Source organism: Octadecabacter temperatus (genome assembly GCF_001187845.1).
Classification (GTDB): Bacteria; Pseudomonadota; Alphaproteobacteria; order Rhodobacterales; family Rhodobacteraceae; genus Octadecabacter; species Octadecabacter temperatus.
This window is the reverse complement of sequence record NZ_CP012160.1, coordinates 2,449,366-2,506,687: the sequence shown is the minus strand read 5'-3', so window position 1 is coordinate 2,506,687 and position 57,322 is coordinate 2,449,366. Positions and strand designations below refer to the sequence as shown.

The following is a 57,322-nucleotide window of genomic DNA, read 5'->3' as shown; positions in this document are numbered from 1 at the left end:
AAATCCATTGTGTCGGCGTTTGTGAAGCCCAGATGCGATCCAGTATCGTCCCAGAAAGTCGACTGTTCCAGCGCGCCTGTTTCGCTTTCTTTGATTAACAGTCCGGCGGTCACGGCTTCATAAATTCGGGAATGATCGTGCAGCAGGCAGGGTTTGATATTCGCAACCAAATGAACTTGTGCGTCGTGGAATTTCCCGGCCAGCGCCATAATGTCAGGTACTTTGTCTTGGTTCCAGTTAAACACATGCCGCTTGGTGCCGATCGAGGTGTAACCGGAAGATAGCTGAAAACTATCGCAGGGGATTTCGTGTTGTGAGATCTTGAGGGACACGCGAAAAAGCTCGACCTTCGAGAGCCACAATACGCAAAATGTGGCGACCTTCGACGTCCAACTCAACGCCATTGGGCAACTAATGCCCCAGCGTCCAGGATTTCAGCGTCTTCATTCGCTATGTTCTTTTGTGTTAAGCACCCAACGCTTCGACACGCGCAGCAAGGGTGTCTAGCTGGGTCGGCTTAAGATCAGAGATGCCGATAAGATCGGCCAGTTGTGCAATGGCAAGTCGATTGTCGCGCGCGGCGTCGATCATTTCGGTAATCCTTGCGCTGTTTGGGTCAGACAGTGTTTCGCCACGCTGATGTGTTCGCAGGGCGAACGCGATCCATGCCGCCACCGCGTCAAAGGCTTGCGGGGCATCGCGACCGTTGACCAGAAGCGGGACGATCCGTTCGCGCATTTTTAAGCTGCCGTCGGTTGCGATCTGGATCAGCTCGTGGCGCATTTCGGTCACGGCAAAGCGGTCAAGCAGTGCGGCGCGATAGGCGGGGGCGGTGTCTTTCACGCTATCGGGTAGTGTCTCGACGGCTTCGTCCCAAAGACGTTCAACGCTTGCACGTAGGTCTGCGTCTGCCATCGCTTCGTGGACATACCGGTGGCCAGAAAGCAAACCCGCGTAGGCCAGCCAAGAATGGGACGCATTGAGAAGCCGAAGTTTGCGTTTCTCGTAAGGTGCGACGTCGGGCACAAGTTCAGCGCCGGCCAATTCCCATGCCGGGCGCGATGCGGCGAAATTGTCTTCGATGACCCATTCAGTGAAGGCTTCGGTCATGACTGGCATCACGGCGGGTTGGCCGGCTGACGCCGCTATCTCGTTGCTAAGGGTTTCGGTTGTGGCTGGGGTGATGCGGTCGACCATAGTGTCTGGAAAACACGTTCCTGGATCGATTTGAAGCTGCGCAGCCTTTGAAAAATCGGAAATCGCTGCGCCAAGTTTGTGGCCATTTCCCGATAGGTTGTCACAGCTCAGAACAGTCAACGGGTCAAGGCCAGCTTCCATCCGCCGTGCAAGGCCAAGCGCCAAAAGGCCAATCGCGCTGGTCGGCTGCCCTGCAAGGTCGGCTTTGATAACAGGGTTATCCAAATCCAGCTGGCCGGTCGCCGGATCTAGACAGTAGCCTTTTTCAGTTATCGTAAGCGTGACGGCCATAAGGTCCGGGTCGGCAAAAGCATCGATGACCGCCGCAGGGTCGCGACTGGCCAGAAGCACTTTGTCATGCAGGGTGATCTGTTCGGTGCGCAATCCGTCGCTGGAACGGATGCCCAAGGCGTACCCGTTGCCGCTTTGCAGCGCGTCAAAAAGCGCGGCGTTGCGCATCACCACACCAGTAATTCGCCAGTCTTCGCCGGCTTGGGCTGTGTACCACGCTTGATGCGCCCGATGGAAATTACCAAGTCCAAGATGAATTAAGCGGGGCATAATCTATACTTTCTTTAGTCTGTAGGAACCCACGGCAGCATCGTGGACCAGCCATTTGGCCACGCCCTCCGCCTCGTTTCTTGTGAGGATACCACGGTCGATTTCATCTCCGAGGTGCAAGGCGACACCACGCCGCCACAGTTCTTGCCGCGCCGGTAGCGATAGGAAGGCGCGGGTGTCGTCGTTGAAACCTGCAAGATTATAGTAGCCAGCGGTTTCAACAACATTGTCGTTCATTTTGCTCATCTTCGCAATACGTTGCGTCTTGGCCCCGCAGAAGGACCCCACGCAAGTTTCCATGAATCCGAACAACTTGCCGGTGACACGGATATGGTCGCAACTATAGGCGCGCTGCTTGCAGAACTTAGGGGTGTCATGGCCGCGTTAAAGACCTAGCGGCGTATTTTATAACGCGACGCTTGAAGTTTGGCCCAGCTGCCCGCTAGAAGGGCGAGAGCGGTCCCGTAGCTCAACTGGATAGAGCACCTCACTTCTAATGAGGATGTTGGGGGTTCGAGTCCTCCCGGGATCGCCAGATTTTCCGATTGTTGTTGCCAGAAAAAGCATAAGCATGCGCAAAAAAGGCAATAGGTTGCTCAGGCCATATAAATAAGGGCCTTCGTTTTTGAACCGCATTTTGCACTATAGGTTTTGTGTGCCCAAACGCCTCATAGCCGCGACAACGCCAGCTCCGAGCGACGCTGAGATCGTCAGCCCAGAACCGCTTCGACGTCTTTGCGCAAGTATAGTGGGCCATAGGTCTCACCATTTGGGCCGAATGGTTTCACCCCAGCTGCCGTCAATTTAGCAATTACGGTCTGCCGGGCCTCGGTAAACTCCAAAACCATCGTCGTCGATGTGAGGAACTGTAGATGAAATGCTTCAATGTCTTGCTCGGATAGGTAAATCCGGTCTCCGCCAAGTGTCGGATGAGGTCTGCGCGTGGCGCTTGCATGACCTGCGGAAAATAGTTTTTCAAACCACCCAGATTCTCTAATGCCGACTTGGCGACTGAATGCTGCGGCAGAAATATATGAGCTGTCGGTGGTTAACGGTTTCCCCGATGAAGGAGCGGTTAGTTGGTCGTGTGTATGAGGCGTTCTGCTTGTGACATAGCCAGAACATGTCGAGCAGATGAGGGCGCGTCAAGCGTAAGGTCTGCGATCAGTGCAGGTGCCTTGAGGCGGGGCCGTTTTGCTGCTGATGTGAAAAAGCGGACGTTCGTGCGATCTGCAGCGAAAGTCGGCTTTGAGCCCTCTTTGCCGTTTTGCTGCATCGTGGCCAAAGTCCGGTTTCGGGAAACAGACAAAACTGAGCCTGAAACCACGGCCCAAAGGAGACATTGCTCGACCCTCGGCTATGCTGCGATAGCAGCCCGCATTGCTGCCATTCGCCCCAACCGCAAATTCAGATGTTCGGCGTATTCACACAACGCAGGCAAAGTTGCCTTCATGTCCTCAGGTCTGCTTTTTATTTAACCGTAGTCTGCAAGGCTATCCTCGATGCAAAGCACTGGTTGAAATACTGTCATTGAGGCCAAATAATGTGGCTGCATTCTCATAATACACCTTGTCCAGAACCGGTGCGGGCAAATTCAACCCATAGATATTCCAGCGCCCCGAACCCGGGATTTTGTCCGGACTGTAGCTGAAATATTCGTCCGACGTTTCAAGGAACCGCGCATAGATGGCGTAGGTGACGCGATCAGGGCCCGCGTCGGTTCCGAATAGAATACGGTCACTGTGGTCCATGAAAAACTTTCGGGCCGCAAAAGGTTGGCGGCCCAGTTCCGCGATGCGTGCTGAAAAATCTATCATCAGGTTTGGGCAGGCATCCAGCAATGCCCCGACCCATTGCAGATTTTCGGCGTAACAACCGACATGAGCGCCGATGAACGTTGTCTTTGGGTGGCGTTTGACCAGTCTAGCGAAGGCTTCGATCAAATCACTGAACGACGGGAACCTGTCGGGTGGAAAAGACCAGTCGGGGTTCTGGCCAAGTTCTTCGATGCGTTCGTTGTGCGGTGTTATCGGGTCAAAGAATGCGACGGGATCCGCGATATGGATCATTATAGGAAGGCCAATTGCGCCCGCCGTTTCCCATATCGGATCAAGGCGTGGATCATCGATTTTCGCCAGTTGCCCGGCGTCATCAGTGACGTGCAAGCCAAAGGGTTTCCAGATTTTGAGGCCTTCTGCCCCCCGTGCGGCCTGCGCCTCAAGTCGTTTGGCGGATTTTTCGGCAAACCTGTGCCCATCATCCGCCCAACGGCCCCAATCGACGCCGCCATAAACGCGGTATTGATCGGGCCGCAGCGCTTTGTAGCGTCGCAACCGATCGTCGAGAATGTCTTCGCCCCAGCCGCCGTCCAGATCGACATAATGTGCGACGCCAAGGCTGTCGATATGATCGAAAAATTCAACTGCCGGACGCGCGGCCCAGTCACCGCCAAACGCGCCCAGATGGTTGTGCGCATCGATACACCGACGTGATGGCCCACTTATCGATGTTTCATGGGTCACCAACGTGGGGTGAGGTGCGAAGTCTTTCAACTCCATCAGGTGTAGCGCGGCAGCCAGTCGTCATGAGCGGCCAGCAATTCATCCACCATGGCTGAGGATTGATCCAAGGTCAGTTCCGCCGACGTATGCGGGTCAAGCATTGCAGCGTGATAAATCGAATCCTTCTTGCCCGTAACAGCGGCGTTCACGACCTCGCGTTGGACGGCGATGGACTTGCCCATGATGGACGTCAGCATCGACGGCATCGGTTCGGCGCGCATGGGCGAAATGCCGTTGCGATCGACGTGGCAGGGGACTTCGACGATGCAATCATCGGGCAGAGCGGGGATCAGACCGTTGTTTGGGACGTTGCCCCAGATGGTTTGGGGTTTGCCAGTTACGATACCTTCGATAATGCCGGCGGCGTATTCGTTTGAACGTTCGACCTCTAAAGGCGCGTCGCCCTCAAGTTCCTTTTGAAGCTCGCGCCATTCGGCAATCTGTTCTTCGCAGCGGTACAGGTATTCGCCGATCCGCAGTTGATTTTTCTTAACGATTTCAGGGTGCGCGGCCTTGAGGTACCAAGAGCTGTATTCGCTAAAGTGCATTGAACTTTCGGTGACGAAATGCCCGACGCGGCGCAACATATCGAACCGCACCTCGTCGTATTCAGGGTAGGTGCGATCCTGCGCCATCTGTTTCAGGCGCGGATAAAGGTCTTCGTGGGTGCCATCAGGATGGACCAATTCAAATTTGGAATAGAACGCCACATGGTTGATACCGCCGCAGCGATAATGCAACGCATGCGGATCAACTCCCAGCATGCCAGCCAATTCATGTGCGGTTTCTTGCACGGAATGGCACAGGCCCACGACCTTGATATTGGGGAACTTTTCCTTGATCGCCCAACAGTTGATCGCCATCGGATTGACGTATTGCAACAACGTCGCGTCGGGGCAAAGTTCCTCCATATCCGCGCAAATGTCGAACAGAACGGGGATCGTGCGCAGGCCGCGCATAATGCCACCAATACCCAAGGTATCGCCAATCGTTTGGCCAAGGCCGTATTTTTCGGGGATTTCAAAATCGGTGACGGTGGCGGGTTTGTATCCTCCAACTTGCATCATCAGAATAACGAAGTCAGCACCGTCCAATGCGGGACGACGTTCAAGGTGGCTTGAAACCTTCAGGTCTTTGATCCCCAGAGTTTCTCCAATCCGGCGCGTCACGGTTAGCGAAGTCTCAAGGCGTTCGGCGTCAATATCAAACAGTGAAATTTCGGCGTGTTGAAGTGCAGGAATAGACAGCACGTCACCCAAGATCGATTGGGCGAAAACGGTGCTGCCAGCGCCGACGAGGCAAATTTTAGTCATAAGGTTAGGTCCTTTGGAAACAGGGGGTTATTTGACGCCCGTCATCGCGATGCCCGCAATGAACTGACGTTGAACGAAAAAGAATGCGATCATGATCGGGGTGACCGAGATTAGGACCGCGGCCATCATGATCGTCCACTCTGCGCGATACAGCCGTTGAAAGAGTGAAAGCCCGACCGGGAGCGTCGTTTTTTCAAGATCAGACGGCAGGTAGATCAGCGCGGTGAACAGGTCGTTCCACGATGACATGAACGCAAAGATGGCAAGTGCCGCCAGAGCCGGGCGCGCCAATGGCAAATAGATGCGCCACCAGATCGACAACAGCGATGCGCCATCAAGGCGGGCGGCGTCCATCAGATCCATAGGGATCGTGCGGAAATATTGACGCAGCAGAAAGACACCGAAGGCACCGCCTAGAAATGCAGGAAGGTAAAGCGGGGCGGCGGTCCCATAAAGGCCAAGCCAGCGGAAAATCAGGAATTGGGGGATCACCGTCATCTGCGCGGGGATCATCAGTGTGGCCAAAAGCAAAACGAACAATGCTTCGCGACCACGGAATTTGACGACAGCAAACACGAACGCGCCCATGGAACAGGTGATCAACTGGCCGATGGTCGACAGTGCCGCAATTTTGAAACTGTTCCAGACCAGATGGCGAAACTCCATCAACTGCCACGCGTTCGAAAAGTTATCGAGAGTGATTTCTTGCGGGATCAGGCGTTGATCAAACTGATCGCCGGGCACCTTGAGGGCGGTGGACATCATCCACACAAACGGGCCTATCATGATGAACGTGCCCAACAACAACAGCGCGTAAAAGATCGCGTTTTCGCGCATGTGGTTGCCGAATGTGGGTTTAAGAAGGTGGGCGTTTGACATGACCTAGCCCCACCGTTTCTGGAGTTGATTGTAGATCAACGTCAGCACCATGATGATACCGGCCAGAACGACTGCCTGTGCGGCGGCGTCCCCCATGCGGAAGAACTTGAACCCTTCGCGGTAGAGATTGAACACCAGCGTCGGCATGGTTGATCCGCCCCCTTGGGTGGATGTCAGCACGTAAACGTAATCGAACGCCTGGAAAGCGTTAATGGTCGACAGAATGACTTGGAAAAAGATCGACGGGATCAGCAGGGGCAGCGTGATGCGCCAGAATTGCTTGGATCGCGAGGCGCCATCTAACATTGCGGCCTCGTACAGGTTTTTGGGAATGGCTTGCAGGCCCGCGAGGAAGATAATCATGCCTTCGCCCACAGCGCCCCAGATATTCACGACCACCACGGAATACAGCGCCATATCGCGCCCCAGCCAATAGACAGGATCCATCCCAACGGTTGACAGCATGTTGTTAAGAAGCCCCTGATCGCGGGAATAAATCCAGCTCCAGACAAGACCAACGGCTACGGGCGACGTCACAACGGGGAGGAAAAAGAACAGCCGGAACAGCGATTTACCAACGACATGACGGTTGAGCAACAGTGCTATCGCGATGCTAAGGATCACGGTGCCAGGGACGTAGATGGCAGAAAAAAGGGTTGTGACGCGCAGGGACTGCATAAATCGGCGATCACCGGGCAGGTCGGTGTAGTTTTCAAGACCAACCCATTCGGGCGCGGTGAACAAATCCCAGTCGTAAAAGCCCAACCAGAGTGTCGCAAAGATCGACCCCAAAACGCCAAGCCCAAGTCCGAGCATTGTCGGCGTGAGCAAGACCCCGGTCCAAAACCTCTCGCGGCCTTTTGGCGTCATTCCGTCGACTTGCATAACGCCGCATTCCAATCGAATGTTGGGTAAAAAAGTCATCGGGGCAGCATTACGCCGCCCCGACGGGGAGAATTAATTTCCGAGAGCGTCGTCAGCAGTTGCCGCGATTTCATCGAGAGCCTCGGAAATTGACCATTCACCGGCCCACGTCATACCAAGGGGTTCGCCAACAAGGCCGGACCATTCTTCGTACCCGCGAAACGCCGGCTTGGCGCGCGCATATTCAAGCGCATCCACAAACATCACGTGATCCCCTGGCGATGTCTGTTCCAGGTACGCAGGACCAGAGGCCGCCGCTCTGTTCACCGGAATGGCAAAACCCAAAGATGCGAGGATCGATTGACCTTCTTCAGACACCACAAACTCCATGAATTCATAAACTTCATCTGGATGTTCTGTTGTCGCACTGCCCACGATACCGGCAGAATTAACCAATGTCGCACGACCAGCTGGACCGGACGGGAACGGTGCCACAGCCCAATCAAAATCAAGGCTAGAATAGGCAGGAATAACCCAGTGACCCGAGAACGTCATCGCAGCCACGCCTGCCTGAAAACCATCCCAACCGTAGGATTCAAGGTTTTCTTCGGACATGATGGATTTATCTTCGACGATCAGCGCGTTGATGTAATCAAACGCATCGCGTGCTGGGCCTTCGGTCATTAACGTGGTCGAAAAGTCTTCTGATATGATTTCGCCGCCGTGGGCAAACACAACCGGGCCCCAAAATGGCTCCATGTCCCATGCTTCGGTGCCAATGCCCCATTGATCAATATTGCCGTCGCCGTCTTTGTCGATTGTAAGGGCTGCAGCGGTGGTGCGCAGATCATCCAGCGTCCAATCAGCGGACGGATACTCAAGTCCGGCTTCGTCAAGCATCGCTTTGTTGTAATACATCACGATGGTCTGGAAATCGCGGGGCAGGCCGAATGTGCCAGCTTCAAGTTGATAGGACGACAGTGGCCCAGCATAAATACCATCCAGAACGTCAGAATCGGCCAAGTATGGTGTGATATCAAGCAAGGCTCCACGAGCTTGCCAATCAGGGTAAATCGGGGCGTCCATGGCGAACAGATCAGGCGCATCACCACCGGCGACCTGCACCAGAAGTTTTTCCCAATAGGTGCCCCAGTCAGACACTTCGACGGCAATGTTAATGTCAGGATGTTCTACCTGAAACGCCTCGACCAGCTGTTCCCAGACGGCGATTTCTGGCGGGTCGCCCCACATCATATAGGTCAGGTCGGTTTGCGCCGCCGCAAGGCCGGGGACCATCATGGTCGCCAATGCCGTAGTTGCGAAAATGTTTGTATATTTTTTCATTGGTTAGAACCTCCGTGTCGCGCACTCCCACTATGGGTTGTGCTGCAAAAAATATCTTTGCCTTGGGTCTTGTTTGATGCCCGAGTGCGTAAGATGGAAACAGCCTAGCATCGTATTTACGAAGTTTGGCTTGAATTTTTTCCGACGCTAGGGTAATATTTTCCGGAAAAGAAGTGATTTAGAGGTTTTCATGTCAACGGCTGATACGCGTCTTTATGACCCCCCCGAAGAGGGCCTTGCGCCTGATGATTTTTTTGTCGAGCGCCACGAGGCGGATGCCATGCCTGCCGCGCATTGGCATGACCACCTTGAGATCAACTGGGTCCCCAAAGGTCGGATAGATTACCTGATGAACGGGCGGCGCGTGTCGCTGTTGCCGCGTCGCATCGGGGTATTTTGGGCGGCGATAAATCACCAGACTATATCGGTGCAAGAAGACCAGATGATGTATTGCGCTTACATCCCAATCGGTAGTTTTTTGGCCTTGCCAATTGATCCCGAATTTCGGGCGTCTGTGTTGGCGGGCGCGCTTGTGCAATCGGGTGTGGAATCCCCCGAAGACGGTTACAGGCTTGAGGATATGGCGGCGGGTTGGGGCGGTGCGGACACTGTTGTGCAACAAATCTGGCGCGAAGAAATCCTGTTGCGGCTACGGCGTATGTCTGTGGAACCACGCCAATCGGGCACACTTGAGGGGGCGGATTTGTTGAAGGGACGGCGGGCAACCGGTGTGCGGCATGTGGAGCAAATGACGGCGTTCATTCAGGATAATTTGGCCGACCCGATTGATGTTGCAATCATCGCAAGCCAGACCGGATTGCACCCCACAAACGCACAAGCCGCCTTTCGTCGTGTCCTTGGAATGACCATCGCGCAATACCTGCGTCGCCAAAGGTTAAGCCTCGCGATGCGGCTTCTGGCAGAGACCGATCATGGCATTTCAGAGATCGCACACCGCGCCGGATACAGTTCTTTGACGCGGCTTTATGATGCGTTCAAAACGCATCTTGGGCGGACACCACGCGATTACCGCTCCAAGATGCGCGGGCATTAGTTCTGGCGTTCGCCATTGCGGAAAACGTGCAACTGCGTCGGGTCAGGGGACAAGAAAATGTCGTCTCCGGCTTTGGGGAAATCGCGTGTTGTCATGGTGTAAGTCACGGCCGTTTCACCAATCATCGCCGAAACATGGGTTTCATGACCCATCGTTTCCACAAGCGTCACTTTGGCAGGCCACCCATGGGCGGCACGGTGCAAATGCTCGGGTCGCACACCAATAATCGTCGTATCTTCTTGCGCCAGATGTATTCCCGTGGCCACGACCAGCTTTGTACTATCTTGGAGCGTTAAGGCACCCGCAGCATATGATCCTTCAAACAGGTTCATCGGCGGTGCACCAATAAATCCAGCCACGAATGGCGTTAAAGGACGGTCATAAAGATCAAGTGGCGTGCCGATCTGTTCGACATGCCCGGCGCGCAGTACCACAAGCCGGTCGGCCAGTGTCATCGCTTCGACTTGATCATGAGTCACATAAATCGTCGTCGTTTTCAGTTTGTCATGCAGGGTCTGGATTTCGCCGCGCACCTGTCCGCGCAGTTGTGCATCAAGATTGGATAGCGGTTCGTCGAACAAGAAAATCTCTGGGTTGCGCACGATGGCACGCCCCATCGCCACGCGTTGCATTTGCCCGCCAGATAGTTCTTTAGGGCGGCGTTTCAGATACGGCGTCAGGCCCAAAATGTTTGCCGCATGTTCAACGGATTTAGCAGCTTCGGCCTTGGGCACCGATGCCATTTCCAGAGCAAACCCCATGTTCTGGCGCACGGTCATATGCGGATACAAAGCGTAGGATTGAAACACCATGGCCACATCACGTTCGGCGGGTGCGACTTCGTTAACGACTTTATCGCCCATTGAAATCTCGCCTGATGTGACGGCCTCAAGCCCCGCGATCATCCGCAAAAGCGTGGATTTCCCGCAGCCGGATGGGCCCACAAGGGCGATAAATTCCCCTTCGGCCACATCGAAATTGATGCCGTGTAACACTTCTACGGCGCCGTAGGACTTAGTGATGTTATCCAGTTTCAACGTACCCATAGTCTAGCCCTCCTGACAGGCGGTGGTGTAGGGGGCCAAGGCCGCACGGATCGCGCCAAGAACAAGGTCGCGCGCCACGGGCAATTGCGTGCCGTCCGCAACATCATCCGCCAAGCGGCCAAGATGTTGAGAGATCAAAGACCACGGTATTTCGCTGCTCCCAAGCGTCGCCAAAAGGGTATCCATCGCGGCCTTCGCGGTCGGGTCCGGCCACAAATACCGGATCCGGTCGGACCGCCCGAAATGGCGCTGGGTTTTTTGTTCATGCTCGGTGCCGCTGACATAACTGCGCCATTGTACTGGGTTTTCCATCATGACCGCTTCCATTGTTTTGGGCAGGAATCCGGCCACGTAGTCATCCGACATTTCACCCGCGATGGCATCCAATCCGTAAAATGCCTCGCGCATCGCAAAGGTTAATCCAGGGCCAACCTTGAGGATTGGAAAGCCGTCTTGCACCAATTGGGACAGGACTTGTGCGGGTTGATAGTCGGTCGAATGGGCTTCGAAGACTAAGGCGTCTTGGGCCGCCCGCCATTCAGACAACTGTGCTGCTGCGCTTGAAACATAACGATCAATGTCGATCTGGCCAAATTCGACACCGGGCTGAACGACAAGGCCGACAATTCGGGGCCAGACGTGGTCAAGGTTTGCCGATCTTAACGCGTCTACATGGGCCAACACGGTGGCAGCCGCGTCTTCGGGGCGGGACACGACCAAATGTTCGTGGCCCTCTGATGCGCCACCGGGAACTGGAACTTCGGTGCCAATGATATAGGCGGGGGGCGGATGGCCACCGGCTGTGGCCCCATCTTCAGACTGCGCCATAAGGGCTGCGGCGCGCGCGGCGATGACGTCATTGCTGAGGGGGATGGGATCGTCGGCGCACGACATTGACGCATCCAGATGGATTTTTGCAAATCCGGCTTGAGCGTAGGCTTTTGTCATCACGAGCGCCTTGGCCATAGCATCTTGCGCAGGTAAATGACGCCATGGGTTCGGGCCAAGGTGATCCCCGCCAAGCAGTATGGTGTCGTGCGGGACGCCAACCGTATCGGCAATACCCATCACAATGTCGCGAAAATCAGCCGGGGTCATTCCGGTATATCCGCCGTCTTGGTTGACCTGATTGCACGTCGCTTCAATGCAAGGGATTTGACCGGCGGTGTGGGCCTCGATCAATCCGGCCTCGATGACCAACGGATGCGCGGAACACACGCAGGTCACACCTGGTTTTTGACCGGCACCATGGGCCGCTGGCAGCGCGATAAAAGCCTCTAGTGGGGTCATGCTAAAACCACGACTTTACTCAAGTGGCGGGGGGCTGTGGTGTCAATGTTCTTGGATTGTGCATGACGTTCGCCGAGCAATTGTAACGCTGGCAGGGCTTCTGCGCCCACAAGGTCACCGATTGCGCCGACAGGCAAGGACACATCCCCCGGCCCACCAATCCCGACAACGAATGCGCCTTTGGCTTGGACTTCTTGGACAAGATCCGCGTCCGCCGCTGCTGTGTCGCTGTGATACAGCATAACGACCGCAGATCCTTCGTCGATCAAGCTGATCGGGCCGTGGCGATATTCACCGGGATGAAACGTCTGCGTCGCGGTGATCGCCATTTCCATTAGCTTCAGGCCGCCTTCAAGCATAACGCCGTAATGTGCACCCCCACCAAGAAACACGATGTGGTCGCGGGTATGGAATGGGGCAATATCAGCGGCGTTCAATGCGTTCAGCAACGTTTCTGCCTGTGCTGTGAGTACATCATCAACCGTCAGGCCGGCCAACGCATAGCCTGCAAGCAGCATCAAGGACGCAGATGATGTCATCACTATGCCTTCGGCAGGATGCGTGTCATAGACGATTACCGTGTCAGAGGCGGCTTCCAATGCGGTCTTTGGCGCGCAAGATATCCCCGTCACATGAAGGCCCCGCGCCCGACTGGCCTGTGCGGCCCGCACCGTTTCTGTTGTCGTGCCGCTGCGCGACAATGCAATGATCTTAGCGTTGGCACTTTTGGGCAGATAGGCCTCTGGTCGGTCAAACCATTCACCCGCAGGCACGCCAATCGCGCTGTGGCCCGCAGCGCACATTGCAGCGGCCACGGCGAGGGCAAGGTTATAGCTGGTCCCACAGCCGATCACGACGTAGGTGACTTCGGTAACAGGCAATGGCGCTGGCATCTTTGCCTTGCGCCAAAAGTCGAATTGTCCGGTGATACCATCAATTGTGAGTGCCATCTGAGAGGCTCCTTTGAGTGTCATAAATGAGTGCCTTGCGACATAACTTTATCGGTCCAAGCAGGTGAGGTGTCCCACCCTGCCAGTGTCGCAGCATGAAGAACGCCCCCGACCAACGCGCTTGTCGCGGGTGGTTTTGCCGGGCCAAGTGACTGCGTCATCGCGTCAGTGATGTGTGTGCTTTGAAAGACAGAACCGGCATGGGCCCACGGCTGGGACGTGTGCAAAACAGATTGCGCCAATGCGGTCAAATGGCATGCGGCTGCGCCCAAAATAGAACGCGCGGTGACGTCACCTGACAAAGACAAATCATCCACGGTACGTGCAACACTTGCGATCCGCGCACGACTTGAACCATCCTGCATTGCCCAGTCCAAAAGCCCGAAAGGATGGTTTGGCGCATCTAGCGCATCAGCCAATTTCGCGGCGAACCCGACGTGTGGCGTTCTGCCATCCAGTTCTGCCGCGGCGCGTGACAACGCCTGTTGCCCGATCCAGAACGCGCTGCCCTCATCGCCCAGCCAATGGCCCCACCCGCCAGATCGCCGAATATCGCCACCAGCTTGCCCGATGGCCATTGATCCTGTGCCCGCCAGAACCAAAACACCGTTCCGATCAGGGAACGCACCGCGAAAGGCCAATTCGACGTCATTGATGATCAGATGATCGGCGCTGATCTTAGTTTTGATGAAATTTACGGCTTCGGTATCATGCTTTGGGACTTCCCCAAAACCGGGCATGCCAATGACTGCAAAATCGATGCCCGGCGCCTGATCAAAAAGGGAACCAAGCGCATTCTGCCAACCGAGCCTATCTTGCGGATTGCACCCCTCCGCTGGCGTCAAAGTATGCAATGCGCCGTGGACGTCCGCAACAAGGCCCGCCGTTTTGGTGCCCCCACCATCAATGCACAGAACAGTCCTATCCATGTGAAACCCGAAGGGTCGCGGGCTTGCCAGACTGGGTAAATGACACATCGGCTGCATCAATAAATGCACCAAACGCGCCTGTCGGTTTCGCGTCCGAGATCAAATGGTTGCCTTCGCCCAATTTGGTGACCGCGTGGGTGATGCGTGTGTTGAATTTCGTACCATCAGCAAGAACGACCAGCGATGCACTGCGTGCAACCATTTGTGCGTTTGTTGCGGCTTCGTCTGCGTCAAGACTTGTGATGTGACCCCCAAGATCAATGGCAGAGGCCCCTAAAAACAAGCGGTCGAACCATAAGCTGTCCAACATCGCAATCGCAGCTGGCCCCACCATCGACAGGTTTTCAGATCGCACGCGGCCGCCAATAAGCGTGACGTTCACATGGGCGACGTGCGCCAGTTCTTGCGCGATGACCAACCCGTTGGTGAACACATTGATCGGAACCGAATTGCTTTTGATATGGCGCGCCAGTTGAAGAACAGTCGTACCAGCATCCAGAAAAATTGCCTCATTCGGCTGGATAAGCGCAGAGGCCGCGTTGGCAATCGCACGCTTTGCAGCGATCTGATTGTCTTCACGCGCCGAGAATGCCAGTTCCTTTTGTGATCCGGTTGCGATGCGCGCGCCCCCATGCAGCCGTTCGATCCGCCCCGATTGCTCCAGTTCGGACAGATCCCGCCGCACAGTCGCAGGAGAGGCATTTAAGGCGACCACAATATCATGCACCGACTTCTGACCTTGCGATAAAAGCAACAAGAGCAGTTTAGATTGACGATCTTCGGTCATGATTCCATCCTTGGTTCAAATGCATCCAACCAAATAATACGATCAAAAACAATCACCAAAATGACTTATAATGATCATATTGTGCATTTCCATCCCAGAAACCGCGCGGTACGTTGCATCAAACACCATTCAAATGAATGCCTTAGGAGCTTTTGCATGACACATACATTGATCATAACAGCCCATCCTTCTAGGGGCTCTTTCACCAATTCATGGGCGAAAAAAACAGAACAGGCATGCCTGCAAGCAGGTGGAACTGTGTCACGTTCAGATTTGGTGCAGATGAATTTTGATCCGGTCGAGCGGTTTGAACACTATCCAGATCATACAGGTTCAGACGTTCTTAAATGTCAGGAGGAAGCATCAGAGCGCGGGACGCTGCCAACCGAAATCGAAGCCGAAATCGCAAAATTCAGAGCGGCTGACAGGATCATTTTGCACTTCCCAATCTGGTGGTTCGGCCCACCCGCGATTATCAAAGGCTGGTGTGAGCGTGTCCTAGCAAACGGCGCGATGCACACCGCGAGCGAACGATTTGATGCAGGGCGGTACCGCGACAAAACCGTATTGTTTTGTACCAGCACAGGATCTGGCGAAAGCGAAAGCTCACCAGACGGCAAAGAGGGCGACGTGCGTATGCTTCTGTGGCCATTGGCTTACACCTTTCGATATCTGGGATGTAACGTCGCCCAACCACAGGTCATCCACGGAGTTCACGGTTATTGGAAAGACCATGAAAAACAGCAGACAGAGGCGAGGTTGGCGGATCGATTATCCGCGCATGCTGGCATCATCGACGGTTTCGACGAATTGCCCCTGATGCAATTCAATGAGGATAGTAATTTTGATGAAGATGGCCGCCTAAGGGCTGATGCACAAAGCGTGACAGCTTTTATCACCCACATCTAAACAGCACCCTTAGGCGCGCATTAGAGCCCAATCTGACCAATGCTGCGGTCTACAGCAACATCGGCTAAGTGATGAAAGTCAGTTGACCTAAGATGAATTTTTGGTACCGAAATAGAATTAGCAGGCACCATGCTAAACGTGGAGGAAAGCTGGGGGAATAACGGTAACGCTGCCGGGGCAAGCACCTGTTAGGCTGACCTGCGATACCAATAGCGTTGAACCGCGCTATCCTTACCAAGGCACATCGGGCAGTTACGTAATTTCATTGCAGGAGGTGTCGGCTCTGTGACGCTCGCAAGTAGCTTGGTGACTGCCGAACATGCGGCAGACTGCCTTAGCATCGTGAATGAAAATCAAGTCCGTGAAAATGGATGCGTCCAAAGCCAAGACCCAACGGAATGCTGGGCCGACGAAGCTGCCGCATGGGACTTACAATTGGCAATCGAATTTACCGATGCGATGACGTTTATTAAATTTTCTATAGGCCAAAATTTTGCCAATGACCTGCAGGCGTCTCAAATCAGTTGGAGCAATACGCGCGAACGCGACTGCAAGGTATACTGGCCACTATTGTTTGCCCATGACAGCGGCGCTGCATATTGCCATGCTGAATATACGGCAAAACGGATCGATTTTCTGCGCGATGTCGTGAACCGCTCTGAATTCCAAGGATAGCGACCGGGGTGAAAATCTCTAATCCGCGAAGCAGACATTGGCGCAAGTGCAGCTAAAGGCAGCAGAGTCCGCAGTCTTCCAGTTCAGGCACCGTGCAGCGAAAGTCCGTTCATACTAGACCAGTCGTTCGTGGTCAGCGCAGCTTACGACCGCTGAGAGCCCGCACTACCTATTTTTTGCGATGCCGCGAATGTCTGATTTCGGGAAACAGAAAAATACAGCCCTGATAACACGGCCCTCAGTGGCCATATATATTGAAAATCGAGTCCAGCTGCTACTTCGCCAAAGCGGACATTGTAGTGTTGCGCTGCAATCGCATGGCTCGATGATCTACTATCCGAGTAAACCACCCTTCTGAGAGCAGTAGCGACCTAACGCTAAACTCCGACCATTCCGGCGGCAGTCCGCAATAAAAAAAGCGCTTCTGGCCAATTGAAGTATTGCATATCTAATCGTCGTGGCTGTCTATTTTTCGTTCTATGCCTCAAGATCGCTGAATAACTAACCGCGCCGTTACACCCGTTGCGGAGTCTTCGAATGTCAGTCTGCCGCCATGCAGTTTAGCGATTGTCGCCACAATAGTAAGTCCAAGTCCGTGGCCATCTATCGTCTTGGTGTTCTCACCACGTTGAAACGGTGCCAAAAGCTCTTCTATCTCAGCGGCAGAACTTTCAGAGCCTTCATCTTCGATGATGATGGTTGCGGAGTGCGCGTTTGCTTCTAGCGATACCGTAGCGCGGCGACCGTATTTAAGCGCGTTCTCAATCAAGTTGGTGATCGCCCGTTCAAGCGATACGGGACGCCCATAAACGACTGTGTCACGATCATTGGACACCACACCGTAGCCTTGCCGCGACATGAAGATAGATTTCCCACCTTGAACGATGACGTCTTTGGCTTTGCGCAATGTCACTGGGCGGTCCACGTCTTGGTAGTTGGAAACGATTGCGTCCAACAGCGACGTCAACGACAGGTTACGCGGTTCTTCGGCACCCATTTCCACATGGGTATAGGTCAGCACGCTTTCGATGATGCCTGTCATGCTGTCGATGTCGGTTTCAAATTTGCGGCGTAAGTCTGCGTCTTGGATCAACGCGGCGCGCAGGCGGAGCCGTGTGGCGGGTGTGCCAAGATCGTGGCTCACGCCCGAGAGGACAGCGGCACGACCCGCCAATTGCTCGCGTTCGATTTCCAGATAGCTGTTAACTGCTGTAATGATTTCTTGCAGTTCTTGTGGGCCAGTTGGATCATAGCGAGTGGGGCCGCCGACGCGTCGGCGGTTTCTCAGCTGTCCCGCAAAGGACAAGAATGACACGGGCAAATTCAACGCGACGGTCATGAGAATGCCGGTGGCGACCACCGCCAAAAGCGCTGCGAGTATGCGGCGATCAGGGGGGGCAGCGGCGCACCCCCAAACCGCGTCGCCTTCCACTTCAACCCAGTCGGCATCTCCCATGCGGGCCACGACAAACGGATCGTTACATAACGTGGCCAATTTTCGAGTGATCGCGCCCATGGTTTCTGCCGCCGTTTGCCCGTCGCGGCGCGGTAGATCTGCAAGACCGTAGGTCAGATCGGGTGAAAGGATAGCCATAGTGACAGAGGCCCCAGTGATCTGATTGGCAGCATCGGGCAAGATTGGGACAATCGTGATCCGCGAGGCAGGCGAAGCACCCACAATTTGGCGGAATGATCCGCTTGTTGCATGTATCTGGTCGTCGGCGGGTAGGCGTACGAACTCTATGCCTGCTGGGGGGGCGGTGCCGTTTTGCATTGCGTAATACAAAGTCACGCCAGCATCGTAGGCTTCGGTGCCATGTGCGCGCCAATCGGACGTGGATTTTGTCCACATCCAAACCGTGCCACCGCCCATAATAAGCGCCGCAAGAACCAATATAGATCCTATCATGCGCAGGCTGTTTAGAGGGTTTTTCACGTGTCTGACACCGCGACATCTACGGCGAATACATAACCGACCCCGCGTTCCGTTTTCAGAATTTGGGGCTCCTTCGGGTTCGCTTCGATCTTGTTACGCAAGCGACCTACCAAAACATCAATCGCGCGGCCCGTCGCCTCATTGGGAGACTGGCCTTCGCCAGTGGCATCTAGGTTGGTCGCAATTTCCTCACGTGTGAGGGGGATGTGCGGGTTGGCGAGCAACACTTGCAACAATGCGGTTTCGCGGTGCGATAGGGCGACTTGCACTTTTACAGGCGATAGAACGTCGCCTGTTTTGGCGTCATACGTCCATCCATGGAACTGAAATGTTTTGGTGTTGCGACGGTGCACCAAGGACGCCGACCGACGCGCGCGCGACAGCACTGCTTTGACCCGCGCCAGCAACAATTTAGGGTTAAACGGTTTGGCGATATAATCGTCAGCGCCAACCGCATACCCTTCCATACGCTGGTGATCGGCAGACAAAGCAGACACCATAATAATCGGCACGTCCTGTTCACGCCGCAGCCGCTTACAAATTTCCAGTCCATTCTCGTCGCCCAACATTACGTCGAGTAAGACCAGATCAACGCGGCCCCCATCGATGTGGCTGCGGACCTCGGTCTCATTGGCAGCCGGTAGGGCAATCGACCCGTTCTGTCGCAGAAACTGCGTCATCATCTGCCGCATGTCAGGGTCATCATCGACGACAAGGATACGTGGAATCGCCATGGTTCAATTTCTCCAACGCACGATGAGGTTTCTTATCGGACAAGGGTGCGCCATCTTGTTATGTAACAGAATGCAACAAAATCGAGAGCAACGTAACAGCGTGTAACAAGGCGCGCCAATTTCTACATCCGCCCCACGAATACCCGTCATGTTGCAATTGCATAGATACAGTTGTTGCCGTCAGTTACCGGCATTCGAGCCGCAAAGAGCGGTCTTTTCTGGGAGGAAATCGAAAATGAAATCTTACGTATTGAGCACCGCATCCGCGATCGCTGTTTGTGCCGCTGGCGCGGTATCTGCTGACGGTCACGCTGAAGCAGAAGTTTTACACTACTGGACATCCGGTGGCGAAGCGAAATCGGTCGCAGTTCTGCAAGAAGAGTTCGCTGCAAACGGCGGCACATGGACAGATATGCCAGTCGCTGGTGGCGGCGGTGACGCGGCTGGTACAGCCCTGCGTGCACGTGTTCTGTCCGGAAACGCGCCGACAGCGGCACAGATCAAAGGCCCAGCCATTCAGGAATGGTTTGCCGAAGGCGTTCTGGCTGACATTTCCAGCGTTGCAGAAGCCAACGACTGGGCAAACCTGCTTCCAGCCTCCATCGCAGCACACATGCAGTGCGAAGGCACTTGGTGTGCGGCGCCGGTAAACGTACACCGTGTTGACTGGATCTGGGCCAACACAGAAATCTTGGCCGCTAACGGCATCGAGATGCCAACAACTTGGGACGAGTTCAACGCTGCAGCCGAAACGCTGCAAGCCGCTGGCATCATTCCACTGGCCCACGGTGGTCAGGCTTGGCAGGACGCGACTGTGTTCGAAACTGTTGTTCTGGGTCTCGGCGGCGCTGAGTTCTATCAGGCAGCCCTCGTAGACCTCGACCCAGAGGCGCTGACATCCGACACGATGATTGCAGCGTTTGATCAGATGCGCACCATGCGTGGCTATGTTGATCCAAACTTCTCTGGTCGTGACTGGAACCTCGCCACAGCAATGGTCATGAACGGCGAAGCCGCTTTCCAGATCATGGGTGACTGGGCAAAGGGTGAATTCCTCGCCGCTGGTAAAGTGCCGGGCGTTGATTTCACATGCGCCTCCACTCCGGGTGACGGCTACCTTTACAACGTGGACAGCTTTGCAATGTTCTCTGTTGAAGGCGACGGCAAAGCCGCTGGTCAGGAACTTCTGGCTGAACTCATCATGGGGCCAAACTTCCAAGAAGTGTTCAACATGAACAAAGGTTCCATCCCAGCGCGCACAGACGTTGATCTGTCCGGCTTTGATGAGTGCGCGCAGATTTCTGCTGCTGACATGGCGTCCACAAACGATGGCGGCACATTGATGCCATCTTACGCACACGGCATGGCACTGTTTGGTGCCCAGTCCGGCGCGATCACAGACGTTGTAACAGCGCACTTCAACTCAGACATGTCTTCTGAAGAAGCGGTTCAGATGTTGGCAAACGCTGTTGCGAACTCCCGCTAACCGCTTAGGCGTTTAGAAACCGATCCTATCCCCAAGGGGGGTAGGATCACCAATCAAAAGGGGGACATCACATGACACGCTGGTTGCAAGACAACATGCCAAAAATCGTTTTGGCACCGTCATTCATCGCCGTCATGGTGTTTGTGTACGGTTTTATCGCATGGACAGCTTGGGTGTCGTTGACCCGCTCGCGTCTAATGCCGCGCTACGAGCTTGATAGCTTCATTCAATATGAGCGCCTCGCCGACTCGCCACGGTTTGAGACCGCGATGGTGAATCTCGCCATCTTTGGCACGCTATTTATCGTGATCGCCATGGTGCTGGGTCTGCTTCTGGCGATCTTGCTGGACCAAAAAATCCGCACCGAAGGCGCGATCCGCACGATTTATCTTTATCCTATGGCCCTGTCGATGATCGTCACAGGCACCGCATGGAAATGGATCCTGAACCCTGAACTTGGCATCGAAGCCACCGTCAAAGGCTGGGGGTTCGCCAATTTTGAATTCAACTGGCTGGTTGATCCTGACATGGCGATCTACACCGTTGTGCTTGCCGCTGTCTGGCAAAGCTCCGGCTTCGTTATGGCGCTGTTTTTGGCCGGACTTCGCTCTGTGGATGAAGAAATCATCAAGGCCGCGCAGGTCGATGGTATCCCCACTTGGCGTGTTTATTCTGCTATCATTATTCCGTCGATGGCCCCGATTTTCCTCAGCGCGTTCATCGTGCTGGCCCACCTCGCGATCAAAGCCTTTGACCTCGTCATAGCGCTTACTGGCGGTGGCCCGGGTTACGCGACCGATCTTCCGGCCACCTACATGTATGCCATGGCGTTTTCGCGCGGTGACATCGGGCAGGCGGCAAGTTCGGCCATGGTTATGATGCTTGTCGTTTTCACGATTGTTGTCCCTTACCTCTATTCAGAATTGAGGACCAAAGATGACTGATATGTCTTACGCCCCAACCCGCACCCAAAGCCCGACGACCAAACTGGTTCTGCGCTTTATCCTCTACATCCTGCTTGGCGTCTTTGCGCTGTTTTATCTTATGCCGCTGTTTGTGATGATTACAACGTCGCTGAAGTCATTGGATGAAATCCGCACGGGAGATCTGGTATCGCTTCCACGTGAAGTCACTTTTGATGCTTGGCGCACTGCTTGGTCTGGCGCCTGTACGGGTATCCAATGTGAAGGCGTGCGCCCATATTTCCTGAATTCACTTCTGATCGCCATTCCTGCGGTTCTTATCTCTACGATCATCGGCGCGTTGAATGGCTACGTTGTGGCGCAATGGAAGTTCAAAGGCGCGAACATCTTTTTTGCATTGCTGTTGTTTGGTTGCTTCATCCCGTTTCAGGTCGTGTTACTGCCAATGGCGATCGTGTTAGGCAAGTTAGGAATCTCTGGCACCATACCGGGTTTGATTTTTGTCCACGTGATCTATGGCCTCGGTTTTACCACGCTGTTTTTCCGCAACTACTATGTGAGCATCCCTTCCGAGTTGACAAAGGCGGCAAAAGTCGATGGTGCAGGGTTCTTTCGTATCTTCTGGTCGATCTTCCTGCCGCTTAGCCTGCCGATCATCGTTGTATCCGTCATCTGGCAGTTCACCCAGATCTGGAACGACTTCCTGTTCGGAGTGAGCTTTAGCCAAGCTGGCACCCAGCCTGTGACGGTTGCTCTTAACAACATCGTAAACTCGACCACTGGCGTCAAAGAATACAATGTCGATATGGCCGCAGCGATCATCGCTGCCCTGCCGACGCTGCTTGTCTATGTCGTTGCTGGCAAATATTTCATCCGCGGTCTGACCGCTGGTTCTGTAAAGGGATAAAACAGATGCCACCTATTCTCGAAGTTAAGAACCTCTACAAGAACTACGGGTCCACCGAAGTCCTGAAGGACATCAATGTGTCGATCGAAAAAGGGGACTTTCTGGTCCTCGTCGGGCCCTCCGGTTGTGGTAAGTCAACGCTGTTGAATTGTATTGCGGGGCTTGAACCGATCACAGGGGGGACTTGTTTATTGACGGGCAAAACATGACCAACGTCAGCCCCAAGGACCGCGACATCGCGATGGTGTTTCAATCCTACGCTTTGTATCCGACCATGACTGTGGCCAAGAACATCACCTTCGGGATGAAAGTACGCGGCATCGATCAGGCAACACAGGACGCCAAGCTAAAATATGTGTCCACGCAGTTGCAAATCGAACCTCTGTTGCACCGCAAGCCGGGCCAATTATCTGGCGGTCAGCGCCAACGTGTCGCGATGGGCCGTGCTCTGGTGCGGGATCCTAAGTTGTTCCTGTTTGACGAACCACTGTCCAACCTGGATGCCAAACTGCGCGTCGAAATGCGCACAGAGATCAAAGCCCTACATCAACGGCTTGGCGCGTCCATGGTCTACGTCACACACGATCAGATCGAAGCTATGACACTGGCGACCAAGATCGTCGTGATGAAAGGCGGCGTGATTCAGCAAATCGGCACGCCAGCCGAAATTTACAATCGCCCTGCCAACCTGTTTGTGGCCGACTTCATGGGCAGTCCTGCGATGAACTTGATCCCAGCCAAGACAAAAGTGAACGGCAAAGGCATGCAGATAGAAATCGCACGCAAGGACGCCGATCCGATTGTTTTGACAGACAAGCGCAATGCCGACTTGCCCGAGAATGTCATTATTGGAGTGCGTCCTGAAGATATCGTAGACGCCGCCCTTGCCCGCACAGACGACACGCAACAAGCGGATTGTCTGATCGATATTGTTGAGCCCGCAGGCGCCGATACGTTTGCGGTGATGCAGCTTGGCGGTAAACACGTGACTGCGCGATTGCATGCTGAAACAACAGCTGCCGCAGGCGCTGCACAACGTCTGGCGTTTGATCTTGGAAAGGTCTCCTATTTTGAACCCGAGACCGGTTTGCGCCTGAATTAACCGCATGCGTTTGGTGGCAGACATTGGCGGGACGAATGCACGATTGGCTTTGTGCAAAGACGGAGCAATCGCCCCGCAAACCGTTCGCAATTTCAGCAATGATGACTGGCCGCATCTCTACGATATCGTAACGGCCTACCTCAAAGAACACGCGCCCGTGCCGCTGGATAACATGGTAATTGCCGTTGCGGGGCCTGTTCACGGCGATCAAGCGGTGCTGACAAACCGGAAGTGGACAATTCTAAAGACCGAATTGCTCCAACGGTTCGGCTGTAAGCAGGTGGCTCTGGTCAATGATTTGTCTGCACTTGGGTATGCGGTCCCTTCAATGCCCACAACGCAGTTGCGGCGCATCTTTAACGGTCCCGCGTTGGCGCCCAAGAACGGGCAATATTTGGTCGTCGGGATCGGGACGGGATTTAACGTTAGCCCTGTTTTGAGTACATCCAGCAGCGTTCATTGCTTCGCTGTCGAAGCAGGGCATATTTCTATGCCGAAAGGCGTGTCCGACATGCTTAAGGCAATCGGTCATTCGCCAGACCTGTTTCCAACGATCGAAACACTGTTTTCAGGACGCGGCTTTACGTTGTTTTGCCAGCAGGCGACCGGCGATGATACCCTGCTTGGAACCACTGCGATCCAATCCTACAAGACGTCGAGCAACCCTGCCATTTCGAACGCCATTGATGACTACGCCGCACTGATTGGACAGCTGCTGCGTGATCTGTCGTTGGCCTACATGCCGTCCTCAGGCGTCTACCTCGCAGGAAGCGTAGCCAGGGCTGTAGTAAGCATATCAACGGTCCGACTTATCGAGGTCTTTGCGCAACCTTGCGACATCCTTGGTGATCGAACACCCGGCCTTTTCACAATCGAAGACGACTTTGCAGCCCTCTACGGGTGTGCCGCACATGACCGTAGACAATGAGGTGATGGAAGCTTCTAACCCAAGCCGCATCGCAGAACGCAAGAATGTCAGTGACCTTAGGCTTATGAGGTCGTCGCGCAAACTTTGGATGTTTTGAGATGGTGGAACATTCAATGCGATCAAACGGCGTTCTAGTACGCATCTAATGACTGTTATCACTCTTGTGGTCTGAAACACACTAACATTCCAAAGGATCAAGGTCTGCTTTCGAGTTCTTTGATTTGCCACTTGGCCCCGAAGCAAAAGTCAGAAGTCCGGCAAAGTTTGTTTCGCTGCGTGTGCAGCTCTAAGAAAGCGGCAATTGGTCGAGAATTCTCCAAGGTCGGCTTTGTCCGCACAGCAGACGTTCAGGTAAGCTAGACCGTTCGCGATCGCAGCGAACAGCTGCTTTGGTACCCATTTTTCACTTTGCGCAACCTATATCTTTCTTGCGCAACCTATATCTTTTTTGGTGGTTATTTTTGCCTTTGAAATCAAAGGGGCAATTTTTGCGTTGCGCATGCTTCCCCTTTTTCTGGCAGTTGTAGAACACAGCATAACTTTTCCAAAAGTCATACCATAAGCCTTCCAAAATTTCTTGCGATCTGCAGCGAATGTCTGCTTTGAGCCCAATCTGTAAGTTCGTTTTTCTCGCTGCGCGCGCTCGCAGCAAGGAGAATGCTGCAACTGCTAAGTTTCCATGCAGCTTCGCAGCAGGAAAAGTGGTCATTCAAACAAATCGCAGCAAAGATAAAAGGCGAAAGGATCATTTGTGGCTTGTTGCGGCACGATGCAGTCTTAGAAATGCCGCCTGCACGCGTCCAAGGACGGCTATTCAATCCAATGCTATGCTTTTGGTGTCAGCGCGGTGCTGACGTCTGGGTTTGGAGGGAGGATTGGAGGGCATATTATGCCAAGAGTACAACTTCCTGCAGTCACACCTAAGCGCAAAGCCTGGAACAAGGGACGGATCATAGGGCAGAAACGACCGCTGTTTCCCAAACAGGTCTGGGCGATCCGCGCGCGCCTTGAACTTGCTAGTTATCCCCGCGACCTTACGCTGTTCAACGTCGCGATTGATAGCAAACTGCGCGGTTGTGATCTGGTCAAACTTACCGTCACGGACCTAGTAAAAGGAGATCGCGTTCGCGAACGGGTTTTGGTGATCCAGAGCAAAACCAAAAAGCCGGTGCAGTTCGAACTGACTGAAAACACGCGCGATTCAGTCTTACTATGGGTTAAATCGCCTGAGATGTTTGCTTGCCAGTTCATGTTCCCAAGCCGTTTCCACGATCGACCACACATCTCAACGCGGCAATACGGTCGGCTCGTCCGTGATTGGGTGACATCGATCGGGTTGGAGCCGAGCGCCTATGGCACTCATTCACTGCGCCGGACCAAAGCTGCGGAAATCTACCGCAAAACCGGTAACCTTCGCGCTGTGCAGCTTTTGCTTGGCCATACGAAGGTTGATAGCACAGTGCGTTACCTCGGCGTCGAGCTTGAAGATGCTTTGAGTATTGCGGAGGGGATCGATATCTGAACCGTCTAGGCGAACGGCACCTGTCGTTCGCCGCCGCAGAGCAGAACCACGACTTCGCGGCGCAAAAAACGAATCCAGCCCATCAGAAAAAGCGAACCTAAAAGGCTATTTTTCCGGTCTGAAGTCGCCGACTGAAAACCAGCGGGCAAACCCGTAGGCCAATTGACCTCAGATGGTGTGTCGGCCGCTCGTTACAGAGAGTTTCTCCGCTGAGCGCCGGGCTCGGTGTTACAAAACCTTCACTTTGGCCTAAAACATAATTCACTTATTCATGAACTATGGACAAACTGATTCCCGATCGCCTCTCAACGCTTGGCTATCCGCAACGGCTCGCTGTGTTCCGGCTGCTGATGCGGCGCTATCCTGATCGCGTTCCTGCGACGGAACTCGCCAATGCTCTCGACCTCAAGCCCAATACGCTTTCCAGCTATGTGTCCGCTCTGATGCAAACCGGTCTGATCAGCCAAGAGCGCATCGGCACATCGCTGCGCTACGCGGTGGACATGGAGGCGACGCAAGCGACGATTGGGTTCCTTATTCACGACTGTTGTCGGGGACGACCCGAAATTTGTTCACCATTTTCAAGTGATACCTCGACAAGGGCTCCTGAAATGACCGACCAAAAATTCAATGTCTTGTTCATCTGCACTGGCAATTCCGCCCGCTCGATCTTTGCCGAAGCCATCCTGCGCGACCTCGCCCCGGATCGCTTCAATGTCTACTCAGCAGGCACCAAGCCCCAATTAGACCTGAACCCCTTCGCCTTGGACTTGTTGGCACACAACGGCCATGACGTGTCAGCTTTGCGCGCAAAGAACATCGGCGAATTTCAGACCGAGGATGCGCTGGCCTTTGATTTTGTATTCACCGTTTGTGATCAGGCTGCCAACGAAGATTGCCCCGCATGGCAGGGGCAGACCATTAGTGCCCACTGGGGGCTGCCTGACCCCGTAAAGGTCGAGGGCACGGATGCAGAGAAAAGCCTCGCGTTCCGTCAGACCTATGGCGCGTTGCGCAATCGCATGACGGGGTTCACCGCCCTTCCGATTGCGTCGCTTGATCGTATTTCTCTGCAAAAAGCCGTGGATGACATCGGCCAAATTAAAAACGAAGGATAGCCTAATGACCGTATATGCTGTGAACGGCCTTGGCCGGATTGGTAAACTCGCCCTAAAGCCCCTTTTGGCCCAAGTGGCGCAGGGGGGCGCGGAAATCGCATGGATCAACGACGCGGTGGGTGATCCTGAGATGCACGCGCATCTGCTGGAATTTGATACGGTTCACGGGCGCTGGGACGCCGAGTTTGCCCATGACGACGACAGTGTCACGATTGACGGCACCCGTCTGCAGTTCATCGGCACGCGTGACATTGCAGATCTGCCGCTGGAAGGTGTCGATGTAGTGATCGACTGTACGGGCGTTTTCAAAACCGAAGCCAAGCTGGCCCCGTACTTTGAGGCGGGTGTAAAAAAGGTCGTCGTTTCCGCCCCTGTCAAAGACGGCGATGCGGCGAATATCGTGATGGGTGTCAACCACGACATCTATGATGCGGAGCGCCATAAGATCGTGACGGCGGCCAGTTGCACGACGAACTGTCTGGCCCCTGTTGTGAAGGTGATCCACGAAAATCTGCGGATCAAACACGGATCAATCACTACGATCCACGATGTGACGAACACGCAGACCATTGTGGATCGCCCCGCCAAGGACTTGCGCCGTGCGCGCTCGGCGCTGAACTCTCTGATCCCGACGACGACGGGCAGCGCGACGGCGATCACGCTGATCTACCCAGAACTGACGGGGCGGCTAAACGGCCATGCGGTGCGGGTGCCGCTGCTCAATGCGTCACTAACAGATTGCGTGTTTGAAGTAGAACGCGAAACGACACCGGAAGAGGTGAACGCCCTTTTCAAAGCCGCGTCCGAGGGTGAGCTGACCGGCATTCTTGGCTATGAGGAACGCCCGTTGGTTTCGACGGATTACACCAATGATGAACGTTCAAGCATTGTGGATGCGCTATCGACCATGGTGATCAACGGCACACAGGTCAAAATCTACGCGTGGTACGATAATGAAATGGGCTACGCACACCGCTTGGTGGATGTGGCGTTCATGGTTGGAGACAGTCTGTGACCACAGCGCGCTCCGAGGGGCTATCGGCTTACATCGCAGTTACAGCGGCCTATTGGGCGTTCATGCTGACGGACGGGGCGTTGCGGATGCTGGTCCTGTTGCACTTTCATACGCTTGGCTTTTCACCCGTGCAGCTGGCCTATTTATTTGTGCTGTACGAGATCGCGGGCATAGTGACGAACCTCTGCGCAGGATGGATCGCGGCGCGGTTCGGGTTGACGTCGACGCTTTATGCGGGGCTTGGGTTGCAAGTTGTCGCATTGATCGCATTGGCGCAGCTTGATCCCGCATGGGCCGTCGGGGCGTCTGTGGTGTTTGTGATGTTGGTGCAAGGTGCCAGCGGTGTGGCCAAAGATCTGGCCAAGATGTCATCTAAATCTGCGGTCAAACTGTTGGCGCCTTCGGGTGATGCGGGATTGTTCCGCTGGGTCGCCCTGCTGACGGGGTCCAAGAACATGGTCAAGGGTGTGGGGTTCCTACTGGGGGCCGCGCTGTTGGGATCGGTGGGCTTTGTTGGTGCGGTGCTTGGAATGGCGGCGGTCTTGGCGGTGATCCTGATCGCCGTGTTAATGTTTATGCCCGCCGGTCTTCCCAAAGGCCGCAAGGACGCGAAGTTCACAGAGGTCTTTTCCAAATCGCCCAACGTCAATTGGCTCAGCGCGGCGCGGGTGGTCCTGTTCGGCGCGCGCGATGTCTGGTTCGTGGTTGGTATCCCGATCTATTTCTACGCCGTCTTGTCTGATTGCACGACCGAAGGCAATCGCACGGCGTTCTTTCTGATCGGGACGTTTATGGCCGTATGGGTCATTCTTTACGGGCTCGTACAGGCCAATGCGCCGCGTATCCTGCGCGCCAAATCGCGCCCTACGTCGGATCTGATCACAGCGGCACGCGGTTGGGCTTGGGCGCTTGCGCTTGTGCCAGCGGTTCTGGCGGTGGCGGCTTTGGTTGCGAATGGTCCCCAAGACTGGCTAACGCTCAGCGTGGTTGTGGGCCTGTTGGTGTTTGGTGCGCTGTTTGCGGTGAACTCATCGCTCCACTCGTTTCTGATCCTGTCCTTCACATCGGCGGAACGGGTCACAATGGACGTGGGGTTCTACTACATGGCCAACGCGGCGGGGCGTTTGATCGGGACGCTCGCATCTGGGCTAAGCTATCAAATCGGCGGTCTGCCTTTGATGCTTGGCATCGCCGCGGTTATGGTCGCATTATCCGCCGTCGCGGTGAGCTTTTTAACACCTGACGAGGAACAAGCGACATGACGCAGCTTCGCACGCATGGCGGGGAACTGCTGTCGCCACTGTGTTTTGGAACCATGCAATTTGGCAGAACAGCCGATGCTGGGGCGAGCCGAGCGATGTACGACGCGTGTCGCGCGGCGGGTGTGAACCATTTTGACACAGCGCATGTTTACACAGGCGGCGCGTCCGAGACCCTGTTGGGCCAGTTCATCAAGAAAGAGCGTGACGCGATCTTTGTGGCAACCAAGGTCGCCTATACGGGTGGTGCGGGCAGGGAGAACATCAAAGCGAGTTTTGACGTATCTCAAAAACGGCTTCAACTGGATTGCATTGATCTGCTGTATTTGCACCGCTTTGACCCTGATACCCCATTGAGCGAAACATTTGACGCGCTCGCGCAGTTGCAACGTGTTGGAAAAATTCGCCACATCGGCGTGTCAAACTATGCAGCTTGGCAAGTGGTGAAGGCGCAGGGGGTAGCTGCGGCGATGGGCACCCGCATTGATATGATCCAGCCCATGTATTCATTGGTCAAACGTCAGGCTGAGGTTGAATTGCTGCCGATGGCAAAGTCCGAAGGTATCGGTGTCGCCGCCTATTCACCGCTTGGGGCGGGGCTGTTGACCGGTAAAGACACCCGTCGCGGGGACGGTCGTCTTGCCACAGACAGCCGGTATGCCGCGCGGTATGGTCAGCCGTGGATGCACAAAACTGCACAAGATTTTGCAGCCTTTGCCGCGCGGATGCAGATGGCCCCCGCGACCCTTGCCGTCGCTTGGGCCGCGCGTCATCCAAGCGTGAACTGTCCTATCATTAGCGCGCGAACGGTTGATCAACTGCGGCCATCGCTGGCCGCGGCGCAGATATCAATGAGTGGTGAAGACTACGCACGGATCACGGCGCTTAGCCAAACACCAGCCCCTGCGACCGACCGCCTTGATGAAGCCTAGCCGCGTCTATGCGGGCGCAGGCGTTAATTCTTCCCAATGTTCGCCCATCGCAATGATGCAGGATGTGCCATTGGTATAGGTCTGTACCAAAGTCCAATCCTGTGTGCGCGGGTCGATCCAGACCTCAAGCAAAGTCTCTGGCCCACGTAATCCCAAGGCGCGGCGTTCGGCGTGCATAACAGTGCTTAGCATCCGTTCTAACCGTACGCTGTCATCACATGTTACATCCGCAGTTTGCGCAAACGCGACGGCGGGAAGGGACGAAATGGTAGCCAAAAAAGGAAAAACATAGCGTCTCATAGAAACACACTAACCTGAGAAACGTTAATGTAACAAGTATACGACAAATTTATCCACACGACCGTTCCTAAGGAAACTTCGCTGAGTCGAATGAGGCCGTGAACTTTTCCGCCTCCAGCTGACCGTCACGTAACCTTTAAGAAACCGTCACCAATTTGATTCAAAACTGTCACCCAAGTGTTGAATTGCAAGCTTATCCACTCCGAGAACGCATCGGGGGATGACATGCTAAGAATCAATGGGCTTACAAAACAGTTTGGCGACAAGATTGCCGTGGATTCTGCAAATATCCAGATTGATGAACCCGCAATGATTGGCATTATCGGGCGGTCAGGCGCAGGCAAATCGACTCTTCTGCGGATGCTGAACCGCCTCAGTGATGCGTCAAATGGCGAAATTCTGTTTCAGGGTGAAGATGTGACGGCGATGCGCGGGGCCGCGCGGCGCCAATGGCAATCCCGTTGCGCGATGATCTTTCAACAGTTCAATCTGGTCCCGCGGATGGATGTGGTGTCAAATGTGTTGCACGGGACGTTGAACCGCCGCTCGGCTTTCGCGACGATGTTCAACCTGTACCCCCAGTCCGATATCCACAAAGCCATTGATATTCTGGACCGACTTGGCATCGCTGAACAGGCACCGAAACGCGCCGAAGCTTTATCAGGTGGTCAACAACAGCGTGTCGCGATTGCGCGCGCACTCATGCAAGATCCCGTGATTATTCTAGCAGACGAACCAATTGCCTCGCTCGACCCAATGAACGCGCAAGTGGTGATGCAGTCCTTGCGCGACATTCACGAAGAAGATGGCCGCATGGTCATAGCCAATTTGCACACATTGGATACGGCGCGCCGCTATTGCGACCGCGTTATTGGCATGCGCGATGGCCGTATCGTGTTTGACGGCGATCCTGCGGAACTGACGACAGATGCCGCACGCGAAATTTATGGAGCAGGGTCGGATTTTTCCGAAGCCGCTACATCAACTGAAATCGAAACGCTGGACAGAACCGATGCGCCCAAAATCGAGGCCGTCGCCTGAGCCAGTTTACCTGCGTCAACAGGCGCTTAATTCCTCCATGGAGACACTGATGAAAAAGTTTATCGCAGCCGCTTGGGCAACTACGGCCTTGGCCACACCTACATTTGCACAAGAAATCACCGAATTCCGTATCGGAATCTTGGGTGGCGAAAACGCACAGGACCGTATGAACAACTACGCTTGCCTGCAGGACTACACGACCGAAGCGCTTGGCGTTGAGACAAAGTTGTTCGCGCCTGCTGACTACAACGGCGTAATCCAGGGCCTTTTGGGTGGCACAATCGACATGGCATGGCTCGGCGCGTCCTCTTACGCTGCCACATATCTGCAGAACCCAGAGGCGGTTGAGCCTGTACTGGTTAAACAGAACCTCGACGGTTCTATCGGCTATCACTCCATCGGTTTTGCCCGTGTAGACAGCGGCATCGAGGCTCTTGAAGGCGTTCAAGGCAAGGTCTTTGGTTTCGGTGACCCGAACTCCACATCCGGCTACCTGATCCCATCCATCGAGATCCCGATGGCGACTGGCGCGACAATGGAATCTGGCGACTATTTCGGTGAAGTGAAATTCACTGGCGGACATGAGCAGACGATCATTGCCGTGTCAAATGGTGACATCGACGCGGGCGTTACTTGGGCTGACGCTCAGGGCGAATGGGAAGACGGCTACAACTCCGGTGCGCTGCGCCGTGCGGTTGATGCGGGTCTTGTCGACATGAACGACCTTCAGCAGATCTGGATCTCCAACGTGATCCCAGAAGGTCCGGTCGTTCTGCGCGCCGACCTGCCAGAAGACGTTAAAGCGACTATGACCGAACTGGTCGACACTCTTTATGAGCGCGATCAGGACTGTGCTTACGGTGTTGCTGCGGGTGAAACGCTTGGCTTTGTGCCAGTGACCCACGAAACATACGAAAGCATCGTTGCTGCACGTCAGTCTGTGATCGGCAACTAAGATATTTCCATGACGACACCGGTCGCCTTCGCTTTGGGGCGACCGGTATTTTTGTGCGGGGGCATCATGACCACAGCTGACACAGCAGGCGCGCCAAGCGTCGGTGATATTCGCAAAAGTTACCTTGAGCAGGTCGGGCGACGCAGGCTCTATAGTGGCTTGGCTTTATTGCTGTTTGTAGTCTTGATGGTGTCCGGCTTTAACGTTGCAGATGATCGCAATGCTGGTGGGTTCTGGGAAGGGCTGCACCAAATCGGGGACTACCCCAGCGAAGTGCTGGCCGAAGCGTGGGAAAAGCGCGCCGATCTGCCAGGACTGATTGCCAAATTTTTCCCCGCCTTGGTCGAAACGATCAATATCGCAGCGGTGTCCACAATTATCGGCGCTGCGGGCGGGTTGATCCTGTCGCTATTAGGAACACGGGGCCTTGCCAAATGGCCGTCGCTGATCCCCGTTTTCCGCCGCTTCTCTGATATTCTGCGGGCGATCCCCGAGATCGTGATCGCGCTTGTGTTGATCTTTATTCTGGGCGGTGGGCCCGTACCTGCGATGATCGCAATTGCACTGCACACCGCTGGTGCATTGGCCAAGATGTTTTCCGAGGTTGCCGAAAATGCTGACCTCAAGCCCGTCGAAGGCTTGGCCTCAACAGGGGCCACATGGACCCAGCGGATGATGCTGGGCGTGTTGCCGCAGGTCGCGCCAAACTACGTCAGCTACACGCTGCTTCGGTTTGAAATCAACATCCGAGCCTCGGCGATCTTAGGCTTTGTTGGCGCGGGTGGCCTTGGGTACGAGCTGCGCAATGCGATGGCTTGGGGACCTGGCCGCTTTGATGAGGCCGCAGCGATCTTCATTCTGTTGTTTGGCACGATCGTGTTCTTTGACCAAGTCTCAAGCAGCTACCGTAACCGTTTGACCGAAGGACAGGCCCAATGACGTCCCTAGACATCCAAACCACCAAGGCGCTTGCCGAAGGTCTGTTTCGCCGAAAGCGTCTATTCGCCTTTGGCCTGCCTGCGCTGATCTTGGTCTACTTCACTTATATCTTCTTTGCCTTTGACGTGCCGAGTTTGGTCCAGCGCGCCAATATGGACAATGCGCGCACACTGACCTCTGACATCTGGTCGCACAAGGTTCACGTCACCCGCGACAACCGGAACGGTGAATTTTCTTATGCGGTCGAGGGCGAGCGCAAGGGAGAATACCCTGAAGGTGAACGCCCCGTTTGGGTCAGCGGCACGGACGTAGTCACAGTTGATCTGGGTGGCGAAACGGTTGTGCGTTTCTTGCCTGACAACCGCACAGAAGTGGACATTCCGGGCTTTGGGCTGATCGAGGCGCAGGCCGAGGGCCGCACCATCACAACCAATCTACCGTCCCAGCTGCCCGATTGGATCAACGCATCCGACCGCCGTGTCGCGATCACCACGCCCGAGGGTCGTATCACGCTGACAGGGTCTAGAACCGAAGTCTTCAACTATTTCGCGGGGTGGGAATTGTTCTGGTTTACACTCGACAGCCCCTTTCATGGGGTTGGTGTTGGGCAGATCGTGTTCGGCGCACAGATTGACCCTGACCGTGGCAATATCAGTGGCGCTGTTTCGGACTTTTGGCACAACAAAATGTGGCGGCACAAGGATATCGCTTGGGCGCTTGGTGAAACGATCCTGATGGCGTTCCTTGGGACGATGGGGGCGGCGATGATCGCGCTGCCGCTGGCGTTTCTCGCCGCCAAACGATTTACCCCAATCCTGTTGTTGCGTGCCGCCACCCGCCGCCTATTTGATTTCGTGCGCGGCGTGGATGCGCTGATCTGGACAGTGGTTCTGGCACGGGCGTTCGGACCGGGGCCATTGACGGGTGCTTTGGCGATTTTGATAACCGACACAGGCACCTTCGGTAAGACGTTTTCTGAGGCGCTTGAAAACGTTGATGACAAACAGATCGAGGGCGTGACATCGACGGGAGCCAAACCCTTTCAACGGTATCGGTTCGGGGTTATTCCGCAGGTCGTGCCGATTCTGTTGGCGCAGGTTCTCTATTTCCTCGAGTCCAACACCCGTTCCGCGACGATCATCGGCGCGATCACGGGAGGCGGGATTGGCCTGATGTTGACGCAAGCGATCCAGACCCAAAAGGACTGGGAAGAAGTCGCCTATTACATTGTTCTGATCATCATGATGGTCATGTTGATGGACTGGCTGTCTGGCTGGTTGCGCGGGAAACTGATCGGAGCCAAAGACGGATGACGACCTATCTGATTACAGGCGTGAACCGAGGCATCGGTGCTGCATTGGCGGCGGGGGCCACGGCGCGCGGACATACCGTCATTGGTACGACGCGTGACGGGCGGGACGGAACAATGCCGCTGACCTTGGATGATCCGGCTCGCATCGCCGCGCAATTGGCAGATATCCCGCAAGTTGATGTGCTCATCAACAATGCGGGCATCATAGGGCCGGACCCCGATCAACAAACGCCGCTAAATATGGATTGGGGCGGATTTACCCATACCTTGGCGGTCAACACGATGGCTCCTTTGGCCGTGGCCCAAGCGGTACTGCCACGTCTGTGCGAAAGTCGGGTCCCTAAGATTTTGACAGTGTCGTCCCAGATGGCTTGGATGGGGTATCGCAAGCCGACACAAATCGCCTACCGCGCCTCAAAGTCCGCGCTGAACAAAGTGATGCAAGGCCTTGCAACAATGCTGGAACCCGATGGGATCCCGGTCGTCGTTGTGGATCCGGGTTGGGTGCGCACGGACATGGGTGGGATGGATGCAGAAGAAGACCCAGATGTGGTCGCGGCAGGCATACTTGATATTTCCGCAGGGCTGACCCTTGCTGAAACGGGTAAGTTCTTCCGCTTTACCGGCGAAGAAAGAGACTTTTGATTATGCCAAGACTGAGTGCTGACGACCCCTTCATCCACCCCGATTGCGACATCGCCGACAGCACGTTTGGCGCCTACGTTGAAATCGGGCGTGGTAGTCGCCTGAATAACGCGACCTTCGGGGACTATTCCTACTGCGACCGTTATGCCGACATCGCAAACGCGCAGATTGGCAAATTCGCCAACATCGCGGCGTTCAGCCGGATCGGTGCTACGGATCATCCCCTCGACACCGCCGCCTGTCACCATTTCCTTTATCGATCGGCGGATTACTGGGATGATACAACGCGGGACGAAGCGTTTTTTGCCCATCGCCAATCCCGCATTGCCCATATCGGACACGACACATGGATTGGTGCAGGTGCCATGATCAAGCCCGAGGTGACATTGGGTGACGGCGCGGTCGTCGCGGCGGGGGCCGTGGTCACTCGGGACGTCGATCCCTACACAATCGTCGCTGGTACGCCCGCCAAGCCGTTGCGGTTGCGCCAACCACGCAACATTGCGGACCGCCTCATTGCGTTGGCGTGGTGGGATTGGGACCATGATGCGCTGCACGGCGCACTTAAGGATTTTAGGGCCATGACGGCAGAGGCGTTCTTGGACAAATACGGCGGGTGATCGTCCCCCTTACTTGCCTCAAGGTCAAATCCGCTCGCGCCACCACACGTGGCTTTCTTGGCAGTGTTCTTCGCCAACCAGCCAAATAAGAAATCGAGAAGAGTATTGGTGTTTGTGCCGCCAGGCCCGCGAACATAAAGCCTCTGGCGAACCTGTCAGAAATCGCAGTGTCACGTGATAAAGGAGGGTTATGCTTTCCATTATTGCACCCGTTTTTTGCCTGTTTTGTGAAACGCGTATCGCGTGAGTGTCACAAGATCATGACGCGATCATGCACTATGGCACAAAATGCGCCCGGGCGACCAAGGCTGGCCCCGTCGCCTCTCAACGTCATGAATCTTTGACAAATTCGTTATCCAAAAGTTACGCAGCCTAATCATCATGCGCGAATATGAACACCATAGGGGAATATCATGCTTCGTATAATCGCACTTACAACCGCCACGCTTGCCGCGGCACCTGCCGTCGCACAAACGCTTGACCGCGTCGAGTATGGCCCGCGTCCGTTCTATCTGATCGACCGGATGGAAGACGGCCCATTGAAAGATCAGTTGCAGTCTTGCCAAAACCAAGAAGCTTCCATGTCGCTGTTTTCCATTGGGCACCGTGGTGCGCCGATGCAGTTTCCTGAACACACGGTTGAATCCAACCGCGCGGCAGCATTGATGGGCGCAGGCATTCTGGAATGTGATGTGACGTTCACCGCAGACCTCGAACTGGTTTGTCGTCACGCGCAAAATGACCTGCACACAACGACCAATATTCTTGCTACGCCGCTAGCATCAACCTGCACGACACCATTCGCGTCAGCAGACGGTGATACGAATGCCACAGCCGAGTGCCGCACGTCCGAGATCACGCTTGCTGACTATCGCACGCTGACACCGAAAATGGACGCCGCCGACGGCTCTGCCACAACGGTCGAGGCCTACCTTGGCGGCACATCGGATTACCGCACCGATCTTTATTCGGCTGAACCTGCAATGCTGATGACACACGCGGAATCCATCGAATTGTTCCGCGACCTTGGTGCGCGGTTCACGCCAGAACTGAAATCGCCGTCGGTAGAGATGCCGTTCAACGGGTTCACACAAGAAGACTACGCGCAAAAGCTGGTCGATGAATATGTGGCCGCCGGAATTCCGGCATCTGATGTCTGGTTGCAGTCGTTCAACCTCGAGGATGTGCTGTATTGGATCGAGGCTGCGCCAGAGTTCGGTGCGCAGGCAGTTTATCTGATGGATGAATATGACATCGATGGCTATTCACCGATGGACGCATCTACATGGCCCAACTCGATGGAAGAGCTGAAGGCGATGGGCGTCAACTACATCGCGCCGCCTATGTGGATGCTGGTCACGCTAGAAGGTGGCGAAATTGTTCCGTCCGAACTGGCCATTCAGGCCAAGGCTGCGGATATCAAGATCATCACTTGGACCATCGAACGTTCTGGCCCGCTCGTGAACGGTGGGGGTTGGTATTACCAGTCCATCGCAGATGCGGTGAACAGCGACGGCGTGATGTACGAGTTGATCGACGCTCTTGCGCAGGATGTTGGGGTTGAGGGCATCTTTTCAGATTGGCCTGCAACAGTGACGTATTACGCGAACTGCATGGGGCTTGAATAGGTTCACAGCCTTTCGCTGATGCATCAGTTGTCCCCTGTCCGCATCTTACTGCCCCTGGCCTGCGCCCTTACGGGCGCGGGCCATTTTTTCCAAAACAACCGGCGGGGCTGGTGCAGATATTTTCAATCTGTCACAGGCCTGATTCAATTTTGTGGGGATACAAGGATATGAAACATCGTATTGACCCATTGATTGAGGAACGCGCCAATTGGCTTTCGGCTGATCGAGTACAGGTGCGGTTCGCGCGCGGTCTTCTCGATCATCTGTTGAGCTATGAAAAGATCGTAAAGCTCGCCGCCGAAATGCAGGATTGGCCCAGCGAAAAGATCATGGACCGTATGGGCCGGCTTCTGTCCAAACGGGTGACCTGCACAGGACTTGAACATATTCCAGCATCCGGCCCCGCCCTGATTGTCGCCAATCATGCCACTGGCATAGCTGACGGTATCGTTCTGCACCGGATGCTTGCTGCAAAACGGCCCGATGCCTACTTCTTTGCCAATGGCGATATTTTGCGCGTGCTACCCCAGATGGTAGATATGATCGCAGCGGTGGAATGGCGCATGGACCGGCGCAGTCATGCCAAGACGCGGGCGACGATGGCCTATACCAAACAGGCCGTTCAGGAGGGGCGGATTGGGGTTATTTTTCCGTCAGGGCGTTTGGCAAAACGGCGTGGCTTGCGGCTTCATGAGCGCCCTTGGATGTCGTCACCCGTGACACTTGCGCGCAAGTTCGATTTGCCGATTATTCCTGTGCGGATTGAGGCGCGAAATTCGGCGCTATTTTACCTCTTTGATATGATCCATCCAAGCTTGCGTGACATCACCTTGTTTCACGAAACACTCAATAAGGATCGCCAGCCTTTTCAAGTCAAAATCGGCGCGCCGATTTTTCCAGCCGACTTGCCCACAAAATCGGAAGACGCACTTGAGCTGCTGTCTGAGGCAACCCTTTCGCACGCAGGTAAAGACAGCGAGCGGGCACTGGGCGGCACGGTGCCGCTGTTTCCCAAGTGGTCTTCGCGGCCCCTTTGGACATAGCATTCTGATCGGCGGGCGGCGAAATCCCCAACTACACTTCAAGTGTGAGTGTCACCCGATCGCCGACAAACCACGTGCGCCCATATTCGACGGGATTGCCTGCCAAATCTACATTTACGCTAGAAGATCGCAGCAGCGGGTCACCCTCGGCCACCTGCAAATTCAGCGCCTGTGTCGCACCCGCGCGCACCGCCGTGAGCCGCGTCGACGCACGGGTGTAATCTCGCACCCCTACGGTGATCAAAGCCTCGGTGACGCTGCTTTGCGCGCGAAAGGCAGCCGAAATGTCGGGGGTCCGCACCAGTGGGAAAACGCTTTCGAAGACTGCGATTGGCTGGCCGTCAGCCAAGGATAGACCGTGGTAAGAACAAACTGGGTCACCGGCATTGATGGCCAGCGCTTGTGCCTCGCCGTCCGTCGCAAAGCGGTCTTCAACCAGCAAAACGCGCTTTTCGGGCAATCGCCCGGCCGCGATGAGATTGTCGTGAAATCTTACCTTGCGCCCTATGGGGTAATCGGTGGGCGTTGAGGCCACAAAAGCCCCCGCACCGCGCCGCGTGCGGATTAGGCCTTCGTCCACCAGTGCGGAAATCCCGTGGCGCACTGTGTGGCGATTGACGCCGAAACGCTCGGCCAAGGCGGCCTCGGTCGGCAGCTTGTCGCCGGGCACATAGCGGCCCTCGGCCAGTTCGCTGCGCAAGGCTTGCGCTATGGCCTGCCAAATCGGCGTCTTAGAGGATGTGTCACGCAAAATTCACAAATCTCCGCTGGGGGAATCGATGAGGTATGTTAGGATAAGTCTAGTTGTATAGGAAATGAAAAAGTTGTCGAGATGAAAGACATCAGTGAAGATCATAAACCGCGCCAACACTGGCTTGGCCTTATGGCAAAGGCACCGACGGGGCGCGTTGCAGGCCTGTTGGACAAGGCTGTGACGCGCCCTGCGTTTACATGGCTGCGTGCGCCCGAGGTGGGCAGCACCATGGTGCGCGCCCGCGCCGGTGCGACGGGTGGGCCGTTTAATTTAGGCGAAGTCACCGTAACGCGCTGTGCGCTGACCCTTGCCACAGGCGAGGTTGGTTATGCCTACATTCAAGGGCGTAGCAAGACCGATGCCGAAGCCGTGGCGGTGGTGGACGCTCTGATGCAAACGACGGCCGCGCCGACGTTGCAAACCGCGGTGTTGGATGTGCTTGAGACAGAACAGAATGCCAAACGCGCCGCCCGCGCCGCCAAAGCCGCCGCCACAAAGGTTGATTTCTTTACGATGGTACGAGGAGAAGACTGATGCAGGCAGAGACCCTTGCCCAAACTCTGGGCGGCGGATTCGCCGACCCTGCCATCGCCTCAGCGGCCGCGTTCCGTCAGGTGATGGAAGCAATGGCGCGGCCAGGTACAATCTACACAATCACCGGTGCCGCACCGCCTGCGCCGCTCTCCCCTGCGACGGGGGCGGTTTTGTTGACCCTGTGTGACCCTGATACCCCAGTGCATCTGGCCGGGGCGCTAGATTGTGATGCGGTGCGTGCTTGGGTCGCTTTTCATACAGGCGCGCCTGTTGTTGGGCCGTCCCATTGCATGTTTGCAGTCGGCGCATGGGCAGACCTTTTGCCGATAAGTGCATATCAAATTGGCACCTCGCAATACCCTGATCGCTCTGCCACGCTGATCGTTCAGGCAGAGCGGTTAGAGCAGGCTGGCGCCATTTTGTCGGGCCCGGGCATTAAGGAAACGCACGCCTTGTCCTTGCCTGAAATTGAGGTGTTTCAAAACAATGCAGGGCTTTTCCCCCTCGGTCTTGATTTCATCTTTACGTGCTGCGACCGCGTGGCGGCTTTGCCGCGTACGACAGTCGTTACGCAGAAAGGAGACGTCTGATGTATGTGGCTGTCAAAGGTGGGGAGCGTGCGATTGAGAACGCACATGCCTGGCTTGCCGAAGAGCGTCGCGGTGATACGTCCGTGGCCGAACTTAGCGTCGGGCAAATCCGCGAACAGCTGGCATTGGCCGTCAATCGCGTCATGGCCGAAGGGTCGCTTTACGATCCTGACCTAGCTGCGTTGGCAATCAAACAGGCACGTGGCGATCTGATTGAGGCGATCTTTCTGGTACGGGCCTATCGCACCACGCTACCCCGTTTTGGTGCATCTTTGCCGGTCGATACGGGTAAGATGGCCTGTGATCGGCGCATTTCTGCGACCTTCAAAGACCTGCCCGGCGGGCAAATTTTAGGGCCGACGTTCGATTACACCCACCGTTTGCTGGACTTCAAACTGGCTGCTGACGGAGAAGTGCCCGAAGCCGCGACGCGCGAGGCGGCGGTGGGCGACGTTCCCCATGTGGCCGAATTCCTTAACCATGAAGGGCTGATCGAAGAGGCCGTACATGATGACACAACACCGCCAGACCTGACCCGCGAACCGCTTGAAATGCCTGCAGAACGCGCGTTGCGTCTGCAGGCGCTTACCCGCGCAGACGAAGGGTTCACGCTGGGCATGGCCTATTCGACACAGCGTGGTTATGCGCGCAATCACGCCTTTGTAGGGGAATTGCGCATCGGTGCTGTACCAGTTGAGCTGGACATCCCCGAGCTTGGGTTCAGCATTGAGATTGGCGAGGTCACGCTGACCGAATGCGAAACCGTCAACCAGTTCACAGGCTCAAAATCTGAGCCGCCCCAGTTCACGCGTGGCTACGGGTTGGTCTTTGGTCAAACCGAACGCAAAGCGATTTCAATGGCGCTGGTCGATCGGGCGTTACGTTGGGAAGAGCTTGGCGAAGAAGACGAGGGCGCCCCCGCTCAGGATGCTGAATTTGTTCTGTATCATGCGGACAATATTCAGGCGACGGGTTTCCTTGAGCATATCAAATTGCCTCACTACGTCGATTTCCAAGCTGAATTGGAACTGGTGCGCAGGTTGCGCGAGGAGGCGGGTGCAAGCATTGTGCAGGAGGCTGCAGAATGACCCCTGATACCGTCGTTTTTGACATCGGCGGCGTGCTGATCGATTGGCAGCCGCATTTGGCATGGGCCGATGAGATGGACACCGCAGCAGCGCATGCGTTCATGGATCGTATTGCATTCGAAAAGCTCAACCTTGCCTGTGATGCGGGGGCCACGTTTGCCATGGCTGCATCGCAAATTTCGGATCCTGATGATGCGGCGCGGCTTGCCCGATATGTTGAGCGGTACCAACACACGGTCCCAGCCAAGATCACTGGCACTTGGGACATTCTCCATACCCTGAAGAACGCCGGTACGCCTGTTCATGCGATCACCAATTGGTCCGCCGAAACATGGCCCGAGGGCTGCAAGGCGCATCCCGAGCTGTTGGAGGTCTTCAACACAATTGTCGTGTCCGGTGAAGTTGGCGTCATCAAACCCTCAACCGAAATCTACACCCTTTTGTGCCACCGCGCAGACATCGCGCCAGAGCGGTGCGTGTTCATTGATGATGGTCTGCACAATTGCATCGGTGCGCGGGCAGCAGGGATGGATGCGATCCATTTCACCGGTCCCGACGCCTTGCGCAAAGACCTTGAGGCAAGGAGCTTGCTATGAGCGATTACAACTTCGCCTATCTGGACGAACAAACAAAGCGCATGATCCGCCGCGCGATCCTCAAGGGGTTGGCGATCCCCGGCTATCAGGTGCCGTTTGCCAGCCGCGAAATGCCGATGCCTTATGGTTGGGGCACGGGCGGGGTGCAGGTGTCTGCGGCGGTGATGACGCCGGATGACCGGTTCAAGGTGATTGACCAAGGGGCGGATGATACGACCAACGCCGTGTCCATACGCACGTTTTTTGAACGCACCGCCGGGGTGGCCACGACAACAAACACGTCTCAGGCCACCGTTATTCAGACCCGTCACCGCATCCCCGAAGAGCCGCTAAGTGAGGGCCAGATCCTTGTCTATCAAGTGCCAATCCCCGAGCCTTTGCGGTTTCTGGAACCTCGCGAAAGCGAAACACGCAAGATGCACAGTCTCGAGGAATACGGCCTGATGCATGTGAAGCTCTATGAGGACATCAGCCGCCATGGCCATATTGCCACGTCCTATGATTATCCCGTCAAGGTCGAGGGACGTTATGTGATGGATCCATCCCCGATCCCGAAATTCGACAACCCCAAACTTGGGGATATGGCGGCGATCCAACTGTTTGGGGCAGGCCGCGAGCAACGTATTTATGCGCTACCGCCATACACACAGGTCGTGTCGCTTGATTTCGAAGATCACCCATTTGAGGCCTCCAAACCGGATCACCCCTGCGCAATGTGCGGGGCGGAAAACAGCTACCTCGACGAAGTGATCACCGACGACGCGGGCGGACGCATGTTTGTGTGTTCAGACACAGATTTCTGTGAGTCTAGACAAGCCGCAGGCTACACCGGCACGATGAACGGAAAGGACGCGGCATGAGGGCACTTGACGTGGCAGTGCAGACCAAGACCCGTGACCCAATCCTCGCGCCTGTTGGCACCTTCACATCGCAGGTCAAGGTCGCGGATTTGCGCGTGACGGGGGGGCGCATCTTATCGGTCGCAATCGATGCGGACGTTGAGTTGTCCGCAGCCTTGATCGAGCCTGTGGGAAGCAGCGTCACGCTTCATTACGATCTCATCGAAAATCAAGGCGGCCACTATCCGGAGGCTTCCTTTAGGGTGCGCGATACGCCCCACACGCGCGCCGCAAATGACCTCGCGTGCGCGAGCCGCGATATTGCTCTGACTGCAGGTGGCGGCCGTGCTGGGATCGAAGCTTTGATCGCCGAAGCCGAGGCAAGGTTCAGTTACGGACACCCTGAAAAGCGCTTTACCGACGAAAAGGATGCTGTGCCGTATCTGTCGTGTGGATTGACCGAAGGGCCTTGCGTGGACATCAACACTTATCTTGTCGCAAGCCTGCGTTCCGCTGGATATGACGCCGCTTATTTCTACGGGTATTTCTTCCCCAAAGAACGAGATGGCATGACGGATGACGGTCATTGTTGGGTGGTGACACGCAACAGTGACGAGATCCTAGAGTGGGACATCGCCCACCATATCAAGGCCGGACTTGGCCCAACCCGCGCTAGTCTGAATCCACGACCCGGCGAAAGGGTCGCGGTGACGCATTCGATGGGACACCGTTACAACATTGCGGGCCGGCAGATCGACATCAAAATCCTAGGCGAACCTTTGCAGATCCCAGCAAGCGGACAGCCCATAGATGTTTCATTGACAGCCCACCTGTCACGGGTCGCCCCGAAACAACCCAGAAAAATTGAGGGTGAGTGATGAAAAAAACTGACGCATGTGATCTCGGTTCCAAGGGCCCAGCTACGGTCACCCCTTTGCTTTCGGTCCAAGGGATAACAAAATCTTACGGCCACCATATTGGCTGCAAGGATGTGGGGTTCGACCTTTATCCCGGCGAGGTCATGGGGATTGTTGGGGAAAGCGGGTCAGGTAAATCCACTTTGCTGAACTGTATGGCGGGACATCTTGTTCCCGATGCAGGTGAAGTGGTGTTCGATACGCAAACGGACGGACCGCGCGATACGGTCACGATGTCAGAGCCCGAACGGCGCATGTTGTCGCGTACCGATTGGGCCTTTGTGCATCAACATGCCCGTGACGGGTTGCGAATGGGCGTCAGTGCGGGCGGCAATGTGGGCGAACGCCTAATGGCCGTTGGCGAACGTCATTATGGCGACATTCGCGCCAAGGCGACCGATTGGCTTGGTCGCGTAGAAATTGACGCCACCCGTGTCGATGATCGCCCCACGACGTTTTCTGGCGGGATGCAGCAGCGCCTTCAAATTGCCCGCAATCTGGTGACGGGGCCAAGGTTGGTGTTCATGGATGAACCCACGGGCGGGCTTGATGTGTCTGTTCAGGCGCGGCTGCTAGATCTGTTGCGCGGGTTGGTGCGCGATATGGGGCTGTCGGCGATTATCGTGACCCATGACCTCGCCGTGGTGCGCCTGCTGGCGGATCGTTTGATGGTCATGAAAGACGGCCATGTGGTCGAGGCAGGTCTGACCGATCAGGTGCTGGATGATCCCCAGCACGCCTATAGCCAACTTCTTGTCAGTTCTGTGTTGCAGGTGTGAAAATGATAGACCTTATAAACGTGTCCAAGACCTTTACGCTACACAATCAAAGCAGTGCGGTAATTGAGGTCATCAACGATGTGTCATTGTCCGTGGGGCTCGGCGAATGCGTGGCGCTGACTGGTGCTTCTGGTGCTGGCAAATCGACGCTGATGCGGATGATCTATGGCAATTACCTTACGCAGGCCGGGCAAATCCTGATCGGTGGAACCGACGTGGTGCAGGCTGAACCGCGCGATGTTATCGCTTTGCGCCGTGAAACGCTTGGCTACGTGAGCCAATTCCTTCGGGTCGTGCCGCGTGTGCCGACGTTGGATGTGGTCGCCGAACCGCTGCGCGCCGTGGGTGCCAGCGCGACAGATGCGCAGGCCCGTGCCAAAGAACTGTTAGCCAAACTCAATATCCCACAGCGGCTTTGGTCCTTGTCACCCACAACCTTTTCGGGCGGTGAACAGCAACGCGTGAACATCGCACGCGGCTTCGCCCACCCTTATCCAGCGATGCTGCTTGATGAACCAACGGCCAGCCTTGATGCCGCCAACCGCGAGGTTGTTTTGTCCTTGATCGAAGAGGCCAAAGCCCGAGGTGCTGCTATCATCGGCATATTTCACGATGAAGCCGCCCGCGTCCGTGTCTGCGACCGTGAAATCGACGTTAGCCAATTTACGCCCGGAATTGCGGCATGAAAAACGGGCGCCTCATAGCGGTTGTCGGCCCGTCCGGTGTAGGCAAGGACAGCGTCATGGAAGGGCTCGCCGCGGCAGATCCATCGCTGCACCTAGTGCGGCGCACGATTACCCGCGCGCCGGAATTGGGCGGCGAGGACTATGATGCCGTCAGCGTGGCAGAGTTCGAAGACATGGCGGCTCGTGGGAATTTTGCCGTTCACTGGGGTGCCCATGACTTGCAGTACGGCATTCCCGTGTCCATCCAAACTGTGCTGGCGGGCGGTCAAGATTGCCTCGCTAATTTTTCACGCACCGCGTTGGCCGCAGGTGACGCGGCCTTTGCGCATTTCTGTGTCCTCAACATTACTGCACGCCCTGAGACACTTGCCGCGCGTCTGGCAGCGCGGGGCCGCGAAAGCGACGCACAGATTGCGAAACGTCTGGCGCAAGCGAGCAAACCATTGCCATCCGAGTTGAAGGTAATGACGGTCAGTAATGACGGCGCGCTCGATGCAACAATCGCGCAAGCCCTGTCGCTTCTTCAATCCGTGAGAGCGTAGCGTTGGATAAGTTCAAATTGCCCATCAGAACGCTCACCGCACAAGGCGATGCTGTTGATCTCATAGCGCTCCGCCAACGGTGGCAAGTGCGTTTGCGCTGTGGTCATCCACGCGGTGCGATCCGCCTCGGGCAAACGCCCACTCAGCGTGAGGTGAAAGCGGAAATCCTCAAGCACATAGGGGTAGCCCCAGTTCAGCATCAGCGCCTCTTGTCGCGGGCTCAGCCCTGCGCTGCGACGTCGCGCCATTTCCGCCTCGGACGCAGGGGCGCGAAAAGTATCGAGGTCGCGCACACATGCGCTGGCGACCCTTTCCAGCGCGGTCAGATTACCCGTCGGGGTCAACGCCAAAAAACCGCCCAATGTGGTCAGCTGCAAGCCACCGCTTTGTGCAGGCGCACAGCGCCCAGCCAAATCCGCGGCCGCAGCCTGCAGTTCATCGAGTGTATGACGCTCCGCCAGCCGAAACGGCGGCTTCAACGTCCCGTGAAAGCCGTACTTTCGCGGTGTCATCGTAATGTCATCCAAATCGGGCACATCTGCCTGACGAGTGACCCGGCCTGTCCGAACATCCCAGCCCAACCAAGCCGCCCCGAAACTGGCCAATGCGTCGTCGATCGGCGCGTCATAAATTGCGAAACGAGTGTATGTCATGAATTATCCTCTTAGACCTGAAGCTATGGACCACTCTGATGACACTTCTATGTCAGATGACCTTTGCCTCGCCAATGCGCGTCTGGTCTTGCCGGATCACTTTCTGACAGGATCGATAACGATTGAGCAAGGCGTGATAACTGAAATTCTCGAAGGCGATCATAGGCCAAGCGGTAGCTTGGATTGCGCTGGTGATTTCGTCATGCCCGGTCTGGTCGAATTGCACACCGACAACCTAGAGCGCCATATGGAGCCGCGCCCCGAAGTGGATTGGCCGCACTTGCCTGCACTGATCGCCCATGATGCGGAATTGGCATCAGTCGGGATCACCACCGTGTTTGACGCCTTGCGTGCTGGGTCCATCCATTCCGGAAAAGGGCGCTATATTGATTATGCGCGCGCGGTTGCCGACGAGCTTTTGGCGGCCCGCGCCCAAGGTGTTTTCAAGATCAGCCATTTCCTGCACCTGCGCGCAGAGATTTGTTCGGAAACCCTTCTCGAAGAATTGGCCCGTTTCACCCCCGATGACCGTGTCGGGATCGTTAGCCTGATGGATCACACCCCCGGTCAACGGCAATTCCGCGACCTGACGGCCCTGCGCACCTATGTCGCCAAGAAGCGTGGGATGGATGACAACGACTTCGCTGAACACGTGGCAAACCTGAAAAGGCTGCAGGCCCAGTTTGGCGAAGCGCACGAAAAGGGTGCCGTGACAGAAGCCAAGCGGCTGGGCGCGGTTTTGGCCAGTCATGATGATACGACCCAAGATCACGTTGTGACGAGCCACAACAATGGCGTTGGCTTCGCAGAGTTTCCGACCACGCGCGAGGCTGCGTCAGCCTGCCGCGACCACGGTATTGCGGTCATGATGGGCGCGCCCAACGTCATCCGCGGCGGGTCCCATTCGGGCAACGTCGCCGCAATGGAGCTGGTCAAAGCGGACCTGCTGGATATTCTATCGTCTGACTATGTGCCGGGTGGGTTGTTGATGTCTGCCTTCCGCATCGCGGATGTCTGGGACGATCTGCCACGCGCGATTGCCACAGTGACACGCACCCCCGCACTGGCGGCAAGGTTGTCGGATCGTGGTAGCCTGCAAACAGGTCTTCGCGGTGATGTCTTGAGGGTGAATAACACCCAAGGCACCCCGGTGTTGCGTGGCGTTTGGGCAAAGGGCGCACGCGTCGCCTGACACGCGGTCTTCGCGGCGTAAAGTCTGTCATTTATGGGCCTGCGACGTCGCCTTCCTGTTACATCTTCATGTTTTTCTCCCGCGGGGACTAGGCGGCATCAAGCGCGCTTTGACCCTCGAATTGATAGGAAAGAGACATGACCGTTCGCACGCTACTAACTACATCTTCACTCGCTTGTTTTGCGCTGCCAGCCTACGCACAAGACATGAACTTCAACCGGATTGCGTCGTTTCAAGTCGCTGATAACCTGCCAGAGGCCGAAGAAACATCTGCCGAGATCATTGCAGCTACCGCCGACGGCATGACGCTGGTCTATACCGACAGCCCCGGCGCCTCGATTGGCTTCATCGATATCACTGACCCGACAAATCCTGCCCCCCTTGGCGTGTTTATGCCGGATGGAGAGCCCACATCAGTTGCCGTGATCGGGAACTATGCGCTTGCGGGCGTGAATACTTCCGCCAACTACACAGAGCCATCGGGCTTTCTGGTTGAGATCGACGTAGCCACACAGCAGGAAGTCGGGCGCTGCGATCTGCCCGGTCAGCCTGACAGTGTCGGCATCGCACCTGACGGATCTTTCCTTGCTGTTGCGATCGAAAATGAGCGTGACGAAGACCTTGGCGATGGCCGCGTCGGCCAGCTGCCTGCGGGTTCCGTCGTTATGGTTGATCTGACAGCCGGAGGCCTGATCGCGTGTGACACCGCCCGCATCGCTGATGTGACCGGCCTTGCCGATATCGCGCCAGAAGATCCTGAGCCGGAATTCGTATCAATCAACGCGGAAAACGAAGTCGTCGTCACGATGCAGGAAAACAACTACATCGTTGTGCTGTCTTCCGCGGGCGAAGTGCTGAGCCACTTTTCCGCCGGTGAAGTGACGCTGGAAGGCGTTGATACAGAAGAAGAGGGCGCGTTGGTGTTCGACCAGACGATCACTGTCCCGCGCGAACCCGACAGCATCACATGGATCGACAACACCCATTTCGCCATGGCCAATGAGGGCGACATGGACGGCGGATCACGCGGCTGGACCATTTTCAGCCAAGACGGCGACGTTGTGTATGACAGCGGCGTATCCTTCGAACATGCGATCATTTCGCTAGGCCACTACCCAGAAGAACGCTCTGGCAACAAAGGCGTAGAACCCGAAAGCGTTACGTTTGATGTCTTTGGCGGCACGCCTTACGTCTTTGTCGGCGCGGAGCGATCCTCCATCGTGGGTGTCTATGACATCACCGATCCCGCCGCCCCTGAATTGACCCAGCTCTTGCCATCGGGCATCGGGCCAGAGGGCTACGTGACAATCCCAGAACGCAATTTGCTGATCTCAGCCAACGAGGTCGATGATGCGGGCGCGCGCGCTCATGTCATGCTGTTTGAATACCAAGAGGCCGCGGCGACTTATCCGCATCTGACCTCGGTAGGTATGGATGAGTTGACAGGCTGGGGTGCAATCTCTGGTCAGGTCATGGCCGACGACGGAACGATCTTCGCTGTGTCTGACAGCTTTTATGGCATGCAGCCCACGATCTTTCATATCGACGTGTCGCAAACTCCGGCTCAGATCGTAGGCGCAATCCGCGTGACCCGCGAAGGTCAGCCTGCGCAGTTGATCGACATGGAAGGCATTGCGCTGGACGGCGACGGCGGCTTCTGGATCGCCTCTGAGGGTCGCTCTGACCGCTTGGTGCCCCACGCGATTTATCACGTCAGTGCAGATGGCGCGATTGAGGATTATATCGCGCTGCCAAATGAATTGCTCGCCGTTGAACGCCGCTTTGGGTTTGAAGGTATCACGCGTGTGGATGACATGCTCTATGTCGCCGTGCAGCGCGAATGGCGCGATGATCCGGCAAACCACTCTAAGGTTCTCGGTTACAATCTGGAAACCGAAGAATGGTCGGTGATCCACTACGCCAAGAGCGAGCCGGCAACGGGTTGGGTCGGCCTGTCAGAAATCGTCGCACATGGTGATTTCATGTATTTCATTGAACGCGACAACCAGCATGACACGCGCGCCGTGACCAAGATCATCACCAGCGTGCCGATGTCGGCAATGGAGGGCATGGTCGCACTTGGTGAAACACCCGCGGTGCTGGAACCTGAGCTGGTTGTAGATCTGTTGCCCTATCTGACATCCACGGGTGGTTATGTCCTCGATAAGGTCGAAGGTCTGGCTATCGCGACCGACGGCACGATGTGGGTTTCCACGGACAACGACGGTGTAGATGATCATTCGGGTGAGACGATGTTTTTCCCCGTCACCATGCAATAACGCATCGCATCACGATATCGATGGGCCCCGCCGCAGTTTGCGCGCGGGACCCTTTTTGGGAATTCGAAGGCCCGTACCTATTTTTGGCGTCGAGCGGACCTCGGCTATTGATTGGGCCGCATCGGGTTTGAGGCAATCGTTAAGTCGCAGCGTCCCCAGGCCAAGGCCGACATCTTTCAGCGCGAAACGATTTTAATCTATTCATCACAGGCTTTGAGAGGAAGGATTTGAGACACGCTAGTTCTGCCCCCTGCAAGATCCGTCCCCCAGCAGGGTAAGGGCAGTCTTGGTTACACGCTAAGGAGCGGATTTGAATGGCTGCTATGTTGAATTCGGTTCCGCTCAATAAACGGCGGCGCTTCAACTGCGAACAAATGCTGCGTCAGCGAAAGCCGTACCTGCAATAGGCAGCTTCGTCCGCATTGCGGCCGTCCATCTACGCTAAATGCTGCATTTGCCCGCCAATGTCCGCTTCGGGGAAGCTGCAGCGCAGCGTCGAGCTTCAACGCCAAGGTCCGCTAAGGGCCGTTTCTTTGAGAGCCATTTGTGGCTTATCCCCGAACCGGACATCGGTGCGCTGCGCAGCATCAGTGACAATGGGCTCCTTCCGGACCTTCGCTGCTTTTGCACATCTTGTGATATACAGGGCTGTCAACGTCTGGTTGCCGCTGTGGGAGGGAATGGTGGATCGGAGGATCTATCATGCAAACACCAAACTTACCGGCCATTCGTGCGCTTCGACCCGCTTGGAACAAAGGACGTATAGTCGGTCAAAAGCTTCCGCTAAAGCCCAAGCATGTTTGGGAAATCCGCGTGCGGCTCGAGTTGGCCGAGAACCATCGCGACCTTGCTCTGTTCAATTTGGCTATCGACAGTAAATTGCGCGGCTGCGATCTGGTCCAAATGAAAGTCGTGGACGCAATGGCGTCAGGGCAGATCAAAGCGCGTGCATCCGTAATGCAAAGCAAAACCCAAAAAACGGTTCGGTTGAAATTTCGGAAGGCACGCGGGCATCGGTCGTGAAGTGGATGGAAGACCCCGTGATGGTCGGGTCCGAATTTCTCTGGCCAGGCCGTTTCCACGAGCGCCTACACATCTCAACGCGTCAATATGCTCGGATCGTGCGGGACTGGGTTGGGTCCATCGGTTTGGAAGTTACAGCTTTCGGTACGCATTCAATGCGACGGACGAAGGTCACACAAATCTATAAGAAAACGGGCAATTTGCGTGCTGTTCAGCTTTTGCTGGGTCACACCAAGATGGACAGTACAGTGCGATATCTTGGCGTTGAACTCGAAGATGCCTTGGCAATATCGGAAGCCATTGAAATCTAAACCTTCGGGCCGTTCGTAAGGGACGGCCTAAAGCTGCCGTTGGCCGGTGTGGTCAATGCTGCGTCGCAGCTTCTCCAAAGCGGACATTGATCTGTTGCACGGCAAGATTTGTATGCCGAAGTCTGTTTTGTGAAATTTGGGGCCGTTAGCAGCTGTGGAGCCAGTGACAGATGTTAGCGCCCAACGACAGTCATCAAGTTGCGTGTTTCGAAATCATTGGCAGCTTGTTCTGCCTTGTCGTTGACCGAATGCAAAGCGGTAGATCGTGTCCAATGTTACGAGATGGGTCGGTCGAGCGGTGAGAACGCGGGTTTTCAGGTCCTTGATATGCATATGCTTTCTGGTCTTTGCATTTCTTGTTGCGTAAGTTTCGCGTCATGCTCAACGCGCTGCAACCACGGATCATTGCCATCATCGCATTCTTAGCGGTAGTCGCAGGTGTGTCTATGACGGTTGGCTGGTTTGGGTACTTGTCAGCTCTTGATCAACTGCGGCAGCGGGGGCAATCGGATTTGGCGTTGGCGTCGGATCGGTTGACTGGTGAATTCGGGCGCTACCGAGAACTGGCAGTTTTGATGGCCGATCATCCGGTTGTAGCGGCTAAGGCTGCTGGGGATGATGCTGATGTGACCGCTCTGTTGCGCCGGATCACCGACAAGACCGGAAGCCTGGATGTTTTGGTGGTGGCGCGGTCCGGGATTGAGCTTGCTTCAGCTTCAGGCAGCGGCGCGCAAAACCATCAAAGGCAGCCTTATTTCGAAAGGGCGCTAGACGGAGCGCTGGGACACTATCACCTTTTGCATGATCGATATGGTCAACGCACGTTCTTGTTCGCAGCGCCTATCTTTTCGCCCGAGGGCCCCGTCAACGGGGCGGTAATTGTGGTCGTGGATGTGGATGCGGTTGAAGCGCTCTGGCGGGGGGATCGGCCCACAGTGTTTTTTACCGATGAACTCGGCGTGTCGTTCATTTCTAACCGTTCTGAACTTGTGTTTATGGTGCGCGAGTCGTCCCGTGCGATACACACCGCAAGTGCGGAATTTGCTCCGGATATCCTTAAGCCATTCCTCGAATACGAGGCCCTTGATAGGCGCGGGATGCAGCTTTGGTCGGTGCAGGGACAACGCTATGTGCCGCGTACGGCACTGCATTTATCGCTACCTCTGCCGGTGATCCAAATGACCGGTGAGGCTTTGCTGGATGTGGCCCCTGCTAAATTGATTGCTCGCTTACAGGCGGGCGTCACCGCCGCAATCTGTCTGGCCTTTGGCGCGCTGCTATTTCTCGCTACCGAGCGTCGCCGCACCCTGGCTCAGGCCAATGTCAAACTCGAATCCGCAGTGCATTCGCGCACGGCTGAACTGTCGGACATTAACGAAGAATTGCGCCATGAGGTGGTCGAGCGGATCGCCACCGAAGCGCAGTTGAAAAAAGCGCAGAGCGATCTGGTACAGGCGGGCAAACTGTCGGCCCTTGGCCAAATGTCGGCAGGGATCAGTCACGAACTGAACCAGCCACTGATGGCCATTCGTAGCTATGCTGAAAACGCTGAAACCTTTCTAGAACGAGGGAACGTCGACGTTGCGGGACAGAACCTTGGCCGTATCACGGAACTCGCCCGCCGAATGGGGCGGATCATTCGCAACCTACGGGCCTTTTCCAAACAAGAAAACCACGGGATGACGGATGTGGACCTCTGCGCTGTGGTTGAGGCCGTGATTGAGATTTCGCATTCGCGTGCGCAGTCGGAAGGTGTTGGCCTCATCTGGTCACCGCCAGAAGGGGCATTGATGGTGCGCGGTGGCGAAGTGCGTTTGCAACAAGTGGTGCTAAACCTTTTGAGCAACGCGATGGATGCGATGACAGGCCAAGACAACGCCAAAGAAGTGGAGATCACAGTCGAGCGAAACGGAACACGGGTGGATTTAGGCGTTTGCGACTCTGGCCCTGGACTTGTCGAGCCGGACCGCATTTTCGATCCCTTCTATTCCACCAAACAGCTGACGCCCGACGGGCAAGGGCACGACGGCATGGGCTTGGGCCTGTCGATATCTTACGGGTTGGTGCAAAGTTTTGGCGGCGATATTACTGGCCATAATCGAGAAACTGGAGGGGCCGTATTCACTATGACACTGGACGCTGCTGTCGTAGAGGAGGACGCCGCATGAGCCGGAATGTCTTGATCGTGGACGATGAGCGCGATGTCCGCGTGGCCTTGGGGCAGACGGTTGAACTCGCCGGGGGAAATGCGATTTTAGCAGGCTCGTTCATTGAAGCCAAAGATCACATTGATCCCGAGTATGATGGGATAATCGTGACCGATATCCGTATGCCGGGTAAGGATGGGTTTCACCTTCTGGATCATGCCCAAAAGGTTGACCCAGACCTGCCCGTGGTTTTGTTGACCGGCGAAGGTGATGTCCCCATGGCGATCAAGGCCATGTCGAAAGGAGCTTACGGGTTTCTGGAAAAGCCCTGCGGGCCCAAGGATTTCATGGCAGTTGTTGAAAAGGCGTGGAAGGCGCGCTCCATCATTATGGAGAACCGCCAGTTGAAGCTTGAGCTTGATAAAGGAGATGCCGCCGCACGAATGCTGATCGGTGTGTCAGAGCGCGCCGATGCTCTGCGCGCGCGTGTGCGGGCGGTTGCGCGGACCAGCGTCGAGGTGCTTATCACTGGCGAGCCTGGAACTGGCATGCCAAAAGTTGCGGAAGTGATCCACTTGTTGTCTGGCGCGGCGAGTCGCCCATTCGTCAAGCGGGCCGCGGCTCAATTGTCGGCTGATGATCTGTCCCAAGTGCTGGCCGAAGCTAAAGATGGCACGCTTTATCTGGATGAGGTCACGGCGCTCGCGCCAGCTGTTCAATTTGCCTTATTGGAAACGCTTGAAGCGGGGTGTGCAGTGCGCGTGTTGTCAAGCACGACGCGCGACATCAAGCAGGACGTGGCCGAGGGGCGGTTTCACATGGATCTGTTTTACCGTCTGGATCTGATGCATTTGCTTGTTCCATCATTGCGAGAGCGGCCGGAGGATATTCCCGTCCTATTTCGGCATTATGTGGCACAGGCCTGCGAGCAAGCGAACCTGCCAGAGCCCGCAATTACGCAAGATGTGATTGCTTGGTTGATGGCGCAAGACTGGCCTGGAAACGCGCGAGGGTTGATGAATACCGCCATGCGTTTTTCGATGGGAATGGGTGAAGAGGGAATAATGTCCCCGCAGGATGAAGGGTTGGGACTGGCCGAGCAGATGGCACAAGTGGAACGCTCATTGTTGATCGAAGCATTGCAGCGCACTATGGGACGATCTGGCGAGGCCGCGGAAGTCCTGAAACTGCCGCGCAAAACGTTTTACGACAAGCTGGCCAAACACCGAATCAAGCCGGAAGCCTTTCGACAGTAAGCTGAATGAATGTGCGGAAATCCGCACAAATGCGTTCTAATTAGTGTGGCAAACCACCTAATTGAAACGTGACCCATCAGCTGTATCGCCATTTTTATAATTTAAAACATGAAGATACCTTATCCTACAGGAATAGCTTTCTAGCGGGCAAAAAACCGCGTTTGTTAATCCCGTGGTCAACCCGGGAGGGGTGGACCGATTCCAATTCCTTGGGAGGAAACCGATGAAATTTCTTATGAACGCGGCAAGCATTGCTGCTTTGACACTGTCCGCTGGTGCGGCATTTGCTGACACAATGGGCTGCGACGGCGACGAAATTGTTGTTAAGTTCGCACACGTAACAAACACAGACCGCCACCCAAAAGGCATCGCGGCATCTTTGCTGCAAGAACGTGTAAACGCTGAGATGGACGGCACGATGTGCATGGAGGTCTTCCCGAACTCCACGCTGTATAATGATGACCAAGTTCTCGAAGCGATGCTTCAGGGTGACGTTCAGCTGGCTGCTCCATCTTTGTCCAAGTTTGAAGCATTCACGCGTCAGTTCCGCATTTTCGATCTGCCGTTCATGTTCGCAAACATCGACGCGGTTGATGCGTTCCAAGCGTCTGACGCTGGTCAGGCCATGCTGGATTCCATGCAACGCCGTGGTCTTCAGGGTCTTGGTTACTGGCACAACGGCATGAAGCAGATGTCAGCGAACGTTCCACTTGAGCTGCCAACAGATGCAGACGGCCTTAAGTTCCGCGTTCAGAACTCTGACGTTCTGGTTGCGCAAATGGAAGCAATGGGCGCATCCCCACAGCCAATGGCGTTTTCCGAAGTTTACGGTGCGCTGCAAACTGGCGTTGTGGACGGCCAAGAGAACACATGGTCCAACGTTTGGGGTCAGAAGTTCTTTGAAGTTCAGGACGGCACCACACAAACAGATCACGGCGTTATCGACTATCTTGTCGTGACATCTGTTGACTGGTTGGACAGCCTTGACGCGGACACACGCGATCAGTTCCTGACGATCCTCGATGAAGTTACGGTTACTCGTAACGCTGAATCTTTTGCTGTGAACGAAGAAGCAAAAGAATCCATCATCGCAGCGGGTGGCGTTGTACGCCAGCTGACAGACGAGCAGCGCTCTGCTTGGATTGAAGCAATGAAGCCTGTTTGGGACCAGTTCGTTGACGATGTAGGTCAGGAAAACATCGACGCGGCGCAGGCGATCAACGCAGCACTGTAAACGATAGCCGGTGGCGATGCGCGGTGTTCTTCGGAACACTCGACGCAACGCTTGCCAGTAAATTGGGGTCGGCCGCAGATGTGGCCGGCCCCTCTTAAAAGGGGAGGACGCTATGTCTGGGGCATATAAGCCGAAGGGTCGCGTTGGGGCGATCGTTCACACGCTAGAAGAAAGCATCATTGCGTTGTTGTTGGGACTGATGACCCTCGTGACGTTTGTTAACGTCGTTTTACGTTATGGATTTAACAGTCAGCTGATCTGGGGTCTTGAGGTCACGCTCGTCCTGTTCGCGTGGCTGGTTTTGTTTGGTATTTCTTACGGTTTCAAGATTGTGAGCCACCTTGGGGTTGATGCTGTTCTGAATATCGTTGGGCCAAAACCGAAGCGCATTATGGCTGTTGTCGCTGCGCTCGTTTGTATTTTCTATGCAGTGTTATTGATGAAAGGTGCTTGGGATTACTGGGCACCATTTGCAGGGCTTGATGCCACATCTGGACGTTGGTTCCCCACAGGTTTTGAAAGCTCTCGTGATCAAGGCTGGTATGAAACCGACCACGTTCCGATCCCATTTGCCCAAACCTGGCTCGAGAACACGTTCAACCTTGGCGAAGAATACGAAAAGATGCCGCGCCTTGTTCCTTACGCAATCGTTCCGTTTGCAATGGCACTGATGCTGTACCGCCTTGTGCAGGCCTTGGTGCGCGTTGTGCGTGGAGAGATTGATACGCTGATCGTCAGCCATGAAGCGGAAGACGACGTAAAAGAAGCAGGCGAAAGCCTGACTTGGGAGGAATAAGCAATGGATGTTGCAATTCTATTTGGCATGGTGATTGCCTTCCTTGCGATCGGTGTTCCGATTGCTGTGGCACTTGGCCTGTCGTCAACGCTGTTCTTGTTGGTGTTGTCTGACAGCTCGCTCGCCAGCGTCGCGCAGTCGCTGTATCAGGCGATGGCGGGGCACTACACGCTTCTGGCCATTCCGTTCTTCATTCTGGCGTCGTCGTTCATGTCGACGGGTGGCGTGGCACGGCGCATCATTGATTTCGCGATTGCAGTTATCGGACACGTGCGCGGGGGCCTCGCGATTGCGGGGGTTCTAGCGTGTATGTTGTTTGCGGCTTTGTCCGGATCGTCCCCTGCGACGGTTGTGGCTGTTGGGTCCATTGTGATCACGGGCATGGTAAAGTCGGGTTATTCC

54 protein-coding genes, 1 tRNA gene and 2 pseudogenes (2 of these 57 running past the window's edge) are annotated in these 57,322 nt (G+C 55.5%); 39 read left to right on the top strand and 18 right to left on the bottom strand.

Going from position 1 to position 57,322, the window contains the following annotated elements:
• The 3 genes from OSB_RS12590 to OSB_RS12580 form a co-directional block, all read right to left on the bottom strand.
• Nucleotides 1–332 carry the 5' portion of a TIM-barrel domain-containing protein gene (locus OSB_RS12590; RefSeq protein ID WP_234967433.1) on the bottom strand. The gene continues 103 nt to the left of window position 1, outside the view, so 332 of the gene's 435 nt are visible here — the first part of the coding sequence; its start codon is at nt 330–332; the stop codon falls past the left edge of the window.
• A gap of 133 nt (nt 333–465) precedes the next feature.
• Nucleotides 466–1,758, bottom strand: coding sequence for a mannitol dehydrogenase family protein (locus OSB_RS12585; protein ID WP_049835325.1), 1,293 nt, complete (start codon nt 1,756–1,758; stop codon nt 466–468).
• 3 nt (nt 1,759–1,761) lie between these two features.
• The gene (locus OSB_RS12580) at nt 1,762–1,995 is read right to left on the bottom strand and encodes a hypothetical protein (RefSeq protein ID WP_143831364.1); all 234 of its coding nucleotides are present in this window, start codon (nt 1,993–1,995) and stop codon (nt 1,762–1,764) included.
• Between the two features lie 221 nt (nt 1,996–2,216).
• On the opposite strand from OSB_RS12580, the gene OSB_RS12575 reads away from it, so the two are divergent.
• Nucleotides 2,217–2,293: transfer RNA gene (locus OSB_RS12575), tRNA-Arg, on the top strand.
• A 958-nt stretch (nt 2,294–3,251) separates the two neighbouring features.
• Here the strand turns inward: OSB_RS12575 and OSB_RS12565 are convergent.
• The 5 genes from OSB_RS12565 to OSB_RS12545 are packed head-to-tail and all read right to left on the bottom strand — an operon-like array spanning nt 3,252 to nt 8,719.
• The gene (locus OSB_RS12565; protein ID WP_049835322.1) at nt 3,252–4,316 is read right to left on the bottom strand and encodes an amidohydrolase family protein; all 1,065 of its coding nucleotides are present in this window, start codon (nt 4,314–4,316) and stop codon (nt 3,252–3,254) included.
• Complete coding sequence (gene melA / locus OSB_RS12560) at nt 4,316–5,632, bottom strand: alpha-glucosidase/alpha-galactosidase (protein WP_049835321.1); 1,317 nt, start codon at nt 5,630–5,632, stop codon at nt 4,316–4,318. The genes OSB_RS12565 and melA overlap by 1 nt, the downstream gene beginning before the upstream one ends.
• A 27-nt stretch (nt 5,633–5,659) precedes the next feature.
• Entirely contained in the window at nt 5,660–6,511 is an 852-nt protein-coding gene (locus tag OSB_RS12555; RefSeq protein ID WP_049835320.1) for a carbohydrate ABC transporter permease, read from the bottom strand.
• 3 nt (nt 6,512–6,514) lie between these two features.
• A complete protein-coding gene (locus OSB_RS12550) occupies nt 6,515–7,435 on the bottom strand; it encodes a carbohydrate ABC transporter permease (RefSeq protein WP_082166468.1) in 921 nt (306 codons plus the stop codon).
• A gap of 33 nt (nt 7,436–7,468) precedes the next feature.
• Entirely contained in the window at nt 7,469–8,719 is a 1,251-nt protein-coding gene (locus OSB_RS12545; protein WP_049835318.1) for an ABC transporter substrate-binding protein, read from the bottom strand.
• A gap of 190 nt (nt 8,720–8,909) precedes the next feature.
• Here OSB_RS12545 and OSB_RS12540 point away from each other — a divergent pair, with 190 nt between their 5' ends.
• On the top strand, nt 8,910–9,773 hold the full coding sequence (locus OSB_RS12540) for a helix-turn-helix domain-containing protein (RefSeq protein WP_049835317.1): 864 nt from the start codon (nt 8,910–8,912) through the stop codon (nt 9,771–9,773).
• Here the strand turns inward: OSB_RS12540 and OSB_RS12535 are convergent.
• The 5 genes from OSB_RS12535 to OSB_RS12515 are packed head-to-tail and all read right to left on the bottom strand — an operon-like array spanning nt 9,770 to nt 14,775.
• Nucleotides 9,770–10,819: an ABC transporter ATP-binding protein gene (locus OSB_RS12535; protein ID WP_049835316.1), complete on the bottom strand. Its 1,050-nt coding sequence runs from the start codon at nt 10,817–10,819 to the stop codon at nt 9,770–9,772. The two genes, OSB_RS12540 and OSB_RS12535, sit on opposite strands and share 4 nt — an antisense overlap.
• A gap of 3 nt (nt 10,820–10,822) precedes the next feature.
• Complete coding sequence (locus OSB_RS12530; protein ID WP_049835315.1) at nt 10,823–12,109, bottom strand: class II D-tagatose-bisphosphate aldolase, non-catalytic subunit; 1,287 nt, start codon at nt 12,107–12,109, stop codon at nt 10,823–10,825.
• Nucleotides 12,106–13,059, bottom strand: coding sequence for an SIS domain-containing protein (locus OSB_RS12525; protein WP_049835314.1), 954 nt, complete (start codon nt 13,057–13,059; stop codon nt 12,106–12,108). The genes OSB_RS12530 and OSB_RS12525 overlap by 4 nt, the downstream gene beginning before the upstream one ends.
• A 20-nt stretch (nt 13,060–13,079) precedes the next feature.
• Entirely contained in the window at nt 13,080–13,988 is a 909-nt protein-coding gene (locus tag OSB_RS12520; protein WP_049835313.1) for an N-acetylglucosamine kinase, read from the bottom strand.
• Nucleotides 13,981–14,775: a DeoR/GlpR family DNA-binding transcription regulator gene (locus OSB_RS12515; RefSeq protein WP_074202302.1), complete on the bottom strand. Its 795-nt coding sequence runs from the start codon at nt 14,773–14,775 to the stop codon at nt 13,981–13,983. The genes OSB_RS12520 and OSB_RS12515 overlap by 8 nt, the downstream gene beginning before the upstream one ends.
• A gap of 156 nt (nt 14,776–14,931) precedes the next feature.
• Between OSB_RS12515 and OSB_RS12510 the strand changes: the two genes are divergently transcribed.
• Nucleotides 14,932–15,684, top strand: a complete 753-nt coding sequence (locus OSB_RS12510; RefSeq protein WP_049835312.1) for an NAD(P)H-dependent oxidoreductase — start codon at nt 14,932–14,934, stop codon at nt 15,682–15,684.
• Between the two features lie 306 nt (nt 15,685–15,990).
• Nucleotides 15,991–16,359, top strand: coding sequence for a lysozyme inhibitor LprI family protein (locus OSB_RS12505; protein ID WP_159435589.1), 369 nt, complete (start codon nt 15,991–15,993; stop codon nt 16,357–16,359).
• A gap of 484 nt (nt 16,360–16,843) precedes the next feature.
• On the opposite strand, the gene OSB_RS12500 is transcribed toward OSB_RS12505, so the two are convergent.
• Nucleotides 16,844–18,268: a sensor histidine kinase gene (locus OSB_RS12500; protein WP_049835310.1), complete on the bottom strand. Its 1,425-nt coding sequence runs from the start codon at nt 18,266–18,268 to the stop codon at nt 16,844–16,846.
• 23 nt (nt 18,269–18,291) lie between these two features.
• Complete coding sequence (locus OSB_RS12495) at nt 18,292–19,029, bottom strand: response regulator transcription factor (RefSeq protein ID WP_049835309.1); 738 nt, start codon at nt 19,027–19,029, stop codon at nt 18,292–18,294.
• A gap of 235 nt (nt 19,030–19,264) precedes the next feature.
• Here OSB_RS12495 and OSB_RS12490 point away from each other — a divergent pair, with 235 nt between their 5' ends.
• The 10 genes and pseudogenes from OSB_RS12490 to OSB_RS12445 all read left to right on the top strand — a co-directional run bounded on the left by OSB_RS12490 (nt 19,265) and on the right by OSB_RS12445 (nt 30,221).
• Nucleotides 19,265–20,515, top strand: a complete 1,251-nt coding sequence (locus OSB_RS12490) for an ABC transporter substrate-binding protein (RefSeq protein ID WP_049835308.1) — start codon at nt 19,265–19,267, stop codon at nt 20,513–20,515.
• A 71-nt stretch (nt 20,516–20,586) separates the two neighbouring features.
• The gene (locus tag OSB_RS12485) at nt 20,587–21,459 is read left to right on the top strand and encodes a carbohydrate ABC transporter permease (RefSeq protein WP_049835307.1); all 873 of its coding nucleotides are present in this window, start codon (nt 20,587–20,589) and stop codon (nt 21,457–21,459) included.
• On the top strand, nt 21,452–22,345 hold the full coding sequence (locus OSB_RS12480) for a carbohydrate ABC transporter permease (protein ID WP_049835306.1): 894 nt from the start codon (nt 21,452–21,454) through the stop codon (nt 22,343–22,345). The genes OSB_RS12485 and OSB_RS12480 overlap by 8 nt, the downstream gene beginning before the upstream one ends.
• Before the next feature lie 5 nt (nt 22,346–22,350).
• Nucleotides 22,351–23,447: pseudogene (locus OSB_RS12475) on the top strand (ABC transporter ATP-binding protein).
• A 4-nt stretch (nt 23,448–23,451) separates the two neighbouring features.
• The gene (locus tag OSB_RS12470; protein WP_049835305.1) at nt 23,452–24,375 is read left to right on the top strand and encodes a glucokinase; all 924 of its coding nucleotides are present in this window, start codon (nt 23,452–23,454) and stop codon (nt 24,373–24,375) included.
• 889 nt (nt 24,376–25,264) lie between these two features.
• Nucleotides 25,265–25,897, top strand: coding sequence for a tyrosine-type recombinase/integrase (locus tag OSB_RS12465; RefSeq protein ID WP_049835304.1), 633 nt, complete (start codon nt 25,265–25,267; stop codon nt 25,895–25,897).
• A 278-nt stretch (nt 25,898–26,175) separates the two neighbouring features.
• Nucleotides 26,176–27,015 (top strand): arsenate reductase/protein-tyrosine-phosphatase family protein, encoded by an 840-nt coding sequence (locus tag OSB_RS12460; RefSeq protein ID WP_049835303.1) that lies wholly within the window; start codon nt 26,176–26,178, stop codon nt 27,013–27,015.
• A gap of 4 nt (nt 27,016–27,019) precedes the next feature.
• Complete coding sequence (locus OSB_RS12455; RefSeq protein WP_049835302.1) at nt 27,020–28,030, top strand: ArsJ-associated glyceraldehyde-3-phosphate dehydrogenase; 1,011 nt, start codon at nt 27,020–27,022, stop codon at nt 28,028–28,030.
• The gene (arsJ, locus tag OSB_RS12450; protein WP_049835301.1) at nt 28,027–29,292 is read left to right on the top strand and encodes an organoarsenical effux MFS transporter ArsJ; all 1,266 of its coding nucleotides are present in this window, start codon (nt 28,027–28,029) and stop codon (nt 29,290–29,292) included. Before OSB_RS12455 ends, arsJ begins: the two co-directional genes overlap by 4 nt.
• Nucleotides 29,289–30,221, top strand: a complete 933-nt coding sequence (locus OSB_RS12445; RefSeq protein ID WP_049835300.1) for an aldo/keto reductase — start codon at nt 29,289–29,291, stop codon at nt 30,219–30,221. The genes arsJ and OSB_RS12445 overlap by 4 nt, the downstream gene beginning before the upstream one ends.
• A gap of 6 nt (nt 30,222–30,227) precedes the next feature.
• On the opposite strand, the gene OSB_RS12440 is transcribed toward OSB_RS12445, so the two are convergent.
• Nucleotides 30,228–30,521 carry a hypothetical protein gene (locus tag OSB_RS12440; RefSeq protein ID WP_049835299.1) on the bottom strand — a complete coding sequence of 98 codons (294 nt, stop codon included), beginning with the start codon at nt 30,519–30,521 and terminating at the stop codon, nt 30,228–30,230.
• Nucleotides 30,522–30,746: 225 nt separating this feature from the next.
• On the opposite strand from OSB_RS12440, the gene phnC reads away from it, so the two are divergent.
• The 8 genes from phnC to OSB_RS12400 all read left to right on the top strand — a co-directional run bounded on the left by phnC (nt 30,747) and on the right by OSB_RS12400 (nt 38,704).
• Nucleotides 30,747–31,562 (top strand): phosphonate ABC transporter ATP-binding protein, encoded by an 816-nt coding sequence (gene phnC / locus OSB_RS12435; protein WP_049835298.1) that lies wholly within the window; start codon nt 30,747–30,749, stop codon nt 31,560–31,562.
• Nucleotides 31,563–31,611: 49 nt separating this feature from the next.
• Complete coding sequence (phnD, locus tag OSB_RS12430) at nt 31,612–32,517, top strand: phosphonate ABC transporter substrate-binding protein (protein WP_049836159.1); 906 nt, start codon at nt 31,612–31,614, stop codon at nt 32,515–32,517.
• Nucleotides 32,518–32,583: 66 nt separating this feature from the next.
• Complete coding sequence (phnE, locus tag OSB_RS12425) at nt 32,584–33,456, top strand: phosphonate ABC transporter, permease protein PhnE (RefSeq protein ID WP_049836158.1); 873 nt, start codon at nt 32,584–32,586, stop codon at nt 33,454–33,456.
• Nucleotides 33,453–34,769, top strand: coding sequence for a phosphonate ABC transporter, permease protein PhnE (gene phnE, locus OSB_RS12420; RefSeq protein ID WP_049835297.1), 1,317 nt, complete (start codon nt 33,453–33,455; stop codon nt 34,767–34,769). Before phnE (OSB_RS12425) ends, phnE (OSB_RS12420) begins: the two co-directional genes overlap by 4 nt.
• On the top strand, nt 34,766–35,413 hold the full coding sequence (locus tag OSB_RS12415) for an SDR family NAD(P)-dependent oxidoreductase (protein WP_049835296.1): 648 nt from the start codon (nt 34,766–34,768) through the stop codon (nt 35,411–35,413). Before phnE (OSB_RS12420) ends, OSB_RS12415 begins: the two co-directional genes overlap by 4 nt.
• Before the next feature lie 2 nt (nt 35,414–35,415).
• Nucleotides 35,416–36,033, top strand: coding sequence for a DapH/DapD/GlmU-related protein (locus OSB_RS12410; RefSeq protein ID WP_049835295.1), 618 nt, complete (start codon nt 35,416–35,418; stop codon nt 36,031–36,033).
• A 413-nt stretch (nt 36,034–36,446) separates the two neighbouring features.
• A complete protein-coding gene (locus OSB_RS12405; protein ID WP_049835294.1) occupies nt 36,447–37,661 on the top strand; it encodes a glycerophosphodiester phosphodiesterase family protein in 1,215 nt (404 codons plus the stop codon).
• 167 nt (nt 37,662–37,828) lie between these two features.
• On the top strand, nt 37,829–38,704 hold the full coding sequence (locus OSB_RS12400; RefSeq protein WP_049835293.1) for a 1-acyl-sn-glycerol-3-phosphate acyltransferase: 876 nt from the start codon (nt 37,829–37,831) through the stop codon (nt 38,702–38,704).
• Nucleotides 38,705–38,735: 31 nt separating this feature from the next.
• Here OSB_RS12400 and phnF read toward each other — a convergent pair whose 3' ends face one another.
• Nucleotides 38,736–39,455 carry a phosphonate metabolism transcriptional regulator PhnF gene (phnF, locus tag OSB_RS12395; protein ID WP_049835292.1) on the bottom strand — a complete coding sequence of 240 codons (720 nt, stop codon included), beginning with the start codon at nt 39,453–39,455 and terminating at the stop codon, nt 38,736–38,738.
• A gap of 81 nt (nt 39,456–39,536) precedes the next feature.
• Between phnF and phnG the strand changes: the two genes are divergently transcribed.
• From phnG to phnN, 9 genes are read left to right on the top strand one after another with little or no spacing between them, the layout of a single operon-like run.
• Nucleotides 39,537–39,992 (top strand): phosphonate C-P lyase system protein PhnG, encoded by a 456-nt coding sequence (gene phnG / locus OSB_RS12390; RefSeq protein WP_049835291.1) that lies wholly within the window; start codon nt 39,537–39,539, stop codon nt 39,990–39,992.
• Nucleotides 39,992–40,582 (top strand): phosphonate C-P lyase system protein PhnH, encoded by a 591-nt coding sequence (gene phnH, locus OSB_RS12385; RefSeq protein WP_049835290.1) that lies wholly within the window; start codon nt 39,992–39,994, stop codon nt 40,580–40,582. The genes phnG and phnH overlap by 1 nt, the downstream gene beginning before the upstream one ends.
• Nucleotides 40,582–41,670, top strand: coding sequence for a carbon-phosphorus lyase complex subunit (locus tag OSB_RS12380; protein ID WP_049835289.1), 1,089 nt, complete (start codon nt 40,582–40,584; stop codon nt 41,668–41,670). Before phnH ends, OSB_RS12380 begins: the two co-directional genes overlap by 1 nt.
• Complete coding sequence (locus tag OSB_RS12375; protein ID WP_049835288.1) at nt 41,667–42,266, top strand: HAD family hydrolase; 600 nt, start codon at nt 41,667–41,669, stop codon at nt 42,264–42,266. The genes OSB_RS12380 and OSB_RS12375 overlap by 4 nt, the downstream gene beginning before the upstream one ends.
• Nucleotides 42,263–43,126, top strand: a complete 864-nt coding sequence (locus tag OSB_RS12370) for an alpha-D-ribose 1-methylphosphonate 5-phosphate C-P-lyase PhnJ (protein ID WP_049835287.1) — start codon at nt 42,263–42,265, stop codon at nt 43,124–43,126. The genes OSB_RS12375 and OSB_RS12370 overlap by 4 nt, the downstream gene beginning before the upstream one ends.
• Nucleotides 43,123–43,983 (top strand): transglutaminase domain-containing protein, encoded by an 861-nt coding sequence (locus OSB_RS12365; protein ID WP_074202305.1) that lies wholly within the window; start codon nt 43,123–43,125, stop codon nt 43,981–43,983. Before OSB_RS12370 ends, OSB_RS12365 begins: the two co-directional genes overlap by 4 nt.
• Entirely contained in the window at nt 43,983–44,801 is an 819-nt protein-coding gene (gene phnK, locus OSB_RS12360; protein WP_049835286.1) for a phosphonate C-P lyase system protein PhnK, read from the top strand. Before OSB_RS12365 ends, phnK begins: the two co-directional genes overlap by 1 nt.
• Before the next feature lie 2 nt (nt 44,802–44,803).
• Complete coding sequence (gene phnL / locus OSB_RS12355) at nt 44,804–45,487, top strand: phosphonate C-P lyase system protein PhnL (RefSeq protein WP_049835285.1); 684 nt, start codon at nt 44,804–44,806, stop codon at nt 45,485–45,487.
• Complete coding sequence (gene phnN, locus OSB_RS12350) at nt 45,484–46,029, top strand: phosphonate metabolism protein/1,5-bisphosphokinase (PRPP-forming) PhnN (protein ID WP_049835284.1); 546 nt, start codon at nt 45,484–45,486, stop codon at nt 46,027–46,029. Before phnL ends, phnN begins: the two co-directional genes overlap by 4 nt.
• On the opposite strand, the gene OSB_RS12345 is transcribed toward phnN, so the two are convergent.
• Nucleotides 46,011–46,682 (bottom strand): DUF1045 domain-containing protein, encoded by a 672-nt coding sequence (locus tag OSB_RS12345; RefSeq protein WP_049835283.1) that lies wholly within the window; start codon nt 46,680–46,682, stop codon nt 46,011–46,013. The two genes, phnN and OSB_RS12345, sit on opposite strands and share 19 nt — an antisense overlap.
• Nucleotides 46,683–46,731: 49 nt before the next feature.
• On the opposite strand from OSB_RS12345, the gene OSB_RS12340 reads away from it, so the two are divergent.
• The 8 genes and pseudogenes from OSB_RS12340 to OSB_RS12305 all read left to right on the top strand — a co-directional run.
• A complete protein-coding gene (locus tag OSB_RS12340) occupies nt 46,732–47,874 on the top strand; it encodes an alpha-D-ribose 1-methylphosphonate 5-triphosphate diphosphatase (RefSeq protein WP_049836157.1) in 1,143 nt (380 codons plus the stop codon).
• A gap of 137 nt (nt 47,875–48,011) precedes the next feature.
• Complete coding sequence (locus OSB_RS12335; RefSeq protein WP_049835282.1) at nt 48,012–50,153, top strand: esterase-like activity of phytase family protein; 2,142 nt, start codon at nt 48,012–48,014, stop codon at nt 50,151–50,153.
• Nucleotides 50,154–50,855: 702 nt separating this feature from the next.
• Nucleotides 50,856–51,487: pseudogene (locus tag OSB_RS12330) on the top strand (tyrosine-type recombinase/integrase).
• Between the two features lie 359 nt (nt 51,488–51,846).
• On the top strand, nt 51,847–53,655 hold the full coding sequence (locus OSB_RS12325) for a sensor histidine kinase (RefSeq protein ID WP_327196179.1): 1,809 nt from the start codon (nt 51,847–51,849) through the stop codon (nt 53,653–53,655).
• Complete coding sequence (locus OSB_RS12320) at nt 53,652–54,890, top strand: sigma-54-dependent transcriptional regulator (RefSeq protein WP_049835281.1); 1,239 nt, start codon at nt 53,652–53,654, stop codon at nt 54,888–54,890. Before OSB_RS12325 ends, OSB_RS12320 begins: the two co-directional genes overlap by 4 nt.
• A gap of 223 nt (nt 54,891–55,113) precedes the next feature.
• The gene (locus OSB_RS12315) at nt 55,114–56,124 is read left to right on the top strand and encodes a DctP family TRAP transporter solute-binding subunit (RefSeq protein ID WP_049834606.1); all 1,011 of its coding nucleotides are present in this window, start codon (nt 55,114–55,116) and stop codon (nt 56,122–56,124) included.
• Nucleotides 56,125–56,236: 112 nt separating this feature from the next.
• The gene (locus OSB_RS12310) at nt 56,237–56,920 is read left to right on the top strand and encodes a TRAP transporter small permease (RefSeq protein WP_049834605.1); all 684 of its coding nucleotides are present in this window, start codon (nt 56,237–56,239) and stop codon (nt 56,918–56,920) included.
• Nucleotides 56,921–56,923: 3 nt separating this feature from the next.
• Nucleotides 56,924–57,322 carry the beginning of a TRAP transporter large permease gene (locus OSB_RS12305; protein WP_049834604.1) on the top strand. The gene runs 1,413 nt beyond the window's last position, so 399 of the gene's 1,812 nt are visible here — the first part of the coding sequence; the start codon lies at nt 56,924–56,926; its stop codon lies beyond the right edge, outside the window.

Bases quoted from the DNA above. Each gene is read 5' to 3' on its own strand.
- OSB_RS12545 (WP_049835318.1), bottom strand. From the start codon at position 8,719: ATGAAAAAATATACAAACATTTTCGCAACTACGGCATTGGCGACCATG.
- phnC (WP_049835298.1), top strand. From the start codon at position 30,747: ATGCTAAGAATCAATGGGCTTACAAAACAGTTTGGCGACAAGATTGCC.
- OSB_RS12485 (WP_049835307.1), top strand. From the start codon at position 20,587: ATGACACGCTGGTTGCAAGACAACATGCCAAAAATCGTTTTGGCACCG.
- OSB_RS12335 (WP_049835282.1), top strand. From the start codon at position 48,012: ATGACCGTTCGCACGCTACTAACTACATCTTCACTCGCTTGTTTTGCG.
- phnH (WP_049835290.1), top strand. From the start codon at position 39,992: ATGCAGGCAGAGACCCTTGCCCAAACTCTGGGCGGCGGATTCGCCGAC.
- OSB_RS12580 (WP_143831364.1), bottom strand. From the start codon at position 1,995: ATGAACGACAATGTTGTTGAAACCGCTGGCTACTATAATCTTGCAGGT.
- phnN (WP_049835284.1), top strand. From the start codon at position 45,484: ATGAAAAACGGGCGCCTCATAGCGGTTGTCGGCCCGTCCGGTGTAGGC.
- OSB_RS12530 (WP_049835315.1), bottom strand. From the start codon at position 12,109: ATGACCCCACTAGAGGCTTTTATCGCGCTGCCAGCGGCCCATGGTGCC.
- OSB_RS12490 (WP_049835308.1), top strand. From the start codon at position 19,265: ATGAAATCTTACGTATTGAGCACCGCATCCGCGATCGCTGTTTGTGCC.
- OSB_RS12320 (WP_049835281.1), top strand. From the start codon at position 53,652: ATGAGCCGGAATGTCTTGATCGTGGACGATGAGCGCGATGTCCGCGTG.
- OSB_RS12375 (WP_049835288.1), top strand. From the start codon at position 41,667: ATGACCCCTGATACCGTCGTTTTTGACATCGGCGGCGTGCTGATCGAT.
- OSB_RS12415 (WP_049835296.1), top strand. From the start codon at position 34,766: ATGACGACCTATCTGATTACAGGCGTGAACCGAGGCATCGGTGCTGCA.
- OSB_RS12440 (WP_049835299.1), bottom strand. From the start codon at position 30,521: ATGAGACGCTATGTTTTTCCTTTTTTGGCTACCATTTCGTCCCTTCCC.
- OSB_RS12310 (WP_049834605.1), top strand. From the start codon at position 56,237: ATGTCTGGGGCATATAAGCCGAAGGGTCGCGTTGGGGCGATCGTTCAC.
- phnE (WP_049835297.1), top strand. From the start codon at position 33,453: ATGACGTCCCTAGACATCCAAACCACCAAGGCGCTTGCCGAAGGTCTG.
- phnD (WP_049836159.1), top strand. From the start codon at position 31,612: ATGAAAAAGTTTATCGCAGCCGCTTGGGCAACTACGGCCTTGGCCACA.
- OSB_RS12555 (WP_049835320.1), bottom strand. From the start codon at position 6,511: ATGTCAAACGCCCACCTTCTTAAACCCACATTCGGCAACCACATGCGC.
- OSB_RS12380 (WP_049835289.1), top strand. From the start codon at position 40,582: ATGTATGTGGCTGTCAAAGGTGGGGAGCGTGCGATTGAGAACGCACAT.
- OSB_RS12460 (WP_049835303.1), top strand. From the start codon at position 26,176: ATGGACAAACTGATTCCCGATCGCCTCTCAACGCTTGGCTATCCGCAA.
- OSB_RS12365 (WP_074202305.1), top strand. From the start codon at position 43,123: ATGAGGGCACTTGACGTGGCAGTGCAGACCAAGACCCGTGACCCAATC.
- OSB_RS12500 (WP_049835310.1), bottom strand. From the start codon at position 18,268: ATGATAGGATCTATATTGGTTCTTGCGGCGCTTATTATGGGCGGTGGC.
- OSB_RS12465 (WP_049835304.1), top strand. From the start codon at position 25,265: ATGCCAAGAGTACAACTTCCTGCAGTCACACCTAAGCGCAAAGCCTGG.
- OSB_RS12520 (WP_049835313.1), bottom strand. From the start codon at position 13,988: ATGGATAGGACTGTTCTGTGCATTGATGGTGGGGGCACCAAAACGGCG.
- OSB_RS12480 (WP_049835306.1), top strand. From the start codon at position 21,452: ATGACTGATATGTCTTACGCCCCAACCCGCACCCAAAGCCCGACGACC.
- phnL (WP_049835285.1), top strand. From the start codon at position 44,804: ATGATAGACCTTATAAACGTGTCCAAGACCTTTACGCTACACAATCAA.
- phnK (WP_049835286.1), top strand. From the start codon at position 43,983: ATGAAAAAAACTGACGCATGTGATCTCGGTTCCAAGGGCCCAGCTACG.
- OSB_RS12370 (WP_049835287.1), top strand. From the start codon at position 42,263: ATGAGCGATTACAACTTCGCCTATCTGGACGAACAAACAAAGCGCATG.
- OSB_RS12400 (WP_049835293.1), top strand. From the start codon at position 37,829: ATGAAACATCGTATTGACCCATTGATTGAGGAACGCGCCAATTGGCTT.
- OSB_RS12405 (WP_049835294.1), top strand. From the start codon at position 36,447: ATGCTTCGTATAATCGCACTTACAACCGCCACGCTTGCCGCGGCACCT.
- OSB_RS12445 (WP_049835300.1), top strand. From the start codon at position 29,289: ATGACGCAGCTTCGCACGCATGGCGGGGAACTGCTGTCGCCACTGTGT.
- OSB_RS12340 (WP_049836157.1), top strand. From the start codon at position 46,732: ATGTCAGATGACCTTTGCCTCGCCAATGCGCGTCTGGTCTTGCCGGAT.
- OSB_RS12540 (WP_049835317.1), top strand. From the start codon at position 8,910: ATGTCAACGGCTGATACGCGTCTTTATGACCCCCCCGAAGAGGGCCTT.
- OSB_RS12455 (WP_049835302.1), top strand. From the start codon at position 27,020: ATGACCGTATATGCTGTGAACGGCCTTGGCCGGATTGGTAAACTCGCC.
- OSB_RS12535 (WP_049835316.1), bottom strand. From the start codon at position 10,819: ATGGGTACGTTGAAACTGGATAACATCACTAAGTCCTACGGCGCCGTA.
- phnE (WP_049836158.1), top strand. From the start codon at position 32,584: ATGACCACAGCTGACACAGCAGGCGCGCCAAGCGTCGGTGATATTCGC.
- OSB_RS12315 (WP_049834606.1), top strand. From the start codon at position 55,114: ATGAAATTTCTTATGAACGCGGCAAGCATTGCTGCTTTGACACTGTCC.
- OSB_RS12565 (WP_049835322.1), bottom strand. From the start codon at position 4,316: ATGGAGTTGAAAGACTTCGCACCTCACCCCACGTTGGTGACCCATGAA.
- phnG (WP_049835291.1), top strand. From the start codon at position 39,537: ATGAAAGACATCAGTGAAGATCATAAACCGCGCCAACACTGGCTTGGC.
- OSB_RS12550 (WP_082166468.1), bottom strand. From the start codon at position 7,435: ATGACTTTTTTACCCAACATTCGATTGGAATGCGGCGTTATGCAAGTC.
- OSB_RS12345 (WP_049835283.1), bottom strand. From the start codon at position 46,682: ATGACATACACTCGTTTCGCAATTTATGACGCGCCGATCGACGACGCA.
- OSB_RS12525 (WP_049835314.1), bottom strand. From the start codon at position 13,059: ATGGCACTCACAATTGATGGTATCACCGGACAATTCGACTTTTGGCGC.
- melA (WP_049835321.1), bottom strand. From the start codon at position 5,632: ATGACTAAAATTTGCCTCGTCGGCGCTGGCAGCACCGTTTTCGCCCAA.
- OSB_RS12410 (WP_049835295.1), top strand. From the start codon at position 35,416: ATGCCAAGACTGAGTGCTGACGACCCCTTCATCCACCCCGATTGCGAC.
- OSB_RS12510 (WP_049835312.1), top strand. From the start codon at position 14,932: ATGACACATACATTGATCATAACAGCCCATCCTTCTAGGGGCTCTTTC.
- OSB_RS12470 (WP_049835305.1), top strand. From the start codon at position 23,452: ATGCGTTTGGTGGCAGACATTGGCGGGACGAATGCACGATTGGCTTTG.
- OSB_RS12515 (WP_074202302.1), bottom strand. From the start codon at position 14,775: ATGACCGAAGATCGTCAATCTAAACTGCTCTTGTTGCTTTTATCGCAA.
- OSB_RS12585 (WP_049835325.1), bottom strand. From the start codon at position 1,758: ATGCCCCGCTTAATTCATCTTGGACTTGGTAATTTCCATCGGGCGCAT.
- OSB_RS12495 (WP_049835309.1), bottom strand. From the start codon at position 19,029: ATGGCGATTCCACGTATCCTTGTCGTCGATGATGACCCTGACATGCGG.